Consider the following 57,671-nt stretch of genomic DNA (forward strand, 5'->3'; position numbering starts at 1 on the left):
ATTGTTGGATCAGTCACCGGAATGGTTTGTATTTCACTGGTCAACTCCATACTAGTAGATTCTGGCAAAAGGGTAATACCTAAACCAGAAGCAACCATATCCTCAATAAAGTCGAGTTGAGACGTTTCGGATATCACCTTTGGCTCAAAACCAGCCTCCTGGCAAGCTTCCAGTACTACGTTTCGCAATGAAAAATCTTGATTGAACAAAATAAATGTCTCATCTTTTAACTTTTCTAAGGAAATTTCCGATGCCTCCGATAATGGATGAGAAGAAGGCATCACGACATTCAAACTTTCATTAACAAAAGTGAAATAATCTATTCCATCATTTTTTGTTGGCAGTACCATCACGCCAAAATCCAACTGATCATACATAACTTTCTCTTCAATTCGTCTGGAACCGTCCTCTTCCAGTTGAAATGTAACCTCTGGATACTCATGATGAAAAGAGCCTATTAATTGGGAGAAAAAGGAGGAATTCGTAACTGTAGGCAGCCCAATCCTAATGTGACCTTTTTTCAATGTCTGCAGATTGCCAAGTTCCGTTTGCAAATCCCGGAATTGCTTCTCAATTTCCTTTGCATATTTGTATAAAACCCAACCACCATCCGTGACAATCAATTCCTTCCGTGATCGTATGAATAATGGCGTTCCGATTTCATTCTCCAATGACTTAATAATTCTGCTTAACGCCGGCTGGGTAATATACAAATTTTCCGCGGCATGCGTAAAGCTTCTTGTATGTATCACTTCCAAAAAATATTGCAGATGCTTGATTTCCATCGTACCCACCTCCATTTTATAAGACATGAACGCCACAATAGCTTATCTGAGTTTTCTCACTAGATGAAAATAGCATCAAGTATCATGCGAATGTGTCTCTCCCTTATTATTGCTATAATGTTACATACATTATCAAATCTTTTTTTAAAAAGAAAACGATAAGGGCTGTAATAAAAGGTGAAATAATAAAGTGATCAACATTCATTTAACAAGTACATGGTACACCAATTATAGAGCATGTTATATTAGGAGTGATGCACCACATGGGAGGAGTAAAAAAATGGAAATAGATAATTTATTCACGCCCCTCCCTCCATCCTTCTACCAGCAACCTACCCTTAAACTGGCAAAAGCATTGCTTGGATGTCTACTTGTTCATGAAACAGAAGATGGAACCGCTTCAGGGGTCATTGTTGAAACTGAAGCCTATCTTGGTTCAACTGACCGGGCCGCACATAGTTATCAAAATCGCAGAACGAAGCGGACGGAAGTTATGTTTGGCAGCGCTGGGCTAGCATACACACATACGATGCATACCCACTGCCTGATTAACGTGGTTAGCGGCGGAGAAGGGGCACCGGAATCTGTCCTGATCCGGGCTGTGGAGCCGTACAGTGGCATTGATCTGATGCTAAAAAGAAGACCTGTAGAAAAAATGCAAAACTTGACGAGCGGCCCGGGTAAACTGACGAAAGCATTGGGAATTAGCATGAAGGATTACGGGAGAACACTATATGAACCACCACTTTTCATCGCCAAAGGTATAGCACCATCACGGATTACCCAAGGAAAACGAATTGGAATTGGTAATGCAGGTGAAGCAAAAGATTATCCACTTCGTTTCTGGATACCTGGGAATAGGTATGTTTCCAGGTGAGAGGGACAGGAAGCTTATCCTCATGTTCCGATTATCTAGGGAAAGCTTCCTATTCTCTACTTATTGAAATACATACATTCACGAATGCCTTTATTACGAAATAATGATTCGTTACCAAATTAACTTTAAATACTCTTAAGTCAGGACATAGCTTTTAACAGCGTCCCTTTTCCCTGCATTTTCATCAGTCCACTCACCCATCAACGGATTCAACTTCTTACTCAAGTTCTCTATATCCTTCGAGAATACTCTGTCCATTGTTATACTTGGAACCACTTCACGAATTTGTTCCAATTTCTTAAACAATTTAGGTGAGATATTTTTCGTTCCCCTATGTTCCACCGCTTGAAGAGCGCAAATACATTCAATTGCTAAAACACGACGTGCGTTTTGTACAATCATCGAAGCATGTCTGGATCCAATTGTCCCCATGCTTACATGATCTTCCTGATTGGCTGATGATGGAATAGAATCAACACTTGCCGGATGTGCTAACGTTTTATTTTCGGATACAAGCGATGCAGCCGCATATTGCATAATCATGGCACCTGACTGAAGCCCCGGGTGTGAACTAAGAAATGGTGGTAAATCATTTAATTGCGGATTAACTAATCGTTCAATACGTCTCTCAGATATATTTGCTAATTCAGCCACTGCGATCTTTAGGAAATCCATAGCTAAAGCAATTGGTTGGCCATGGAAATTCCCCCCTGATATAACAACTTCTCCTCCATCAAAAATAAGTGGGTTATCCGTAGCAGCATTTGCTTCGATCTCCAGTTTCTCCTTCACATAATCCAGCGCTTGCCACGATGCTCCATGTACTTGCGGAATGCAACGTAATGAATACGCATCTTGTACCCGCTTTTCTCCTTGACGGGTAGTCAGCTGGCTTCCTTGTAACCAATCCGTTAATCTGCTGGCTACAGTAATTTGTTGTGGATAACCTCTTACTTCATGAACAGCAGGATTAAACGCATCAATAATTCCTTCCAACCCCTCTATGGTCATTGCCGCAATCCATTCGCTGTCATAAGCAAGCTGCTCGGCTTCTATATAATTCACAACCCCCATGGCTACCATTGCTTGTGTACCATTTATCAGCGCCAGCCCCTCTTTCGCTTGTAACACAATTGGCTGAATGCCTTTTTCATTTAAAACAGCCGCTGCATCAACAGGTGCCCCAGATTCATTAAAGACTTTACCCTCACCAATTAAAACGAGTGTAAGGTGAGCCAGTGGAGCCAAATCACCGGAAGCCCCCAAGGAGCCTTGTTGCGGAATAACAGGATGTACCCGTTTATTAATCAACTCAGCCAAGGTTTCCACTACAACTGGACGTATACCTGAAAATCCTTTTAATAATGCATTTAAGCGCAGTACCATCATAGCTCTTGAAACAATTTCCGGAAAAGGATCACCAATACCACAGGCATGTGAATGAATTAAATTTAGTTGTAAATCTTCTACATCTTCTTGCTTAATCATCACATCACTAAATTTGCCAAAACCTGTAGTGATCCCATATACAGTCTTTTTATCAGAAACTATTTGCTCTACAGCAGATCTGCTATTGCTAACCTTATGCATACTTTCATTTGAAATAGATACATCTTCTTGATTGATAAGAATTTCCTTTAATTGCTCAATGGTTAATGTTTCACCGGTTAATTTAATCATGATGGGCTCCTCCCTCTCTATCATTACATTTTTTTAAACTTTTAATAACAAAAAGGAGGTGACCATGGCATCACAAAATAAGCCATCATCACCCCCTAACAACTCGTTACTATAGGTCATGACATATAATTATTAGATATGGTTAATTCCCAAACCGAGTGCCTCATGCTCCAAACCTTTTACTGGAGCACCAATGGTTCCATAAAATGCAACTGCAATCCATTCACCCTCAATTTCGTTTGGATATGGTCTTGAGCGAACGATAGCAAAACGAAGTCCCACTGTTCGCATCATATCACCGATTGCAAGCTGTCCTCTTGTTACACCTTCCAGCGCTTCCATGATTGCATGATACAACGCATGTGTCTCGCGGTATACCTCTTCCTGAATTAAACCATTTCTTTTTACCGCTGTTTCAACAGCCGAAATAACCTTTTGCATATTCATCGATCCAACTTTTCCCAGACATATACTGATATCTTTTTCATCCAATACTAAGGGCATTGGTTCATTCTCATCCAGCATTGCCAATAATGCTGCTATTTTTCCTATAGAGGGCTTCCTCATGTAAGCGTTCTCCTTTTATAATCAGAAAACTAATAGCTAATAACTATTATATTCAAATATTATACTCCATTTGTTGTATTATGAAGAATAATCTGAACATTAGACTGAAATATAGACTTTTCTCTCTTCTAATCCAATTTTGATAAGTTCTCTTCCATCCAGCTATAAAATTGGACCAACCTACTTTCCAATTTCGTTAATCATAGTTTTCATAAACTTACATCCATACTTTCATCTTCGTTCTTTTTTTCGTTAGCTTGTTTTTTCTTATATACAATTGAAAAACCAAACAAAGAGAAAATAATGGATATAACAGGAACACAATAGTTTAATACAGCATAGGGAGCATAAGCCCATGCGCTTATACCCAAGGTACTCATAACGAATATTGCATCTGTACTCCACGGTACTAATGGTGAAGTAACTGTTCCACCGTCTTCAAGGGCCCGGGATAAATTTTTCGGATCTAACCTCTTTTCCATATATGAGCTTGCATACATTCTACCTGGAATAATGATGGATATATATTGTTCTGCTGTAATGACATTCATGAAAAAAGAAGTAACAACAGTGGTTGCGCATAAAGTTCTTGCCGTTTTAGCCACTTTCAAAATTTGTTCGACAATAGTTGATAACATACCTGTGCTCTCCATAAATCCGCCAAATATCATCGCAACCATTGCTAACGATACAGTGTACATCATGGAATCCAATCCACCTTGATTTAATAGGTTATTCACTGTCTCGTTTTGCGTTTCAATTTCATAGCCGCCTTGTAACGCATTCACTGCTTCTCCAACAGAACCACCTTGGACAAAAATATCCACCAGAAATCCCAAAATAATACCCACCGTTAATGCAGGAAGTGCAGGTACTTTTTTAAATACTAGAAGTATCACCGCTAGTGGTATAAGTAACAGCCAAGGAGAGATCACAAAATTATCTTGCAGGCTTATCATTACACCATCAATTACGTGAGTATCAACCGCATTTCCCGCAAATTTCATTCCCATTATTACATAGACAATCAGCGCAATAATGTATGCCGGAATTGTGGTGTACAGCATATGTTTAATATGCTGCGACAAGGTTGTACCCGCAATTCCGGATGCAAGAACTGTCGTATCCGAAAGCGGTGACATTTTATCCCCAAAAAACGCACCCGAAACAATCGCCCCAACAATCATGGCTGGAGGAATACCCATACTGATACCAATTCCCATTCCCGCCACACCAATTGTTCCAATCGTCGACCATGAACTCCCAATCATTACTGTTACGACGGAACTAATAATTAGCATAGCAGGTAAAAAGAAGGATGGTGTGATGATTTTCAAACCATAATAAATCATTGTTGTCACAATTCCTCCACCAATCCAGGCACTAATGATCAGACCGACCAAAATTAAAATTACTACTGCAGGTAAAACCTTGGTAATGCCTTGATAAATGAACTTTTCCAACTCTATCCAAGAATACCCACACAACCAGGCAATGAATCCAGCAGTAATTGCCCCAAATAGGATTGGGATATGTGGATCCCCATCAAATACAATAATCACAAATGTCATTGCGATAATCATGACAAGAAAGGGGATAATAGCCAAGCCGAACGAAATTTTCTTTTCAGTTTTATCCATATATATAACCATTCCTTTCGCTTGCTGCTCCCTACTACGAGTAAATCAATCTAAACTTACTATCTATCCCCTTGTATATTTAAACTACTAACGGCTTTTTTCCATCAACCACTTCCCTACCTTCCTTAATCACCGTATCAATATGATTCATCCCATACTGATACGACAACATGTAATAATTTCCCACATCAAAAATAGCAATATCCGCTTTTTTCCCAACTTCCAAGCTACCAACTACATCCGCACGATTGATAGCGTGTGCGGCATTGATGGTTGTTGCCGTTAATACCTCTTCCGGTGTCATTCCCATTTTTAAACAGCCTAAATTCATAATAAATTGCAGCGACAAGGTTGGTGATGAGCCGGGATTGGCATCGGTAGAAAGAGCTACAGGCACCCCTTGATCAATCATTTTTCGTGCTTGGGCAAATTCGGCCATTAAAAAGAATGCCGTTCCAGGAAGTAGTACACCAATCACATCCTTTTCAGCCATTTGTTGAATGCCTTTTTCAGAGGCTTTTAGTAAATGATCGGCGGAAATCGCCCCGACTTCAGCTGCGAGTTCTGCGCCTCCATACGGTTCAATTTCATCCGCATGAATTTTTGGAATCAGTCCATATTCTTTACCGGCTTCCAAAATTCGTCTTGATTGATCCGGAGTGAAAACACCACGTTCACAAAACACATCATTGAACACAGCCAATTTTTCTTCGGCAACTTTAGGAATCATCTCCTGAATAACCCGTTCTACAAAAACTTCTGGATTATGCTTCTCTTCCAGGGGAACAGCGTGTGCACCCATAAATGTTGAAACAATATCAATCACATGATTATCATTCAATTTTTTGGCAACCTCAAGCTGTTTTCGCTCATCATCCCATGATAAGCCATAGCCACTTTTTGCCTCTACTGTAGTTACCCCATGTTCCAACATCGTGTTGAGCCTTTTTTGGGATTCATCATATAATTGATCAAAGTCAGCCGCTTTTGTCGCACGGGTTGTCGCATGAATACCCCCACCAGCATTCATAATTTCCATATACGTTTTCCCTTTCAACCGCATAGCATACTCATTCTCTCTCGTTCCTGCATGCACCAGATGAGTATGCGGATCAATTAATCCAGGGGTGACCAGCTTATTTGTTGCATCAATATGTTTGGCCTGGGCAACCTCATTTGGAAATTTTCCTCTGATCTCTTGTGTCGTGCCAACCGCTTTGATTGTGCCGTCCTGGATAAGAACGGCACCATCTTCAATAATATCAAGATCTCGCATAGCACTTTTCTTCGCTGGATTATCGGAGTGACCTTTCATCGTAATAACCTGTGCTCCATGTTTAATAAATAACGCTTGTGACATACTATTTCTCTCCCTTAAGCATTGGGATTTGAACCCCTTTTTCTCGTGCTGTTTTCTCAGCAAGTTCATAACCTGCGTCCACATGCCTTGCGATTCCCATTCCCGGATCAGTAGTTAGTACTCGTTCCAACCGCTCTTCTGCATCCTTGGTACCATCCGCAACGATCACCATTCCGGCATGTAGTGAATAACCCATTCCAACACCGCCACCATGATGGACACTGACCCAGCTCGCGCCACCAACACTATTAATCAAGGCATTTAAGATTGGCCAGTCGGCAACAGCATCGCTTCCATCTTTCATACCTTCCGTTTCCCGATTTGGCGATGCTACGGAACCGGAATCCAAATGGTCACGTCCAATGACAATCGGTGCCTTGATTTCCCCACTTGCAACCAGATCATTAATGATTTTGCCAAACCGGGCACGCTCGCCATATCCCAGCCAGCAAATACGTGATGGCAGTCCTTGAAAACTGATTTTTTCCTGAGCCATTTTGATCCATTTACAAAGCGATTCATTTTCGCTAAATTCCCGCAAAATTACTTCATCCGTTTTATAAATATCTTCCGGATCACCAGATAACGCCACCCAGCGGAATGGTCCTTTACCCTCACAAAATTGTGGCCGGATATAGGCAGGTACAAATCCCGGAAAATCAAACGCATTGGCCACCCCTTCATCTTTTGCAACCTGGCGAATATTGTTACCATAATCAAACGTAATGGCACCAGCCTGTTGCATCCGTAACATCGCCTCTACATGCCGGGCGATACTTTGCCTTGAACGTGCAGTATAGGTATCGGGATCACTGTTTCTTAGCTGATTGGCCTTTTTCAAGCTCATTCCAACTGGTACATAGCCATTTTTCGGATCGTGGGCAGATGTCTGGTCCGTCAATACATCTGGGACAAAACCTTTTTCCAACATTTGTGGTAAAATTTCCGCCGCATTACCAAGCAAACCAATCGACAAGGCCTCTCCTTTATCCCTTGCTTCTATAGCCTTTTGAATCGCGTCTTCCAAATCACTTGCTTGTGTATCCAAATATTTTGTTTCCAACCGACGATCAATGCGATGCTGGTCTACTTCAATACAAATAGCAACCCCTTCGTTTAAAGTAACGGCTAAAGGCTGGGCGCCACCCATGCCACCTAATCCAGCGGTAACGGTAATCGTTCCTTTTAAATTGCCATTAAAATGTTGCCGTCCACATTCCGCAAACGTTTCATACGTTCCTTGAACAATCCCCTGACTGCCGATATAAATCCAGCTGCCTGCAGTCATTTGCCCATACATCATCAAGCCTCTTTGATCCAATTCGTTAAAATGATCCCAATTGGCCCAGGCAGGCACAAGATTAGAGTTTGCAATTAACACTTTTGGTGCGTTTTTATGCGAACGAAATACCGCGACTGGTTTTCCCGATTGAATAAGCAATGTTTCATCCTCTTCCAATTGCTTTAATTCCTTTACAATCGCCTCATAGCATTCCCAATTTCTTGCGGCCTTTCCAATTCCGCCGTACACGACCAATTCATCCGGATTTTCAGCGACTTCGGGATTCAAATTATTGTTTAACATCCTTAAGGCCGCTTCCTGTATCCATCCTTTTGTGTGCAATTCGGTACCGCGATATTGTGTAACAGGCATTTTCGTTTTCATATTTATCCACCCCTTCATCATTAAAAACGCTTACAAAATAATTGGATATACTAATTCTTATGAAAGCTTTTCATCGTTTCTGCTATTAAATAAGCAGCTAGTTTAACAGTCTTACCATTTTCATCCACCAAAGGATTTACTTCTGATATATCAAAACTGCGTACATTTTTTCGGGCTACCGTATACTTCAATAGCCGTTTGACCAGCTGGGGATCCAATCCCATTGGAGAAGGGGCACTTACCCCAGGTGCTGCTGAAGCCATGATTGAATCCGTACATAAGGTAACGATAATATCTTCATATTGACCAGCAAACAGATCAATTTTTTCCAACGTCCTCCATATATTATCTGGTCGTATATCATCCGCCTGTACATATGCACAACCGAACCGATCCGCCGTTTCAAATAATAGTCGTGTATTCCCAAATTCTTGAATTCCCAAGCATAAATAACCTGCTCTTTTGTCCTGTTCTAAAATTTGTCTAAACATGGTTCCCGACGATGGTATCTCATCATGGCGTAAATCAAAATGAGCATCGATATTAATTATGCCTAATGTGCGTTCCGGTCCAATATGCTTTCTGGCCCCTAAATAATGTCCATACAGGGTTTCATGACCGCCACCAATAATAATGGGAGTAACACGTTGTTGAAAAAGCTTGTATATCTGGTTTCCCAATTCTTCTTGCGCCTTTTCCAATTCATCATTTTCACAAACAACATTTCCTACATCGATTAGCTTTGTTTTTAGGTCATAGCCATATGGGAGCTTGGCAAGTTCTGTACGAATCTTATCAGGTGCCGTCGCCGCTCCTGTTCTGCCTTTGTTTCTCTTTACCCCTTCATCACTTGCAAATCCAATGAAACTAAACGTATTATCTTTATCTTTCACATCATCAACCGCTTGTATTTGGATTACCTGATGCAATCGGAAACCGGAACGATTCGTAGTTGTATCAATTCTTCCTTGCCAAAGCTGTTGATTGGGCAACTGATAGATAATTACACCCCATTTCTAAAGATATTTACTTTATTAGTAATTATAAATAGTCTATCATATAAATACAAATACTTATTTTTTATATTTTTATAGGTAACGTCTATAAAGAGGAGGATATGATGGATATTCGTCAATTAACCTACTATATAACTCTGGTGGAAGAAGCAACCTATACACGTGCAGCAGATCAATTACATATTTCACAACCATCATTAAGCGCTGCCATTAAAAAATTGGAACATGAACTTGGCCTCACGTTAATCGATCGTGGGAAACATCACTTTCAGGTCACCAAGGAAGGAAAAATCTTATATCAAGAAGCGAAAAAACTGTTAAACAATTACGAGCATATTCACAATGAAATGACCCGGTTGAAGCAGCATGGCCCCATGGAAATCTCCATTGGTCTCATTGAATCGACGATGTTTTTTATGCCAAAAATCTTATCTACTTTTACAAATCAACACCCAGATGTACGTGTCAGATTGCTGGAAACATTGAGTTTATATGATGTAGAAAACGCGCTTCACAATTTTGATGTTCAGTTGGCGATTACCAACCAATACATGTACGATAGGGAATTTGAAGCTATTCCGCTTTATCAAGAAAAGCTGGTTGCGTTGATCCCGTATGGGCACGAATTAGAAGATAAAAATGAACTTCAAATGAAGGAGTTAGCCGGGAAAAAATTAATTGTTTGCAAGGAAGGGTTTCAAACAAGAGCGGATATATTAAATGCCTTCAGTAAAGCAGGTGTAACACCCAACATACAATTTGAAATTGAACGGTTCGAAACAGGTTGCCGTTTAGTGGAGAGCGGTCTTGGCATTACGATTGTCCCGGAAAACTATGTAAAATTCTCGAAAAAACCGGATTGCCGAATAAAAACGATCCACGATGCCAGCATTTCCAGAACGGTCTATTTGGTCTACGAAAAAAATAGATATTTACCGCCAATTGTAAGGCAATTTATATCTTTGATTACTGGGCTATTTGGTGTGTAGAGGGTTAAGGAGACAAAGGGACCGCTCAAGACTACTGAGAAAGAGTCCAGACAGAAAACACTTGGTTGAATTTCGCTTGTTTGATTGATTTTGTATCTAGTTCGATCGAGTTTCGGGAGTACTCGATCGAGTTTTAGTCCGGTTCGATTGATACATAAGGTAGTTGCACTTTTCGGATACCCATTCACATTGGTATCTGTTAGCGATAGTATACCGTTGATGACAGCCTCATTTCATCTGGTACGATCTTAGGCAAAACAACGATGTTCATACTCCTTTACTCTTCAAAATCTTCACTAACACTAGATTGATAGATATTGACTTCACTTTTCAGCTCTTGCTCATTTAACCATGCTTTTACCCTCTCATCGACCATAGTTGATGTGACGATCTCAGCTCAGGACTTACACCCGGTCACACCGTAAGAAAAACGAGAGAAATACTCCTCTTGTTTTATGGTGAGAAGAAGGGGGTATTTTTTACTTGTGAAAGGTTTCAATGAATAGCTCTATTTCCATATTAGTATGCGCCAACTTTATGATGTTATCATTGAATCGTTCTTCCAATGCTCGCTTAGCCTTACCATCGAAAAGAGCGTTGATACTATCAAGGATTTGGTTGTGATGTTCTGGTATGGAACCTGTAGCAAAGCTATGCTGCAAATAGGCTTCAAAAAGTTGTTTGGAATCTTCCATGTCACTTTTTATTCGAGATCTAAGTTCTGCTTTTTGGGCAGCTCGTTCCATTTGTTCCTTCCAAAAATCATTGAGTTTTGTATCCCCAACAATACTATACCCATCATACCCCAAATACTTTCACCCCTCCCTGTTTTATTTGAGACCCAACCAGTCAGCAAGCAATTGATCTGTTTCTTCAAAGTTATTTCCCATCTTATTCATGTTAAAGCCAATTTCAGCAGTATCAGATTTCCCTCTTTTTAACATTGTTAAAATATATTCATATTGTTCCTTATCGAATATGATTGGTACTCCTTCTTCCATTTTTCCATACCCTTGAAAAATTTCTTCCACATCCGCTGCTGTTAACTTATCAAAATTACCTGAACCTACTAATCTTAAATATTTGCCTTTAATATCTGTAAGTGTCTGTATGTAATAATCGTAAAAGTTAACAAATGCCATCTCCGTATTCTTAATTAGATCCGTATTCGCTTCCAAGTCTTTAGCAAATGACTTAATGATCTCCGATTGGATGACTATGCTAAAGTCATGAACACCATTATTTTTCATTTCAAGCGGAGAATTTTTAAGTTGTATTCCGAGTTCACCATCGTATAAGAGAGCAGCTTTGAAGTACCCATTTTCGTCAAAAAAACTATCCTTGGCATAATTATCATTTATGGTGTGAGTATTAATCCCTAACATAGATGTTTCTAAGGGGTCGCTCATATAATAGGTTGCTCCAATTGGTTGTTTATATAACCATGCTCCTACAATATCATCTGGATAAGTATAGGAAATAATTTTCTCCTTGTAATAACCGTTTTTCACTCGTTTCTGTTGCTCGTCGGTTAGCAAACTATAAACAGCAGCGGAAGCAAACGTAATTGCATCGGTATCATGTTTAACAGCAAAGTATTCAGCCAATCCGCCACCAAGTGAGTGACCAGTAAATGTAATATTATCCTTGCCATATTTCTCAACATATTCATCGACAATCGGAGTAGCTTTCGTAAATTGATTGTTATTTATCATCTTGAAATTACCCTTCTTATCGACTTCCCCAAGACCACTGGCAATTACTTCTTGTTGAAATTGGGACCCCGTGTATTCACTTACTGTATTCTGTGTATAAGACTGACCACCGAGTCCAACACCAAAAACATCTGTACCAATGTCATTTAGCATTTGCCCTGCCCCATGATTAAACTGGGTCCCTTCAAAACTAATCACCACTTTACCCGTATCCCTGTTTTGAAGGACGTATCCTTTGAGACCTGTATCTTTGTCTACGATGATGTCTTTGGTTTTCCATTCTATTATATCTCCATTTATTTCTACAGGAACACTTTTCACATTTTCCTTATAAGATTGTTTGGCTATTGTTACAGCTTCCATTTCAGTCAAACTGCCCATGGATATTCACTCCATTATATTGTAAACTGTATGTAAGAGGTGATTAGTTTGAAAATAATCTGTTTATATATTATTCTAATTGCTATTATACTATTAGGAGGATGCTTTGTGAATACCAATAAGGATAATTTTGACGATGAAACAATAACAGCAGCTAAAAACACTGTCGAAAGTTACATACGGAACAATTATATAGATATAGATACGGTCGAATTTGATGATGATGATTATTCAAGTCCCGTGGGAGGACTAATGATAGACGGGACGGTCAATGGTAACGCGGGCTTTTCAGCTGACATTGATGAAGAGACCTTTCGCGTTAGAAGTTTAGGAGAAAAAACAGGGTTTCCAGAAAGAAAAGAAGAATGTAAAAAGAAAGTATGTGACTATAAACAGGGATGATAATATTCAAGGTGTTGAACGTAGATTCGGATGCCTGGGAATCATATAAGATCTGCCTGATACTAAAAATGATTTTTGGTAAAGAATCAACCTTTTAGATGGACGTTTTAGGGCCGTGGAGCAATAGCTGGATTCACACTCATAACGATCACCCAGATGGTTTTTACAAATGATCCAAATGTGGTAGAGGGAGATTTACAGTTGAAAGCTATGAAATGATTAGCGTTAGTAGACTTATACGAAATCTTTCTTATACAAAAAATACATACAAAAAATACAGGCCTTATCTCCACCGTAAATCGGGACATAGATACTGTACGGTTTCTTCCTTACCGTACATCGTAGCAGTGGCAGTTTGAAACGTTGACTATTCATTTGAATTTTCCCAGTGTGGAAGAAGACTTTCACGCCATCCTGCAGATTCATGAATAGTGGGAGGCAGAACAATTTCTGGGATGGCCCCATGAGAATACCAATGGAAAAAAGCCTGTCTGGAGAAACAGGCCACTTTTCTACCTTTGTGAAGTTTTCTCCACCACTTTTTAGTATACTCCATCCACATCGATACCTGTTAGCAATGGGATGTTTGCTGATCTTGTGGTTCATTTCATCTGGTATGTTGGTATGATCCACCAAGTATTGGCAACCAAGTAGGTTATAGCAGAAATATGTTGGATTGACAATTCAGTTGTACAACTGTTGGAACTTCTTGCATCGACCATCCACCTACAAGGAACAATTTTCTACTTCATTTGATGTTGGCCACATTTCTTGTTTATATGCCATATCCCAAAACATATATTCAAAGCGAGAAGTGTATAAGAAAATCTCTTCTAAATATTGTAGTTCTTTTTCTGGCTTTCCATCTGTTAATTGATCTAGTAGTTCAATCATCCAATCATTTAATGCATGGAATGCTTCACTGGCATACATTTTTACCCATTCACCATAAAATGGATGTTCAGTTGCACCAGGTAATTGAGCTAAGCGCTTGCCTATCTCTGCGTAGCTCCAACTACACGGTAAAACACTTGTTGTAAGTTCAGCAAGCCCCCCACTTTGCCCAACAGAAAGCATATAGTTTGTATAAGACACAGTAACAGCAGCAGGCTTTGCTTCCTCTAACTCTTTTGGTGAGATATTGAATTTCTTTGCATACTGTCTATGTAAGTCCATTTCCATGTGAAGTGTTGAATCAAGCACTTCTGCAAATTTCGCCATAGTTTCTAAATCTCTCGCTTTTAATGCTCCAATTGCAAACAACTTGGCATATTCGATTAAGTAAACATAGTCTTGAATCATATAGTGGCGAAAACTTTCTTTATCAAGCGTTCCATCTCCAATACCCGTAACAAATGGATGATTGTGGTTATCCTTCCAAATGGGCTTAACCTTTTCATATAGTCGTTCACTAAATCTCATCTATTATCGCTCCTTTTTCTTATGGCACCAGTCATAAATGATGTTTGCGGCACACCTAGTGTTTTTTATTATTGTTTTCCGTGGCCTTGCAAGGCGATTCCGTTTTATTCCTGAATAACTATTCTTAACAGTTTTTGGTATACCTCTTCTGTACCGATACCTGTTAACAAAGGGATACCATCAATAACCCTGTCCTTTATTTCGTTTGGTACAATGGTAGTTGAGACGACAATGTCATACTCCTTCATTCTCCCAAACCCTTCACTAACACTAGATTGATAGATATTAACTTCACTTTCCAGCTCTTGCTCACGTAACCATGCTTTCACCTTCTCACCGACCATAGTTGATGTGGCGATCCCAGTCCCGCACATGATTAATAACTTTTTCATTATCCTGCCTCCGTATCCTTTGCGTATCCTTTATCTGACTGTTTGGCTTTTATTTTGTTCACGTAAATCAGCCCCATTAGCATGGCAACCCCGAGTAGTCCAATTCCATACCAATTCAGTCCTTTTACGAATGAGATAAACATGAATGTCGTCCATACTGCACCATCGACCAATGAAGAAAAGCTTGAATGACCTCCTGTTTCAAATCCAGCTGCGATTGCGGTGTCTGTAAATAATGGCGCTATCCATGTCGCAATATACAGTCCAATAGCAATATAGGCAGAACCTGCAATGACCGTCCGTACAATATTCCCCCTGAAAACCGGTACCATTAAACAAATCAAAAATGGTATGGTTGCCAAATCCCCAAATGGCAGAACCCGATTACCCGGTAAAATCACTGCCAAAAGTAATGTCAGTGGGATCATTAGGAGTGAAGCGGATAAGACGGCAGGATGGCCGATAGATAGTGCACTATCCATACCAATATATAAGTCACGTCCAGGAAATCTTTTTTTCACCATTTGTCCTGCTGCTTCGGAAACGGGTGCTAAACCTTCCATTAAAAGTGCAACCATTTTCGGCATCAATAGCATGATAGCTCCGGTTTGCATGGAAAGCTGTAAAATTTTCGTAATAGAATAGCCTGCCAAAATACCGATTAGTCCCCCAATGAAAACACCAATCACGGTTGAATCTCCAAATATTCCTAACTTTTTTTGGATAGATTCCGGCTTGGCATCCAATTTGTTAAAACCTGGTATGCTGTCAAACAACCAATTTAGTGGCTTGGCAACTAAATAAGACGGAGCAGAGGCAGCATGGGGGAATGTCATCTGTTTAAAACCATAAAATGCATGAACATCCTTCGCAATGATATCCCCCAATAAAAAAATCAATAATAAATGGACAATTATCGTAAGCAACCCCAGTGCAAAGTTACCTGTCATCGAATAGACAAGTGACCCTGTGAACGCACAATGCCAGTAGTTCCAAAGATCAATATTTAATGTTTTCGTCCATCCAAGCATCAATAAAAAACTATTTACACCAATTCCAATCGGGATTGCCAAACTGCCTAAAACCGTCCCATACGAAATGGCTGATGTAGCTGGCCAACCAATATCAATCGTATGTAATTTCAACCCGAAATGGTCTACCATTGCCTGTGCAGCCGGTCCCAGACTATCTGTCAACAGACCAATAACCAGGTTTAATCCAATAAATCCAATTCCCACTGTTAATCCTGAGCGACAAGCTTTTCCTACCTTCGTTCCCAGTATAAGGGCAAAGATGAAAACGATAATAGGAAGCATGACACTAGCGCCAAGATCAACGAACCATTGCAAAACAGCCACAAAGCATCCCTCTTGTTTTTATGAATTTGAATTTCTATACTACACAAGCTATAAAGTGACCATTCCCTCTATCCAAAATAACGATAATAAAGTGTTTTTGCCTTTATTTTATCATTCGTTCCATGTACCAATGTACGGCCATCTCGGAACAAGACAAGACGTTGGTCGTCAATCGTATATGAAAGTAGAAAGGGATTTTGTTCCACTTTTCCACCCTTTCCGGCAAGCACTTTAGCAATCGCATGCAGATTGCGATTTTGCCTTTTGGCGGGTCTAATTTGAACCGTATCCCTTCCACAAAGCACTGCTGTTTTTGTTTGATTTTCATAGGAAAGAAAAGGATATGTTGGATTTTCTCCACAAGACGAACAGGTTGCTTTTTTCACCGTTGATATATCAATTGATGAATGATGATTACTCCATAGATCAAAGGAGATTAGCTTTCTTCTAAGTGCATCCCAATTCTCCGTAAGTATTTTGAAAGCTTCAATGGTTTGTTGTACAACGACCATTCCAACAGTAGGGCTGATGATTCCTGCCGTTTCACAGGTTAAACCACCAATCGGGACATCTTCCATAAGACAATGGAGGCATGGTGTTTCCTTTGGCACAATTGTAAAACTTATGCCGTAGCTACCCACGCACGACCCGTAAATCCATGGAATTTGATATTTTTGCGAGATATCATTGATGATCATGCGAATATCAAAATTATCCGTCGCATCAATAATTAAATCGACTCCTTTGATCAGTTGCTCCATTTCCGGTGGTGTGATATCTAAAATATGTGATTCAATGTCTACCTCGGAATTGATTTGCTGCAGCCGTTTTTTTGCAGCAACAGCTTTAGGTATCCGGTTTTTTGCATCCAATTCCACATAAAGCTGTTGCCGCTGTAAATTGCTCCATTCTACATAATCACGGTCGACAATGGTTACTTTTCCTACACCCGCACGAACCAGCGATTCTGCATTTCCTGTGCCAAGCGCACCCGCACCTATGATAAGTACCTGTTTTCCCGCCATTTTTTGTTGGCCCTCTTCACCAATATACTTAAACAACGTCTGTCTGGAATAACGATCATTCATCCCTTCACCTGTCCCTTTTCGTTCGTATTTTGATCATGTTTTTGAGTAGGTATTGATTTTTTAGCCAATACTTATTCCCTCCATTGGACTGCTTGCTGTGGCGGTCCGTTTTTTCGGGATACGCCCAGCTTCATATCCTAAGCGACCAGCTTCCACTGCTTGCTTCATCGCTTTTGCCATTTTGACCGGATCTTTAGACGCTGAAACCGCCGTATTTAATAAAACAGCGTCTGCACCAAGTTCCATTGCATAAGCTGCATCGGCCGGGGAGCCGATTCCGGCATCAACAATCACAGGAACTTCTGTTTGCTCAATGATAAAACGCAAATTAACCGGGTTGATAATTCCCTGCCCCGAGCCAATTGGTGACGCCCCAGGCATAATCGCATGTGTGCCAAGCTCCTCCAACCTTTTGGCTAGTACCACATCATCGGAAGTATACGGTAAAACAATAAATCCTTCTTTTAGCAATTCTTCCGTTGCCTTTAATGTTTCCAGCGGATCTGGCAGCAATGTTTTATCACAACCAATGACCTCCACTTTGATCATGTCACATAGTCCCGATGCTCTTGCCAACTTGGCATGTCGTACGGCTTCTTTCGCTGACTTTGCACCAGCCGTATTCGGTAAAAGACTAAATTTCTCTACGTCCAGTTTTTCCAGGAAATTGGGCTGGTTTGGCTCATAAATATTCATCCGGCGAACGGTAAACGTTAAGATTTCTGCTTCCGATGCTTCAATCGCTGCTTTTTGAATATCAAAATTCGGATATTTTCCTGTACCCAATAATAATCTTGAATTAAATTGCTTATTTCCAATTGTTAGCAAGTCAACCGCCTCCTACAAATTGAACTAATTCTATTTTGTCTCCATCCGATAATTTTGCACTGTCATAGTCATGTTTTTCCAAAATATTTTCATTATGTTCGACAATAGTGACAGGATTCTTCACTTGGATATATGCGAGTAACTCAGTGATGGTTGCTACCGAAGACGGAATGGTAATCCGTTCACCATTTACTCGTAACTTCATAGGATCACCTCCTGCGTATGCATTGCTTTACGATAATTCATGACTGCGCGCACTGGATCATCTGCTTGGAAAACGCCTGACATAACGGCAATTCCATTCGCCCCGGCTGCCAACGTGTCATGTGTATTTTCAGGTGTGATTCCTCCGATGGCAATAACGGGAATGGTTACTTGCTGCGTGAGTTTTCGCAAGTTATTTAGTCCTCTCGGTGTCATTCCCTCTTTTGATCTCGTGCAATGAATATGTCCATATAGAAGATAATCAACCCCTTTCTTTTCTGCCTTGATTGCTTCGTCAAGCGAATGTATCGAACAACCGATTTTTAATGATGAAAAAGCCTGCATGACCAATGAAGCATCGATACTATGATGGGCAAGCTGAACACCATTTGCTCCTAAGATATGCGCAATGTCAACACGGTCATTAACAATAATTTTTTCGAGCGGCACACCGCGATCCGTTAAAGCTTCAATTACCCGGACTAGTTCGGCAGCTGTCCAACTTTTCTCCCGTAAATGAATCTTGTTAACACCTTTATGAATCATTGCCACTATTTGTACAAGTGTTTCAGCGGTTTGTTGACCCGTTGAGACGACATGTAATTCCTTAGTGGCGTTTATATCCTTTTTCCTTTTCCATGTTTTGTTGTATTCCATGAACACCTATCCTTTCAGCAAAACAAAAAACCACTTTCAAGATGACAGCGCATCGAGAAAGTGGTTGGATAATTATTTGAGAACACCTGAGATTGTTCATTATTTTGAACAACTATGGACAAATACAAGAAATGAAGAAATTTTACCAGCCTATGTTACATTCCTTGAACATCTATTGTTCCACATCACTTCCCTACGCTGATATTAATCAGTTCAGGTTCCAAGGGTCTTAAAGTCACACTTTAATCTCAGCCTTTTTGGAAGGCACCCCTAGCGGTTTTTTATTAAATTTTACCTTTGCTTGTATCATACCATGTGTGGAGGATTTGTCAATGAATTTTATATATTTTGTAAGTATGAATGGATGAACAAACTTTTTTCATATTTCATTCCTATTTTACGCTACGAAGCAATGTTTTGTTCTAGCGCATTTAGTCGTTTTTTATTCGTGGCAATGAAGTAGATAGCAATTGCCCAAATAATGACAGCAATGATCGATCCGATGTTAAATATGCCTTTTTCGGATGTCCACATGATCGAATAGCCGATCGAACCAATTAATAGGGAGTAATAGACAAATGGCAGTAGGGTCTTGCGAATGACATGCCCTTCTTTTCCGACTAAACCAACAACGGCTGCGGCTGCGACAACATTATGCACACAGACCATGTTACCGGCCGCTCCACCTACTGCCTGCAGTGCGACCATCCAGGTTGGATCTCCGCCGATTCGTTCACCAACGCCGTATTGGAACAAGGAAAACATCATATTACTGATCGTGTTACTTCCAGCGACAAATGCACCTAGCCCACCGATAAATGTTGCAAAAAATGGATATGCCGTTTGCGCCAGATTTGCGACACCGTCTGCAAGGACGATTGGCATTTCAGCGTAACCAGCCGCTCCACCATCCGAATTAAGGAATACTTGTACCATTGGAACGGTAAAAACAAGCGCGGAACCTGCGGCAAGCATTGTTTTCCCGGAATCCTTCCAAGCCTGTGCATATTCTTTTATTTTCATGCCATGAGCGTAGTACACATAAACAGATGCAACAATAAAAATAAAACCTGGAGAAAAGAGGATTTCCCAGCTGGACGTGATGTCTGTCCCAAAAATATTTGGAACCTCAATAGTTGCTGCTTTTAGCCAATCTCCCACGACAGTCATTCGGGAAAGCAGCAGCATCAATGCAATCAATACGTATGGGGACCATGCACGTAGCATGCTAATCTTTCCTGCATAAATATCGCTTTGTTTGATTTCCAGCCGCCCAGTCCATGTCGGATCCCAGCGATCTTTTGGCTCAAAATCCCAAGCATCATCGTCCTTGGGCATTAGAAAACCTTTCTTGGCAGCTGGAATAACAATTAATAAACCAATGAGGCCGCCAATCATGGATGGGAATTCAGGACCCAGCGTATTCGCGACAATGATATATGGTACGGTCATCGCCAATGCTGCAAATATAGCGAACTTCCATACCTTCAACCCTTCACTAAATGACTTGTTTTTCCCGAAATAGCGGGTTAATATTCCTACTAAAAACAGTGGAATTAACATCCCTGCTATCGTATGGAGCACAGCAACTTTCCCAGCCAAATCAACTATAAATGCCGGAACATCCGGAATTTGTGTGAGTGTTTCTATCCCCGATCCTACTCCCAATACCATAGGCGTTCCGACCGCACCAAACGATACAGGTGTACTTTGAATCACCAATCCTGAAACGACTGCTGCCATCGGAGGAAAACCTAGTCCTACTAATAATGGTACAGCAACTGCTGCTGGTGTGCCAAACCCTGCTGAGCCTTCAATAAATGAACCAAACAGCCAGGCAACAATAATGACCTGAATCCGCCGGTCTGGTGTAATATCGGTAAAACCACGACGAATGGTATGCAGTCCGCCACTTTCTTGTAACGTGTTTAATAGTAAAATGGCACCAAAAATAATGAACAATAGCGTGATAGCGACAATCAGACCGTTAACCGAAGCAGCTGCGACTTGTGGAAAAGAGACGTTCCAAACAAACAATGCTAATAGTACGACCGTAATGTACGAAAGCGGCATGGCCTTACTTGCTGGCCATTTGAAACCAACCAGGAATAAAGCAACAACAATGATTGGAAGTAACGCCAGCACTGTTAATACTCCCTCACCCATGTTAAATTCCCTCCCTATTCATCTTTATTCTAAAGCGATAACCTTACCGCTAATTCCTGCTATTTACGGTGCAAAAAGATTCTATCTTTTTGCACCACCAACAATTCATTAGGATCTGAATATTCAATAATTTTGTTGTATAGGAAGGGAAGACCCCTTCACAATGAAAGATTAATCCGCCAGTTTCCATTCCTGTTTCACTTCGACACACTGACTCGGCGTTGGAAATAGTTTACCTGGATTCAATCGATCATCTGGATTAAACACAGCACGAATATCCGTTTGTGCAGCCATTTCTTCCTCATTGAAAATAAAGCGCATTTCCGCTGCTTTTTCAATACCGACACCATGTTCACCGGTAATCGATCCACCTACATCAGCACAAACTTTCAGGCATTCCGACCCTGCCTTTGATGCCCGCTTCATTTGTTCCGGGTCACTGCCATCATATAAAATGAGCGGATGTAAATTTCCATCTCCGGCATGAAAAATATTTGCAATGCGCAAATCATATTTTTTACTTATAGCGGCAATTTGTTCGAGTACTTCCGGTAAACGTGTACGTGGAATCACCCCATCTTGTACAAGATAATCCGGTGAAATTGCCCCCATCGCCCCAAATCCTGTTTTTCGATTCGCCCACCAAAGACTGCGCTCTGCCTCGTCTTTGGCCACTTTGACTTCACGGACATGGTTTTGTTTGCAAACAGTCAGTATTTCTTCAATTTGACTTTCAATACCAGCAGCGACTCCATCCACTTCAATTAGTAGAAATGCCGCGATATCTTTCGGATGTCCAACCGGGTAGGCAGCCGCTTCCACCCCTTCAACTGCAATTGTATCCATCATTTCCAATGCAGCTGGAATAATCCCTGCTGATATAATATCGGAAACAGTCTGGCTGGCGTCCTTTATGTCATCATAATAGGCGAGCACTGTCTGTTTGCCTTCAGGATTTTTAAGTACTTTTACAGTGATTTTGGTAACAATTCCAAGTGTGCCTTCTGAACCGGTTAAAAGGCCAAGCAAATCATACCCCGGCTGGTCTGGCACGCCTGATTTACCAAATTCCACGATATCACCATTTGGAAGCACGACTTCAAGTCCTAAAATATGGTTGGTCGTCACACCATATTTCAAACAGTGGGCACCGCCGGCATTTTCGGCAACGTTGCCACCAATCGTACAAGCATACTGACTGGATGGATCTGGTGCATAATAATAGCCTTTATCAGAGATCGACTGGGTTAGCTTTAAGTTGACATAACCTGGTTCCACCACGGCAGTTCGATTGGCAAAGTCAACTTCGAGCAACTTTTTCATACGTACCAAACTAATAATGACTTCCCCGCCAAATGGAGTTGCACCACCGCTTAAACCTGTTCCAGCTCCACGAGCAATATATGGGATCTTTTCCTTGTTTAATAGTTTTACAATGTTAGAGACCTGTTTGGCATTATGGACAAACACGACTGCTTTTGGCATCCCTTTTGCCATCGTATAGCCGTCACATTCATAGGCAATAATATCTTCCCGTAAATAAAGCACTTCACGGTCGCCAACAATCCACATTAATTGCCGTTCCACCCGATCCGGCTTTGGTCGCTTCAGCTTTATTCCGAGCATGAATATCACTTCCTTTCCTGATCATAGCTGGTTTCTCTGCCCATCCAGATTTTAACCTGATTGAACAGGCTGATTTCCCACTTCTTCTTTTTCTTTCGTATAGGCCCAATCCAGCAGTTGTACCGTATGCACGACTTGTTCACTGCGGCCATGCTTTTCCACGCCCAAGGCAATTTGCAGCATACAACCAGGATTCCCCATCGAGATGATTTCCACATGATCTGGAATATCATCGATTTTACGATCAAGCAGTTTTCCTGCCATTTCTGGATGGGTCAGGTTATAGATACCCGCGCTGCCACAACAACGATCCGCATCTGGCAAATCAATCATTTCAATACCGGGGATTTCTTTCAACAATTGTCTTGGTTCAAAGCGTACTCCTTGCCCATGTGCTAAATGGCATGCATCATGATAAGTGATTTTTTTGTTGATTTCCGTTTTTGGCCGCTTAAAATCATGATCATATAAAAATTTCGAGACATCCTCGATCTTTTCTGAAAACTCCTTCGCTAATGGCAGCATTTCCGAATCATTACGAAATAATTCATCATATTCCTGCAGTGCACAGCCACATCCTGCAGCATTGACAAGAATCTTATCGTAGTCCTTAAATGCCTCGATATTTTCTTTTGCCAGTTCTTTACCTGTTTTGCGGTCACCGGCATGAATGTGCAGTGCACCGCAGCATCCCTGGTTTTTCGGCAAACCAACCTCATAACCATTATGGGTCAGCACGCGAATAGTAGCCTCATTGACATCACTGAACATAACATCCATGATACATCCAGTTAAAATGGCCACCCGTCCCTTTGTCTCCCCTTCAGCCGGGATCACTTCCGGGTATCTGCCCAGAACAGGTTTTTCCACTTCTGGCAGGATCGTTTCCATCTCCTTCAAGTGTTTCGGCATCACATTCAGCAGACCTGTTTTTCTAGCCACCCGCTGTAGGCCGCTTGTTTGATAAAATTTCATGAGATTACCGACTGTATTTAAGCGATTCTGATGTGGAAAAATCCCCTGTAAAAAGGTTTTATTCACCAGCCCACTGATACCTGTTAATGGATCCGACTGACGAATCTGTCCACGAGCCTCTTCAATCAAGCCACCCACCTGAACATTTGCGGGACATGCTGTTTCACAGGCTCGACAGTCCAGGCAGTTAAAGATCGACTCCGAAAATGCTTCATTAATACTCATTTTTCCTTCTGCAACTGATTTGATTAAATGTACGCGCCCACGTGGTGAATTATGTTCTTCCCCAGTCTCCTGATAGGTCGGACATGCCTCCAGACACAAACCACAGTGAACGCAATCAGCCCATTTATCTTCATCAGGCAAATCATCCCAAACAAAATTCCCTAAACGTTTGGTTTGGCATGGAACATCTTCACCAGTCAGTAATTGTTTTAATCGATTTTCTCCCACACTCATTTATATCCCTCCTACAAACCGATTGCGATTGAGGATATGTTTTGGATCATTCGTTCGCTTAATCCCTGCCAGCAGTGGAAAATAGGCAGGTTTTTCACCCCAAACATTTACAACTTGTCGCAATCTAAACGGCAAATGTGTACATACGACGTACCCAAAACGTGCTTCAGCTTGTTTTCTTAGTGCTTGAATATAAGATGCAATATCTTCCGGAAAGCCTTCAATATACACACGTGAAATTCCATGTCCCAAACCGCCATGACCTGCAACTGTAACGTTATAGTTTGTAGCAAATTTGTCGGCAGCTTCCAGGTTCACAAGTACATCCAGATTTTTGCTGCCGATTTTTAGTGCTGCTTGGGTTTGTGCTTCGTTTACCTGATCATTGTAGCCATTTGGACCAATGTGGCGAAATTTCCCCCACCACTTTCTCGCCTCATCTTCATTTAGAATGGTATGTTCAACACCCGCCGGCAAATTTTCCTTCACCCATTTTTCTTGGTGGACGACGGCGTTTTCCCGATCTTCAAAAGCAATCGCCAGTGTATATTGATGTTTGCCTGTCAGCTTTTCAGCAAGACCGGGTGTTAACACCTCAAGTGAGACCGGCTCCATCATGGAGTCAAGGATATGTACCGCAAAATCCCGGATTGCTTGCATGTTGTTTGCCGGAAAATGCAATAATGTTAAGCCCTCATACTTGGGCAATGGTCGCAATTTAATCGTGATTTCACTAATCACACCAAGCGTACCCATTGAGCCAATGAACAGCTTATTCATGTCATAACCAGCAACATTTTTCACCACTTTACCGCCCGTCCGGATCACCCGCCCATCCGGATAAACGATTCTCGTTCCGATCACTAAATCGCGTGCTGACCCATAAAGCAGCCGTTTCGCACCACTGTCATTCGCTGCAATAATACCGCCAATCGTTGCCCGCTCCGGCCATGGTGTATCAAGCGCTATCCGTTGTCCGCTTGTTGCCAACACATCGGAAATCTCTTTTAATGTTGTTCCAGGTTTAACGGTTAGCGTTAGATCACCAACGGAATGTTCCACAATCCCTTTATAGTTTGCGAGCGATAACAAAATATCCGCTTGTTCAAGCTGTCCGCCATAACCACGTTTGGTCCCGCCAGAAACAATATGAACCGTTTGCTCCTGTTTGTTTGCAAAGGCAAGAACCTTGACAATATCCTCTTCAGAAAGGGCTTCCATTACTTGCTTCCCTCTATTACCAAGCGGATGCCCCTCTTCCTCACAATGTTTCATCTGTTTCTTTGGTAACACTTCCCCTAACATGGAAGAAATCATGCTGCTGTGCCTCCCTAACAGATTTACTAATTTTTATATATTGCGTTTCTTCTTGTGTTATAAAAATCAGATTAATACCCAGTGTTTACTATATTTATATTAAATCATTCGACTATTATTAAGTCAATATATTATTTATAAAAATCTGAATTATTGATAGAGAAGAGAGTAAAGGTAAGAAAAAAGGAGAATGAACACATATCCTTTCGTCCACTCTCCTGCCATCTAACTAATTATTATATTTTTCCTTTGCTTCCAAACGCCGGGCATGAAGAATTGGCTCTGTATAACCATTCGGCTGCTCTTTTCCTTTAAATACTAAATCACAAGCTGCCTGAAATGCCACCGACTGATCAAAATTGGGTGCCATTGGGCGATATTGTGGGTCGTCAGCATTTTGTTCATCTACTACTTTCGCCATTCGCTTTAGTGTAGTTAATGTTTGCTCTGCCGTGGAAATACCATGATACAGCCAGTTGGCCAACAATTGGCTGGAAATACGTAATGTTGCCCGATCTTCCATCATCCCTATATTATTAATATCGGGGACTTTGGAACAACCAACTCCCTGCTCGACCCAGCGAACCACATAACCGAGCAGTGTTTGTGCACTATTATCCAGTTCTTCCTGAATTTCTGCATCGGACCAATTAGTATTTTGGGCGACAGGAATGCACAAGATGTCATCCCGATAATCAGTTCTATCTTGAACAAGTGCTTCTTGAACGTTTGCTACATCCACCTGATGGTAATGAATTGCATGCAAGGTTCCTGCTGTTGGGGATGGGACCCAGGCTGTATTCCCGCCTGCTTGCACGTGGCCGATTTTTTGTTCCAGCATCGCGGCCATCCTATCCGGCATCGCCCACATTCCCTTGCCAATTTGTGCTTTTCCTTTTAATCCGGCGGCCAAACCAACACGTACGTTATTCTTTTCATAACCATTTAACCAAACAGAAGATTTCATGTCACCTTTGCGTATCATTGGACCTGCTTCCATGGATGTATGAATCGTATCACCAGTCCGGTCCAGAAACCCCGTATTGATAAAACAAATTCGATTTTTCACCTCATGAATACAATTTTTCAGATTCAGACTTGTACGAGCCTCTTCATCCATAAGACCAATTTTGAGGGTATGGCGTTCCATGTTGAGCATATCTTCCACCCGGTTAAACAATTCATTGGCAAAAGCAGCTTCTTTGGAGCCATGCATTTTCGGTTTGACAATATAGATTGATTTTTTGGGGGAATTTTGATATTGACCATTCCCTAAAAGATCATGTTTCGCAATCAAGCTGGTAAACACAGCATCCATGATTCCTTCATAGACCTCATTCCCATTTTCATCAAGCACTGCATTGTTCGTTGTTAAATGACCAACATTACGAACAAGCATGAGCACACGGCCTGATAACGTGATTTGCCCTTTGCCGGTGGGTTCTGTATACGTGCGATCAGCGTTTAAGGTCCGGGTTACTTCTTTACCATCTTTGGTAAATACCGATGTCAGGTCTCCTTTGTTCAGACCAAGCCAATTACGATAAATGTGCGTTTTATCCGCTGCATCCACAGCTGCCACCGAATCTTCACAGTCCATAATGCTTGAAGTTGCTGATTCTAAATAAACATCTTTCACGCCAGCTTGATCCATTTTTCCAATAGGATGGTTGTGATCGATTTGAATTTCCACATGTAAAGCATGGTGTTTTAGCAAGATTGCGCTTGGTTTTTCCGGTGTCCCTTGGTAGCCTGCAAATAAAGAAGGGTTTTTCAATTGTGTTGTTGCACCATTTGCCAAAGTGATTGCTAATTTTCCGTTTTTAACCGCATAGTTTGTTGCTTCTGCATGTGATGATGACGAAAGTGGTGCATGTTCATCCAAAAAATGCTTTGCAAATGCAATCACTTTTTCACCACGAACGGGATTGTACGATCCTGCTTTTTCCGCGCCATTTTCTTCACTGATAACATCTGTTCCATACAATGCATCATAAAGAGAACCCCAGCGAGCATTGGCGGCATTAAGTGCATAACGCGCATTATCCATTGGTACAACCAATTGCGGGCCCGCTTGCTTGGTAATCACATCATCAATGTTCTCCGGCTGAACGGCAAAATCATCCGCTTCAGGCTCCAGATAACCAATTTCTTGTAAGAAAGCTTTGTATGCATCCACGTCCAACGTCGGATTTTCTTGATGCCATTTATCTATTTGCTTTTGCAATTTGTCACGCTCTGCCAACAATGCCTCGTTTTTTGGCGTTAGTTCACGGACAAGCTTACCTAAGTCCTGCCAAAACCTTTCACGGTCAAGCCCTGTATCAGGGAGCGCTTCCAGATTAACAAAATCATAAAGTTCTTTAGCGACTTGTAGATTACCTACTGTTACATAATCTGCGGTGGTCGAATTTGTCATTCCCTTTTCCTCCCATTCCCCCATTTATCTATTATTCTAATAGTTTGATGTCAGAAATAAAAATACATATTTTGCATGACCATTATTCCTTTTAGCTATACCTTATCGTATAATAATTGTACATAACATTTTGAAATATGGGAGGTGGGCATTCTGGATATCAGACAAATAACGTATTTTTCAGAGGTGGCCAGACAATCAAGTTTTACGAAAGCAGCCGCGAATCTGCATATCTCCCAGCCATCCTTAAGCAAAACGATTAAGATTTTAGAATCCGAAATTGGTGCTACTCTATTATATCGAGGCGCCAAACAGCTGGAGTTAACTGATGCGGGTGAGGCATTTTTAGCGAATGCCAAACATGTACTGGAAGCATTTGATAATTTAACGTCGGAATTAAATGATGTGATGGATCTAAAAAAAGGGGAAATTAAAATTGGCATCCCACCAATTATCGGTGCTGCATTTTTTTCCAGGTTGATCAGCGAATATAAGGAAAGCTATCCATCCATAGAAATGCACTTAACTGAAGTTGGCAGCAACAAAATTAAACAAGGGGTAGAAGAAGGCACGCTTGATATTGGCCTCATTTGCAATGTACCCGTTCAGGCAGAAAACCTGGAAATCATTAAACTGGTAAATGATCCATTAATGCTGATCGTGCACAGGGACAACCCTTTGGCAAGGAAGGAAGTCATTGATTTTCCAATTATCAAACATGAATCCTTTATCTTATATCGACAAGATTTCTCCCTGCATGACAGTATTATTGCAGCATGCCAGCAACATGGCTTTTACCCAAATATTGCTTGTGAAAGTTCGCAAAAAGACTTTATGATTGAAATGGTGGAAGCCAAATTGGGTGTTGCGTTATTACCAAGTAAAATTTGCAGTCAAATCGGCAATGAAAACATTACCGCTGTTCCTTTTTGCAAACCCATCGTAAATCTGGAACTAGGCATGATCTGGAAGAAAAATAAATACCTCTCGTACGCCATGCGTGAATTCATTAAGAGATCTAAAGCATTTACGATATGAGTGGGATCGGTTGCAGGTGGCGGGAAAATCGATCGTGATTGGCTTGAAAGGCCCCCGTAAAAAAAGGGGCCTTTCAATATCTTATAGAGGTTGTTCAAAAACTCCGGTGAAAAATGACACTTCGCATTTCTTCGTTGGCTTGCTTTTCCGCTCCTCATGTACCTTTTATGTACACTCCGGTGCTCAAAGCCACGCCGCCTTGAACTGCTCGGTCCTTTTCATCCTCGTTTTTGAACACTCACTTATAGTATTATTCCTTATGAAAAAATGTTTGAATACTTATTTTGGATTCTTTTAACATATTCAAGATTTTCTTCGGGTTTTTATTAATATATCCATAGTACAAAACGTCAATCGTAAATAATTGCGAAACTAATGAGGTGGTTGCTGCGCTTCTTAACATCACTTCTTCTCCACCGTGATGCACGATCGGATAGTCTACCAGTTGCGCCAATGAACTATTTTCATATTGGGTGATACCAACTGTGCGAAACTTTTTTTGCTTGGCAATCTGTACCAGCTTGATAACTTCATTGGTTTCCCCTGAATTCGATATCGCCACAAACATGCATGGATCACCAGCACTAACGATTGAAGAACTCAATAAATGGTGGTCAAGCATATTCACTACTATCTTGCCGATTCGGGAAAATTTTTGTGTAAAGTCTTCGGCAACAACATGTGATGCGCCGATGCCATATACATAAATCGTTGTACAACGGTCAATCAGATTGGCTATAACTTCAACGCTTGCCGTATTTAAATGGTTCGCCGTTTGCGTAATCGAATGATTAAACCGCAAAGCCAATTTTTCAGCAATCAGTGCCGTCTCTTCATTCGGTGTGATATCAGTATATAAGTCTTCATCTACGTCAGAAGCATCGGCGTATAAACGAATTTTCAATTGGGAAAAACCGGATAATCCAATCGAACGGCAGAAACGGACAATTGTTGCCGGGCTGACATCAGCTTTCTGCGCCAGTTTAGTTGTATTGTAATTTACTGTTTCTACCGCATGCTCGAGAATATATTCGCCTATCTTTTTTTCCGCTTTGGAAAGGTCATTTAATTTTGATTTTATTTGTAGGATAATATTTTCTTCCAAAACCGTTCCCTGCCTCGTCTATTTCGTTTCTTTTTGAATATCTTTTGGCACACCGAAGAAGTATGTCACAATGAATCCGCCAATATAACCTGCTACCAATCCTGCTATATACCCCAGCCAGTGTCCATTGGCAATAAGCGGGATAAGCGAAACGCCGCTTGGCCCGATCGCCGTAGCCCCAATGTTGCCAATTCCAGCAATAACAGCACCACCGATACCACCGCCGATACAGGCTGTAATGAATGGACGGCCTAATGGGAGGGTAACACCATAGATTAATGGTTCACCAATCCCCAGAATTCCGACCGGCAAAGCCCCTTTAACAAGTCGCGTTATTTCTTTGTTCTTTCTGCACTTAAACCACAATGCAAAAGCTGCACCAACTTGACCTGCACCTGCCATTGCCAAGATAGGTAAAAGTGGTGTAAAACTATATGAATTAATCATTTCAATATGAATCGGTGTTAAAATTTGGTGTAATCCAAACATAACCATCGGCAGGAAGAATAAACCTAACACAAATCCTGCAAAAACACCGCCAACACTCAGCACCCATGTAATCGCTCCGACCAAGCCACTTGATACCAGACCAGCGATAGGCATGACGATATATATCGTAAACAAACCAACGATCAACAGCGTAATTGTCGGGGTAAAGATAATATCAACTGCATTCGGAATGATCTTGCGCACTCTTTTTTCCACCATAGACAAGATCCAGACAGCAAAGATAACCCCAATAATACCGCCCTGTCCAGCGACTAATGCATCGCCATTAAAAATATTGATAAGCGGGGCTTCGGGATCCATTCCTGTCAACATGGTTACTGCACCGATAACCCCACCAAGACCAGGCGTTGCCCCGAATACATTGGCAGCGTTTATTCCAACAAAGATAACCAAATAACCATATAAACCTTGTTGAATAACCGTTAATGTAGTAATAATCGTTTGCCAGTTATCACCGATATTTCCAGCTTCCAGCATGTTGGATAGGACGGACGCAATACCGCCAACGATACCAGCACCAACAAAGGCAGGTATTAATGGAATAAAGATATTGGCAATCGCTTTTAATACGCGCTTGAAACCGGTGTTTTTGTGTTTTGCTTTCTCCTCTGCTTTCACTTCTTTTGCTCTGGATTCCACCCTTTCCCGATCCGATAATCCCTGTTCCGTATCTCCTGTCGACATGTTTGCCGGAAATGGCTCCCCGAGTCCCACTCCAACATCATCCAGCATTATATTCGCTACTTTACCAGCCGTCCCGGGTCCGACAACTACCTGCAAGTCGCCATCATCTTCTACAATCCCCATGACACCATCAATCGCCCGAATACCCTCTTTATCTACATGACCTTCATCCTTAATGGTAATCCGGACCCTGGTCATGCAATGAGTCAACTTCTCAACGTTCCCCATGCCGCCTATCTTTTCGTAAATCTCTCTCGCTAATCGTTGTTCCTTTGATTCCGCCATCCTCATCACTCCCCCTTAGTCTTCAGAAATTTTTCTTATAAACCCCTTATTTTCCTCCAATTTTTGTTTTGCTTCATCCTTAGAAAGGTTAGTTAAAATCATGACAATCGCCAGTTTTACATTTTTATTTGCCTTATGAAGGAACTCCTCAGCCACCTGGTAACTACATTCTGTCGCCTGCATAATAATCGATTTTGAGCGCTCCACCAATTTATCATTCGTCGGTTTGATATCAACCATCAAATTTTGATAAACCTTTCCTATCCCTATCATGGAAACGGTAGAGATCATATTTAACACCAATTTTTGTGCCGTTCCTGCCTTTAATCTTGTGGATCCTGTTAACACCTCAGGACCGACTGGAACTTCAATCGCGATATCTGCATGTTTACTGATCTCAGCTTCCTTGTTACAAGCAAGGCTCGCTGTTGTCGCTCCAACATTTGCAGCGTATTCCAAGGCACCAATAACATAAGGTGTTCTGCCACTGGCGGCTATACCAAGAACAGTATCTTTATCGGACAATTGAATATGCTTTAGATCTTTTTCTCCTAACGTTCGCGAATCTTCAGCCCCCTCAACGGCAACTGTCATAGCGGGCATACCTCCAGCAATTATCCCTTGTACCATGGATGGATCTGCGCTAAATGTTGGTACGCATTCGGCTGCATCAAGTACTCCGAGACGACCGCTTGTACCTGCACCGATATAAATCAAATGTCCCCCCTGATTAAATGACCTTTTAACCGCTTCCACAACCTTTTCAATTTGTGGCAATTCTTTTCTTACACTTGCCGCCACACCTTGATCTTCCTCATTCATTAATCGTAAGACATCCATTGTCGATAACGTATCTAGGTTCATCGTGTTGTTGTTGCGTTGTTCTGTCGTCAGTTTGTCTAAATCCATTATGTAGCCTCCTTGTTATCGGTTATCTTAAACGTCATGCCACCCTGGATAAAATCAAGTAATGGCAAATCTTTATAGACAATTTGTCCTATCACATTCACTTTTTCATCAGGTGACAGTTCCTGTTTTACAACTTGTAGTTCCCCTTTATATCGCTTATATCGATTATTATCGATAGTAATGCTCCCTTTTTTGCGTAACACCGTATTTTCAGGCTGAATGGTATCATTTTTATGAGCAGCCCTTGAATGTGCGCTACGGATAACATCTCTCGCAACATCCAATCGATTTTGGTGGTCTTTATAAATGTATGAATCCCATTTCCGATGAACAGACGTTGCGTGCATTAACAAGATCTTATGTTGAAGATATTCAGCAAATTGTTGACTAGTTTTATTTGTCAGGCCTGGATCACCAATATACACATCATCTATCATATAGTCCTGCATAAGCGACAACGAAGAAGAAAATGGATTTTGGCACCGATGAATTTCTAGTGTTGGCAATGTTTCATATAACGGTAAACGTAACCTCCCATCCCCAGGAGCAAATGCAGCTATTTTTAAGCGCTTATTCTTTAACCAGGTATTTTTTTCATCAAACCAGTTTTCATCCAAACCTGTATCTGGTCTCGGATAATAATTATGCCAAGCCTCGATATTACTAAAATCCGCTTCGTTTGCAACGAGTTGTTCGTAATCGGCTTCCGTTAATGTGCTGGCATTTAATCCAACAGTAAGATAGCGCGATACATTCGCCATTGTTTCCACATGAATGCCGTCGTCCATTCGCAAACCCGTGATACCACTTTCAAAAATTTCCTTGGGATTGTTTAAGGAAAGTCCAATCTGCTCTAATGCATCACCTGAAATATCGATCATCAGCTTCAGCTTCCTTGCCTTGACTATCTCCAACAGAGAATTCAAGCGCTCCTTGTATCTGGAGACGTCATCTTCAGGGATGTGCAGTGATGTAAAAACTCCTTCAAACCCGATATCGACCATGCGTTTTACATAATCTCCCTTTTCCGGTGACCAATCTTCAGTAAGAAAAACGGAAAATCCAAGCAATAAATCCCCCCCCTTTACTCATAGCATTTTTTACTGCTAAATATTACATTTGAAAACCCTTTCATAATTATTTTACAACATGTGAAATTAAATTTCAATATCAAACAAAAATATTATATAAATTGAATTTTTATTTCATTTTACATCATTTTTCAACAACCCCCATCACAAATCCAAGCATTAAAATACAGCACAACCAACAGTTGGGACTGCAAATTGTGCTGTAAACATGGATCGACATTCCTGTTAAAGGACCAATAGATAAGGTGATTCGATATATTTAACCAGTATTTTGAGAAATTCTGCTGCGTCGGATCCATTTCCCTTTCTTCTATCCCTGCTCCAAAGCATAACCAACATTTAATACAAGCCCTTCTTTGAATGCCGGTCCCATAATTTGCAGGCCGACTGGTAATTCACTTTTATAGCCACATGGTACGGAGAGCGCAGGCAGCCCAGTTAGGTTCCCTGGTCCGGTAAAGCGCACGATATTGTCCATGAGGTCTACTCTTCTTCCATTAATTTCTGCATCATCCTCCCCAATTTTTGGCGGTAACATGGGTAGCGTTGGGAAAATGAGGACATCGACTTTTTCAAAAGCCTTTTGGAAATCTTGTTTCAATTGTCGTCTTACTTGCTGTGCCTGAAGATAATCAACTGCTGACGGTATTTCTCCAAGTTCGAATAACAGCCGGACATCATCACCAAAATCATCTGGACGCTCTATTAGATTTCGATGATGAACAGTCGATGCCTCTGTTAAAGCCGTTATCATTTCTGCCCATTCACTGTATTGGAGGGTGGGTATTTTTATCTCGACGACTTTTGCCCCTTGATCAACCAGCCTTTGAATATTTTTTCGAACCAATGCTTCAATTTCTGCATCTACCTGATGGAAAAAATATTCCTCATTTACACCGATAACCAGATCTTTCACATTACCGGTCAGTTGTTTGGTATAATTTTCAACAGGAACATTTAACACAGTCGAATCATTTTTATCAAAACCGGCGATGACTTCGAGTAATCCCGCAGCATCTTTGACCGTTTTTGTCATCGGTCCGATATGATCAAGTGACCAAGATAATGGAAAACAACCATACTTACTGACCAGTCCGTATGTGGGTTTTAAGCCGACAATACCACAAGCTGATGAAGGAATACGAATGGAACCGGCTGTATCCGTGCCTAACGAAGCAGCGCTCATATCAGCAGCAACTGCAGCACCAGATCCACCACTTGAACCTCCAGGAATATGCTGTAAATTTCGCGGGTTCCTGGTTGGTCCAAAATGTGGGTTGTTGGTGGTCGCACCCCAAGCATATTCATGCATGTTCAATTTTCCAGTCAAAACCGCTCCGGCCTCTCTCAACTTTTTTACAACAGTCGCATCATAGTCCGGGACAAAGTTTTGGTGGATTTTCGAACCTATCGTTGTAACATCATTTTTAATGTACAAGTTATCTTTAATGGCCATGGGAATTCCATGATACATCCCACGATAATGGCCAATCCGTATTTCTTTGTCCGCCTTTTCAGCAGCTTCTACCGCTTCTTTTCGCGAAAAACTAATGTAAGCATTAATCTCCTTGTTTTTTGTCTCCGCATGATCCAATACAGCTTTAGTTAGTTCAACCGAGGAAATCACCCTTGTTTCAAGTAGTGGTGCCAGTTCTTCAACTGATTTCGTGATCAACGAATTACTCAACGTGATCACCTCCTGGGATATTCCGCACCGCAATGTCTGCATCGTCTATCTTGGCGTTTTCCAAATTTCCCTTTAATTCCTCTAATGCCTGCCAGCGGGATTCTAACACGTTTACATGTCCCTCCCCAATTTGAATGCCTTTGCTTGTCAAAATTTGTTCAATCGACAAACCCAATCCATTCAGCTCCTTTTTTTCGTTGTCCATGATTATAATGCAAGTACGATTGGTTAGGAAAATTTGCTATGTTGATGAGACGAGGTTTTATATAAGTTATCCAATCATCATACCAATTCATATCTATGTCCTGTCCGAAGAAAATATGCGAAGGTTGTAGGTAGGATAAGGATGGTTAATAGACTACTGGAAAAATAACGATCAGCAAATTTCTCTTCTTACTTTGCGAACTTACCCTGCTACATGAAATGATGAAATATTTTACGGCAGGTTTGGCAGTTTTTACAGCGGTTTTCACTATTTTTACGGCGATTTATCTATTTTTATCGGCGGTTTCTGCACTTTTTACGGCGATTCATTTTTTCGGTAATGTAATTTAATCCGGTTGTTCCGCTGTTTTCCTCTTCATAAAAAAGAGGGACAGACTTAGAAACCGTCCCTATGCTTCTATGCAAGCTTCGACCAAAATATTAATTCCGTTTTCGATCGCTTCTTTATTAAAGGTCATTTGTGGGTGGTGAAGACCCGGGGTGACGTCTGCTCCAAGTGCCAACATGGTCGCCTTGATGTTCGGCCGCATTAACGTATAATAGTGAAAATCATCTGAACCTGGTGTAATAATCGTTGGTTGGGTGTGTTGTTTTCCTAAACTTTCCACAATCGCGTGATGCATGATGTCTTCTGCCTCTTGATTAATAATCGCTGCCGGAACATCATCATCCAGCGAAATCTCAATTGACACATCATAAATGGATGACAGATGACTGCAGATGGTTTGAATTTTTTCTTTCATTTTATCCATTACATCATTGGTTTGGGCACGTACATCAAGGCCGAATGTTGCTTCCCCCGGAATAATGTTTAAATTATCATTGCCTGCATGAAAATTGGTCATTTTAATTGTCGCCGGTATTTGTGGAGCGGTATGAATATGTTGCAGCTGTTGCACGATTGCTGTTCCCACTTCTACGGCATTGACCCCTTCGTGTGGACGTGCTCCATGGTGATCCACACCTTTAATCTTCCCTTTGACAAATAGACACGCGCCGTGTTGAATACCTGGCGCGCAATCCGGAAAATCGATCTCACTATAGGGGCGCACATGGACACCAAATAAATAATCCAAATCATCCACAACACCCTCATTGACGACCCGAACCGCACCATTTCCCTGTTCCTCAGCTGGCTGAAAAATTGCCCGTACCGTTCCTTTCAGCTGATCCTCCATACCCTTTAACCGATGCATAACACCAGTCACAATCGTCATATGCGCGTCGTGACCACATGAATGATTCGCTTGTAACTTGCCATTGACTTCTTGCAGAAGTGCATCCATATCGGCGCGCAAGCCTATTTTTGGCTGCCCGTTGCCAACTTCCACATAGAAACCGGGAATAAACTGAAATGCAACTGGTTGAAATCCAGCATTTTTAAAGTGGTTCATCAAATAATTGGATGTGTTTACTTCTTTTAAACTTACTTCTGCGTTTTCATGCAAATGTTGCCATAATGCCTGTAATTCTTGTTTTTGCATCGTGTTGCCTCCAATCAACATTTCCAGAGCCGGTTAGTTAGTCATTCTTTCATATGTTAGGGTTGACTGGTATCTATCCCATTAACAAATGATGTTCTTGATTGTGGGAAAACCTCTATCAGCGATTTTCCTGCTTTTATCAGCGGTTTTAGCTCTTTTATCAGCGGTTTCAGCTCCTTTATCGGCGATTTTACCACTTTTATCAGCGCCTCCAGCTAGTTCGCCGAAATAACTTGTATCCAGCTTTTAGCTAAGTTCTTTGTGTTTTACGGCTAGTTGTTGTAATGCGTTCATGTCCACCGTGATGCCCAGGCCTGGCTGATCAGTTATATTCACGTGTGGCAAGGTATAGCCTAGATTACCGACATCGGTTGAAAATTTAGTTGGGCCGGACAGTTCGGTTGAGACAATATTTTGCTTAGATAAGGCAACGTGGAATCCTGCCGCTGATCCAATGCTGGACTCAACCATGGATCCGATTTGACACTTAATACCAAACAAGTCTGCCTGTGTAGCAAGCTTGTATGATGGATAAATGCCGCCACTTTTCATCAGCTTAATATTGATATAATCCACCGCCCGATGTTCGACAAGGGTGCGCAAATCCTGTGAGGTTACTAAACTTTCATCAGCCATTAATGGAATGGAACTTGCCTCCTTTAATTCCTTGAACATGGACAAGCTTTCCTGGGCAATCGGTTGTTCCACCCAAGAAACATGAAATGGTTCCAGTTGCCGGATCATCTCCTTGGCAACCTGTACACTTTGCCAGCCCTGATTGACATCAACACGAATTTTCACCCGGTCCCCAACAGCTTGACGAACAGCCTGTACTCGCGCAATATCTTTAGTATGGTCAATTCCGAGTTTCATCTTAATTTCTTGATAACCTTCTGCAACCGCAGCCTTCGCTTGTTCAGCAAGTACTTCTGGTTCCAGAATACTTAATACTTTTGGGATGACTGGTTGTTGTTCTTTTCTGCCACCAAGCAATGTATAAACTGGCAGGTTGCTGTATTTTCCTAAAATATCGTAGCAGGCAATATCAACCGCAGCTTTTGCAGCCCCATTACGTACCAATTCCCGATCCATCATTGCATGGATGTCCTGAATATTTCCAGGATCTTTTCCTAACAGGGCGGGGACCAACTGATGCTTTAATGCCGCAAAAACGCTATGTACTGATTCCCCTGTGACATGTTCATCGGGTACACTCTCCCCAAAACCAACAATCCCTTCATCCGTTTCAATCCGAATAATGATTGCCGGCATCACATCGAAGGACGTATATGAAATAATGAATGGCTCTTTTAGTGGTAATTCTATTTGAAACACATCTACTTTGCTTATTTTCATCTATATTCAGCTCCTTGTTAAATGCACCGTTTACATGTTGTTATTTACAAGCTATACCAAACCACAGATCGTGTCAATGGTTTCTATCAATTACTATCTTTCTACTATAACACCCTTAAAACAGAGCAAAAAATTGGTTCACCAGGGATTTTTAATAATTAGAACATATATTACTTAGTTGAATGTAATCGTATGTTATTATTCGGATAACATACAAAAGGATCCCACCATTTTACAGCGGGATCCCTTTTAAATGAATGTTTTGATTACCGGTTCCAGATTGCAGTTGATGTTTGACTGAATCTCATTGATATTAGCGTTCTAAGGTTATATGCTAAGCGTTAAATTTTTCGTTAAACACTTTAACTGCTGCCTCAGAAACTTGGACATCATTTGCCACCGAACTTCCACTAACACCGACAGCACCAACTACTTTGTCATCCTTCACCAAAGGAAAACCACCACCAAACACGACAATCCGGCCATTGTTAGTTGTATTAATCCCGTAAAGTTCAGCATTTGGAACGGTCGCCTCAGCCAAATCCCCGCTAGGCATCTTCAATGCAACGGATGTCCATGCTTTATTGTGGGCAATGTCTATACTTGCAAGCCAAGCGTCATCCATGCGATGGGTTGCCACCAGATTTCCGTCCTCGTCTAGCACCGTAATTACCATTTGTACTCCGATCTTCTTAGCCTCTTCCTCTGCTCCAGCAATCAAGTCTTTCGCCACATCCAAATTAATAATCCCCAATGAAACATCCTCCTTTTTAAAAATACAAATGTAAACCAATGACTAAACAATTGGCTTCGCTTTTACCTTGTTGTTTCCCGCCGTTTTGCAAATGCAAACAAGCAACATTTTTATTGTATGCTGGAGTGTTTGGAAAAAGACTATTAAAAGATTTCGAGACACACGCATATTGAGTCCACTACTTTGCTAACAAAATCGATAGGGTATTCTTTATATAAATAGATAAAGCCGATGAAACGAATGTTGACTTTCCCGGCAGCTAAAATCCACGGTCTTTTTTCTAAACAAAATCGTTCATTTTGGTTGAACGAACGTGCTCAAATAAAAAGCCACTGATCGTCAGTGGCTTTTTAAGTGTTAAGTGTTTTATAAATAGTCCTTGCGTAATTCTTCCGGCGTCTTCGGTGAAATGTAACCTGGTGCGACATCATACACCGTTTTCGCTCCGTGTTGCCCGTCTTTATTTAAGCGATGGGCGGCTCGGGCATATGCTACCAGCACGCTTGAGGTAAACCCGGGATTGCTGTCCAGCTTCAAACTGAATTCAACGATCTGATTGTTGCCGTCACCGGTTTGTCCACTCCGGATGACAAAACCACCATGAGGCATGGCAGAATGATCCCGCTTCAATTCTTCCTCGGTAATAAAGTGTACGGTTGTCTCATATTCGTCAAAATAGTTCGGCATTGTTTTAATTTCCTGCTCAATTCGTGCTGTATCTGCCCCTTCCTCTGGGACAATATAGCATGTCCTTGTGTGACGATCGCTATTGGATGCCTCCGGATTTTCCCCATTTCTGACTTGTTCCATTACTTTTTCTGAAGGTATGGTATATTGTACACCATTCTTCACGCCATCAATCCTTCTTACTGCATCGGAATGTCCCTGGCTCAAGCCTTTACCCCAAAATGTGTATGTTTTACCCTGCGCCAACACTGCTTCAGACATCACGCGATTAATGGAAAACAATCCTGGATCCCAGCCAACCGAAATGATACTGGTTGTTCCGCTTGCCTGTGCAACTTTATCCACCGATGCAAAGTATTCCGGAATTTTAGCATGTGTATCAAAACTATCTACCGTATTAAACATCTTTGCAAAAGCAGGAACCTGTTCAGGTAAATCCGTAGCGGAACCGCCACACAAAATCATGACATCAATTTGCTCCTGGTATTCCTTCGCGTCGTCAATATGTAAAACCTTTACGTTTGGATCATTCACTTTTAATGTTTGTGGGTCTCTTCGGGTAAAAATAGCGACAAGCTCCATGTCTGGCTGTTGTCCAATTGCCATTTCTGCACCTTTTCCCAAATTACCGTAACCTACAATTCCTACATTGATCTTTTCTCCCATCAATCCTACCTCCGATACAACAGATTATTTTTATATTTTATCGTTTTTAAGGGTAATGTGCAATCATTGGGTAGTATTCAAATAGAAACTGTGGAGTACATGCCGTAGATGATATCACCAGTGAAGTCTTTGTTCGCCGGCGTCATAATTTATTAATAAATAGAATAATGTACAAGTATACCTGTACTATTCGGAGGCTTTTCCCATGATTTTTAAAATAATGCCCGGACTAAAACAACTTGTCCATTATCATCTTTCCTATTTACCAAATGATCTTACCGCTGGGATGGTGGTTGCCTTTTTATTAATTCCGCAAAGTATGGCCTATGCTGTCATCGCCGGTGTGCCAGTAGTTTTTGGTTTATTCGCTGCTATTTTCCCTGTCTTAATTTATGCCTTATTTGGTAACTCAAGATATTTAAGTGTAGGTCCGGTCTCAATTGCATCCCTGTTAGCCTTTACAGGTATTGCGGCACTTGTAAAGCCCCATTCGTCACATTTTTTCACCCTAATCATTCTGTTGACCTTAATCGTTGGCGTGGTGCAACTGATGTTGAGTCTCATTAAGTTTGGTTCCTTTTTTGATTATATTTCACCCGCTGTAATCAGTGGATTTACGTCAGCCGCCGCTGTTATTATTGCGATAACCCAAATTCCGGCAATTATGGGGGTCAGCTTGGCATCATTTCAAAATATTGCCGATTACCTTCTTGAAATCACTTATCACCTGCACCAAGTAAATATTTTCACAGTGATTCTTGGATTTAGCAGTCTATGGTTACTGATCATTTTAAAAACCAAATTTCATACATCACTAGGGCCACTAATCGTTATCGTAGCATCAATCATTATCGTCTATTTTTTCCATTTAGAGCAAAGAGGAGTCCAAATCATTGGAGGCATCCCACGGGGGTTACCAAGTATTTCTTTGCAACTTCCAACATTTGATACATTCTTATCATTACTTCCAATTGCTTTCATGATTGGTTTTATTTCGTTCGCTGAATCCTATTCGGTTGCCAAAACACTGGCTGCAAAGAAAAATGAACAACTGAACCCGAATCAGGAATTGCTGGGGTTGGGACTAGCTAATCTAACCAGTTCCATTGTTGGTGCCATTCCAGTGGCAGGAGCGATTTCGCGAACAGCGGTTAATCATCAATCAGGGGCTAAAAGCAATTTTTCTTTATTTGTTGCGGCAGCATTTGTCTTGATCACACTGCTTTATTTAACTCCTCTATTTTATTTTTTACCAAAAGCAACACTCGCTGCCGTCATTATTGTTGCAGTCACCAACCTGATTAATGTTAAGGATATGCGTTATTATCTGAAACACGCGCCTTTCTTGGCGATCATTATGCTTTCAACGTTTCTCGCTACATTAATGATTGATATTTTTGTTGGATTAATGATTGGTATTTTTCTTTCACTGTTGTATACGTTTATCAAAACAAAGCTATTGCATGTAACCTAGCTTTTGGTAAAAGTGGACTTGAATTAGAAATTTTACCCCGGCTCCATTGACACAAAAAGCCACTAATTAGTTTCAGTGGCTTATTTAAATATTATAAATGGGGAGAAGGAAAACACATTAAGTGAGCCAAGAAGAAGGATCCCCTGTCTCACCCAAACCGGCAAGACAGGAAACCAATCGTTTATTTACTTTTCTTATATTTAATAGACTTAAGCATGTAATTGATAAACTCCGGATCATATTCTCGGAAAAACTGTTCATTAGCCCATTCTTTCATATCCTTATGGTCCGGATGGGTTTCATTTCGATAAGCTTCAATAAAATCCTCATATCCAGGAATTCCACCAACATCTTCTGGAGGTGCAGTTTCCGCTCCATCGATCAGAATTGGATACCCATACTTGTAATCTTCTAAAATTTTCTCCAGTGTAATAATAAATTGCCAACCATCACCGTAGTCATAAAGATAAGGTAGTTCCTTGTATTTCTCCAAATACTTATCAATTTTGATTCCTGAAGGCTTGCGGACTACTGTTTTTAAGTTTTCCAGTTGCATATCCACAAACTCCATGTTTTCAGGAGAAGCATTCTCATACATCTTTAATTCGATTTCCTTCCGATTATTCATAAAATGCTTATGCTCCTGATAAGCTTCCTCATCGTTGGTCACACTTATATTTTCCTGTGGCAAATCAAATGCATATAAATGGTATCCATGAAAATTTGTTACTGTTTGGATCACATCATGCAGCCGCTTAAATGTTGCATCCGCTGGCATAATAACGCGACGCCAAATTGACGGGTCAGTGCCAATTAGTTCGATTTTAATTTGATATGCCTTCATTTATACTACCTCTTTTCTGTTGGATTGCCTGAATTTCAATGTTTCAGAACACTATGTACCCCGTGTAATAACCATAGTCTCTTGTCCGCTGATACTATCAAAAATCCTCGTTAAAAAATATTTCCCTTCAACACAATAGGTAAAATGGCATTTTTACTATTCACGAACAACCTTATTTATGCATGGTATATCCATTAACGACCAATTTTAAACTAGCAATCTACAGACTTGTCCTTCTCCCATATTCAATTTTCATTAATTCTTATGAATATTCCCTTATCCCATACCTGTTTTTAGCCATCCTAGCCTATCCTCATATTAACCCTAAATTCACTGTAATTTTATTGTAGGTTTTTGCATAGTCTTGTTAAAGAACCTCTATAAGGAGATGATACATCATGAGTGACGAAAAGCATGAGAAACATCAAAATCAAAAGAAAGATAACTTCATTAAGAGCACTTCCAAGGAAGCAACAGACCTCTTCGGTAATACTGTTGATTCAGCTGGACGTATCATCAAAACCGTTTCCGGAGAAGGTGGCCTTGTCGGGAAAGCAACCGATGCCTCTGGCCGAATTCTAAAGGGTGCAGCCGGAAAAGCTAATGACGTAATCGGAAAAACTTCCGAAGCACCTGGAAAACTATATAAAAAGGCACGGGGAAATCACGAAAAAAAACATAAAGAATAACGTTTTGGGGCGGAGAATAGTTTCTCCGCCCCATTTTTTAAAGTGTTGATTGCAAAGATATTATATGACACTTAACGTTACTTTGAAATGAAAAATTCATTGTTTTTCCTTTTTATCACGCTAGTAATTAAAGACATATTACACCCCTTATTTTGCATGCTCCACATTAACCCCACTGAAGCTAAGAACCCTCATTGTTTGTTTCATTGTGTAAATACTCTTCTTTTTTATTGAGTAGACAATCGTTTAAGAAGGCTCTATATAAATACCATTTTCTTACTCTTGTCGTAATTGTTGAATTATAGTAGAATAAGATAAAACTTTTCAAAAAAATTACGTTAAGAAAGCGGGTTTTATATGGTATTAATTGGAGTTGCCTTAATTGTGATAGGATTTGCGTTCCGTTTGAATTCATTGGTTGTAGTAACTGTCTCAGGATTAATTACAGGCCTTATTGGCGGATTATCAATCACGGACATTATTACGCAGTTCGGTGAAGCATTTACAACGAATCGTTATATGTCGATATTAATCGTTACACTACCAGTCATTGGGCTATTAGAAAAAAGCGGGCTACAAAACCAGGCGGCAAAACTTGTATCAAAAATCAAGGCTGCTACTGCGGGGCGTATTATCAATATTTATCTACTCATTCGTGAAATCGGTGCTGCGCTCGGTCTTAATAGTATTGGTGGACATCCTCAAACAGTCCGGCCATTAATTTCTCCGATGGCTGAAGGAGCTGCAGAAGCAAAATACGGAAAAATTCCTAAAAAGGACAAAGAAGACATTCGAGCCCATGCCGCAGCAGCTGATAATATTGGATTATTCTTTGGAGAGGATATTTTCGTGGCAGTCGGTGGAATTCTTTTAATGAAAGGATTCTTTGACCAAAATGGGATTGATTCAGACCCAATTATGATGGCACTCTGGGGCATTCCAACAGCAATTTTTGCATTTATTGTCCATTCGATTCGACTTCATCGATTTGATAAAAAACTGAAACAGAAATTTAGTCCTAAAAATGCAAAAATCCGAAACGGAACAACAATAAGGATGTGAGTGCATGATCTTTTCGGTTGAATTCATCTATATTATAATGGGAATCATAGGTTTATGCTGTTCATTTTATACGTTTATGGATAAAGCAAATACTCACAGAATCCAATCTGGGTTGTTCTACTTTATTTACGCCATTACACTATTATTCGGAAAAGTGATACCCCCCTTTTATATCGGTGTATTGGTCATTATTATGGTCATTATCGTTGGTATGGGTGGGCTTCGTAAAGGTGAATACGGTGAAGCGACTGAGCAGGAAAGAGAAACTAGCCGCAAACGTTTAGGAAATCTACTATTTTTGCCAGCGTTACTAATTCCGATTTTAACGGTAATAGGTTCAAAACTATTAGGCGGAATAAAAATTAATTCGATGGTATTATTTGATCCGGAAAACCCGACACTGGTGGCATTAGGATTGGCTTGTATCATCGCCATTATTACCGCGATGGCGTTAACAAAAAGTACGCCACGAACAACCATAAAAGAATCGCGACGACTTCTGGAGGCGATTGGCTGGGCGGTAGTATTGCCACAACTACTAGCAACGTTAGGAACTATATTTAACAAGGCTGGAGTTGGAGAAGTTGTTTCGGATGTAGTTACCAAAGTTATTCCTGAACATTCATTATTCTGGGGTGTATTTGTTTTTCTTATCGGGATGGCGTTATTTACGCTTGTAATGGGAAATGCCTTTGCAGCGTTTCCAGTTATGGCAGCAGGGGTAGCAATTCCATTTTTGATCAATAATTTTAACGCGAATCCAAACCAGATAGCGGCAATTGCAATGTTTGCCGGTTATTGCGGAACACTAATGACGCCAATGGCAGCGAATTTCAATATTGTTCCAGCAGCGTTGTTAGACTTGAAGGATAAAAATCATGTCATCCGTGTACAAGCCCCAACCGCACTCATTGTTCTCGGTTTCAATATTATTCTGATGTATTTATTAATAAGATAGGAGTATTTTTCAATGGTAAAAAAAGTATTACTAACAGGGTTCGATCCATTTGGCGATGATAAAATAAATCCTGCACTTGAAGCAGTGAAACAATTGGAAGGAAAGATATTGAGTGGGGGTTTGGAGATTATTACCCAAGAGGTTCCCACTGTATTTCATGAATCAATTGATGCAGTAAAAAAAGCTATTGACACACATAAACCTGATGTCGTTATTTGCGTGGGACAAGCTGGCGGCCGTACACAAATCACCATGGAGAGGGTTGCTATCAATGTCGACGATGCGCGTATTCCAGATAATAGGCAAAAACAACCAATAGATGAACAAATCGTCGAGGATGGTCCTGTGGCCTATTGGTCTACATTACCGATCAAACGGATCGTTCGCGACATGCGAGAAGCAGCTATTCCAGCAGCTGTTTCCAATACAGCCGGCACTTTTGTTTGCAACCATCTTTTTTATGGATTGATGAACTATCTGGCAACGGAAGCTCCGAAAATACGTGGAGGCTTTATCCATATTCCCTTTATTCCAGTACAAACCGCTGATAAAGATGCACCAAGTTTAAGTCTGGAGACGATTGTCCGTGGGTTGGAAATTGCTGCCGTCACCGCCGCAAATGAAAAAGAGGATATTCGGGAAATAGGTGGAGCGATACACTAGGGGCAGGAAGGTGATTTTCTTGTCCTGACTTTTTCCGACAATGCTTATGGAATATAATCAGCTACTCAAGTGATTTCCCTTCATATCAGATTGACCTTATGCCCTAGCGTTCAACTTTCCCATCGGCTTTATGTCTTATCCGTTCCAAATCATGCGGTGGTCTTCTTCACTAAAGGTAGTACACTTTAATAGACATGAAGTGCAGATGCTACATTTCCATTGAAGTCTAACCTTAGATTATGAAAAAATGTTGCTTGGAAAACATTAAAGACTCAAAAGCAAATGAAAGCAGAATCAGCAAACTTATAAAGGTAAAACGACGAAGGATAGTATATCACCTTCGTCTTTTCATCGATGGAGCCTAGCGGGATCGAACCGCTGACCTCCTGCGTGCAAAGCAGGCGCTCTCCCAGCTGAGCTAAGGCCCCTTATTTTTTTATAATAATCGGGAAGACAGGACTTGAACCTGCGACCTCCACGTCCCGAACGTGGCGCTCTACCAAGCTGAGCCACTTCCCGCACTTGGAGCGAAAGACGGGATTCGAACCCGCGACCCTCACCTTGGGAAGGTGATGTTCTACCAACTGAACTACTTTCGCAGCATCAGAAGCATTGATTTCAACAAAGAAAATATTAATACGAATGATGAAAAATGTCAACTTGCATGCTTAGGTATTACTTAAGTTTTGATATACACCTAAGTATCTCGACTCTAAATTAAAATAACGACATAAATCCAGAGATTGCATGTGATTTGAGAGCACGTTTCAAAATGGAAAACCAAAAGCAGAAACGAGGATAGTGTTTAATCACCGTATCCCCTAGACAACCAGGTTTCATCAAGTGTTCCAATGGTTTAAAAAAGATGGATCCAAAAACTTAGCCTTCATGTTTTGGATCCATCACATTCAATCCGACAATTTTTACAATTGCTTAATCTCCTGTTCAGACAAGCGGGTCACTTCAGCAATCAGTTCAATGGACATCCCTTTTTTCAACATCTCACGTGCTACTTCTTTGGTTCTAATTTCTTTGCCAATTTCTTTCCCTTTCTCAATTCCACGCTCTTCATACGAAATCGGTAACTCCATTATTTTTTCCGCATCAGGCAACTGTTTGATTTCCTTCGCCATTTCTTCTTCCTCCTTTTCAGACAGTATTAAATAGGTCTCGAAAAAGCCATAAATTAATCTCTCACGTGCCGGGTCCAATTCCATTCGGGTCATCATTCGTAAAAACTCGATTTTCACCTGTACTTTTTCTTCCTTTTTATAACCCATTTTACTCAATAATGCCGCGGCTGCTGGATTGTCAGACTTGATATAGTCTCTCCAGTTCTTTTTACGCAAGTGTAGCGTCAAATATTGAAACGTTAACACATGGGCAAACGGAAATTCCATCGTATATTCATCACGTTCCCACTTTTCGCTATAACTAAATATGGCTATCGGTACAATAGGCTTCTGGTATTTATTATACATCAAACTGAAATAACGAAACATCCGCTCATGAAAATTATCTTGTTTTTCGTTTTGCGGTTCAATGTGAACGATAATGACGGTATCTGTACCCTTTAGTTTCGTTTCAACGATAATATCCAGTCTTCTTGTATTCCCTTGGATTAGATCTGTGTAAACTTCTTGCGGATAAGGTTGGATCGAATGAAAATCAATATTGTGATGAATGTCAGGAAAAAATGCTTCCAAAAATTCTTCAAAAAATGTGTTGATTAATTGTTTGAATAGTTGGTCATGTCTGGTGTAGCCGGGGGATTCTTCTTTTACTACTGTGGTTACTGTCAATACAGCACTTCCTTTACGAGGGTATGAAGTAGGAGGCCAAGGTTCTAAATCTATTTTTAATATATCAGAAAAGAAAAATAAGAACAAGCGTTTTTTCATAATACATCAAAAAAGTTATAGTTACCGACAAAAATATTACTTATACGTGAGGTTCCAGGCATTCAATGGAACTGGGCTAGTACAACAATAAAAAATATTTTTTCTGCATTTATTGAAGTTGCTTTACCATTACCCTTACCATATTGATCCATACAAAAAAGGCCGGCAACGATAGAATACTTGCCAGCTTTTTTTGCATAAAGTGAAACTTCATCGTGCAATCAGGAATATACGGACTGTTTACCTTTCACGTTTTATGTTTACTCACGCTTAGAGGCGGGGGTATTATTACAGCCCGTTAATGCGTGATAAATCCCCACTACACTAATTTTCATTCTCGAAATGGTATGTTTATTTCATCAAAGCCAATGAACCCATCGGATCCCACGGCTCTAATACGATTGGTTCTTGCTCCCAGGCATTTTTTAGCTGGTCTGAAAGGAATTTCTTGTTAATAACAACTTGATAGGTATACTCATCCATCCAATCATCACTCATTACGAAATAACCCTTGTTGCCTACCTTTTCTCCCCAGCTGTTTTCAACCTTCCATCGGTTAGGTTTGTCATCTACAAGGTTGACACCTGTCAGCACCATCGCATGTGTTAGCATTCCATCATGGTAATCAAGACGCTCGGCTTTGGACATCTTTGTAGAATAGCCCAAAGCTTTTTCATAATCGTACAAAGCCGTATCCATGACACCGTCTTTACGATTGGAATCCTGCCCAACATCACAGCCGAACCAGACGCTTTCCTTATCTTTTATTTGCTGAATAGCGAGGTTTTTCAATGTCTCCATATCGACATTTAGATATTTGATCGGCGTACCTCCAACTACATTTCCCAAATATTGTACCGTGTAGGTTTTTCCATAAGGTTTATCTTGTGTTGGTGCATGTATAATGCTCACGTAGTCGTTTAAATCAACGTCAACATATTTTTGGAAAAATGTCTGCGGTGTTAAATCTTGTTCCCGATGAAAGACCTCCGCTTCATCCCGATATTCAAAATCAAATGTTTTTGGTGGTTCGCCCAGTGCGTAAACAAGCAGTTTATACACTTCAGAGAGCATATCGGCTTTTACCTGCTGCAAGTTATCTTTTCCTTCTTGCTGTAATTTGCGGAGTTGGATCGCGTCTTTGCGTGATTTTGCATTCAACAGATGATTTAATTCGCTCGATTTTCTGCTATGAAATGTTTCTGGCATCACCTTTTTAGGCACTACACCGTATTTTTCAATTAGTGAAACAAACATATCCCACTGTCCACCGTCTTGTTGCGGTGTTGTCAGCAACCAAGCTACCAATCTACCCTCAAGCGGTTGATCAGCTGTTTCCAAAATATTTTCATAGAAATAGTTTGCTTTTTCAAATTTATCCCAGAAGTTCACATAGTTTTGTGACAGCTCAAAGTCTTTGAGATTAAATTGCTTGTTAAGCTTATGCGAAAAAGTATTTAACGCAGCAAACATCCAGCAGCGACCGCTTTGCTCCTGGTTAAACGCTTTACCTGTATCCAGTTCTTCGGAAAACACTGGATTCATTTCGATGGATGAAGCCATATTTTCTGTTGCAGCTTGAAAACCGTTTTTCTTGATGGCGTGCATGATGACTTCACTTTCAGGGTGATCATGGATAGCTTCTGAAAGCTCGTTGATCATATCTTTGGAAATGTTTTCGGACATTTGGATTCCCCCCTCTTGATGATATATTTTTATTGTATGCCTATTGGAAGTATAGTTCAAAAGTTTAATATAAATGACATGTTTAACTTAATGTCTGTCTTTGGGCTAAAACAAAAACGCTCCAGTTTAACCATTTCCTGTTTTGTTTCCGCCTTCATTCTCTGATATCCATCGTCTCCACGCCCTCGATTTGCGATAATTTCATATACAGGTCAGTGGCTTTTAATTTCCCTGTAATGTTAACCTTTAGCACAATTAAAAATGGCCTGTCCTTACTTTCCTTGATCCGGATTTTTTTGATCGAACGAACTTCTTTTTCGACTTTGGCAATCACATCTGGTATGTCCCCCCGATCCTTCACCCCAATTCTTAAAGTCAAATCCCGGGAATGAAAAAATCGCCTCTTCACACGATTACTTAACGCTGGAAGCAATTCCACACTGCCCATCAACAACACCACGCCAACGATAGATTCCACATAAAAACCCGCACCGGTTGCCAGCCCAACCCCAGCAGCACCCCAAACCATTGCTGCAGTGGTCAACCCGGAAATCGTGTCATCCTCCCTCCGCAAAATAACCCCAGCACCCAGAAAACCAACACCGGAAACAATTTGTGCTGCCAAACGAAGCGGATCCATTCGAATCGTAATATAATCCGAATCAGGAAATATGTATGCCGACTGAATCGAAACAATGGTCAATAAACAGCTTGTAATCGAAATAACCAAACACGTCTTTAATCCCAACGGCTTCCCCTTATACTCACGCTCAAGCCCAATCACCAAACCGAGCACTGCGGAAATCACCAGCCGTAATAGCATTTCATAATCAAACATAGATATTTCACCCCATTGAAAGGAGATATTTCAATTTTCTTATTCCTAAATTCAACCATATTTATCTGAAAAAAACAAGGAAAGGTTATGGGACGAGTGAGTCAAGTTGCACAGTCTGCCCATCTAACACAAATATGATACACTATTCCTTAGTTTGATTAGATGGAGATGTTTGTTGATGGGTTTGTTTCTTAGTGTAATTTTGCCAATTATGGCGGTGTTTGCTTCAGGGTTTATTTTACAACGGATGCGGGTGTTGGATGTATCATCGGTGGCGGCGGTTTCCTTATATATATTGTCACCGGCGTTAGTATTTACTACTTTATATGATGCAGAATTTGATCGTGGCTTTTTGGTCGTACTCGTATTCATGTTTCTTCTATTTTATGTCATGGTGTTATTAAATAAAATCCTGGCAAAAATTTTCAAGTGGGATCGAAATACAGAGAGTGCATCCATTCTGGCAACAGGTTTTATGAATTCAGGTAATTATGGTTTACCAGTAGTGCTGTTCAGCGTAGGCGAGGCAGCTGTACCGTATGCGATTTTTATTATGGTGATTCAATCGTTGCAAAATAATTTCTTTGGAATCTATTATGCTTCAAGAAGTACGAGTGGAATGAAACGGGCGCTCCTAAACGTGATGAAAATGCCAACCACGTACGCAGCAATTCTAGCATTTATCCTTCATTATTTTTCAGTTGGCATTCCAAACGCTATCCATTCTACCTTGTCCATGGTTGGAGATGCTGCCATACCGGTCATGATGATTATGCTTGGCATGCAGCTTGGTTCGATAACAGGTTTGAAACTTAACTGTCAAGTTGTTACCTCAGCAGTAATACTAAAAATGATCGCAGCGCCAATTATTGCTTGGGCTTTTGTACTAATTGTCGATGTTGATCCTGTTATCGCGGCAGTGCTGATTATTATTTCCGCGATGCCAACCGCTGCAACAACGACTATGTATGCCATCGAGTTTGATACCGAGCCAGAGTTGGTGTCTAGTATTACATTGATTGCCACATTGGCCAGTGTTGTGACGCTGAGTGTGTTGTTGAATATTGTGGTGTAAAATAGATTTTGTTGGTAGTCTTAATGTGTGGTTGATAAAGTAACCCTTTTTTACCATACGCATTTATTTAAACATCATTAACCACTAAATAATCCCTATCTGTTTTACGATAGGGATTAAACAATTACTATTTACAAACATCAAAATAAAAGATGATACTATTATTTCAACTATCCAACAATTCTATTAACCCTTTTGTATTCATCCCCATCATATCAAACTTTCCTTCCGACCTTATATGCATGAATCCGTGTTTAGCATAAAAGCCCTCGGCACTTTTAGTTGATTCTACAGTAATCAAAGAACAGCCAGACATTTGGGCAACTTTAGCGCAATTATATAAAACCGAACTCATAAGAAAACTTCCATAACCCTGTTTCATATAATTATTGTCTACACCTAAATAATGAAGCCTGATCGCAGGAATCTCTTTAACTTCATGGGGAAGGAACACATTTAATTCTTCTCTTTTGCTCTTATTGATTTTAACTACATTGTTAAATAATGAATAGAAGCCAATTAAATTTTTATTTCCATCAAGAACCAAACGTGTTCTGACCACATTCCTTTCCATTAATTCAAGTGATTCCTCTTGTAGGAATATTTGCACATGGTCATCCCCGTCAGCATCCGTACATCTGAAATCACTTATTATTGTTCTTATGTTTTATATTTAACCATTCTTCAAAGAGAGAATTTACTTCTTCCATCCAGAATTATCTTTCCAACTTTGATATTGTTTCATCAGTTTTTTCACACGTTCATTGGGTTCTGGAGGATTGTTTAACATTTTAACAAAATCATCGTACTCTTTTTCAGACTTAAAATTAATTTCTGCTGATTTAATAGGTTTGTGTTTGATTACTGTATCCATATCTTTTTCCTCCTTCTTATCACACATTACATCACATCCTTTTGGATAACATATGATGAAGTGTGCCCTTTTATTAATATCATTATAACATAGAATACTTATAATTAAATGAATAGTAAAATGTGAAGTTGGTGGTGGAAGGGAAACCCCCAATGAATGCAGTTTCGCTTTATTTGAATTTTCTTTCCAGCTATGCTTTAGACATAAATCTCATATAAAAAGCTGTTTCATCAAGACAGTACATGTTATAATTTTGTCGAAAGGTGGCTCGTAACATGAAGTTAGAACAACGAATGCTATCCCCCTTTGTAAAAGCAAAATATTTATCAGAACCTAATTATAGACGCTATACAAGTATCATTCATTACTTATACCAGCAGCATGAGTACTACTATGGTCCTCCTGCTTTGCAAGGTGATATTTTTAACCATATTATTGAAAACGACACCTTGCAATTGTTTACCGATTATACCGAAAAACAATTAGATGAGGACTTAAAACAATTGGAAGAATGGGGCAATGTTGTTTCACATGCAGATAATTCCCGTGTAAGCAAAATCCAGGATTATAACCGAAGCAGGCTACGCTATCAATGCACTGATGAAACCATCGAAATCGAACGGATGCTGGAAAAACTGGATGGTCAGATTCATCGCATCAAAGGTTCCCTGGATTCAAAGATGGTCAGCTCATTGGCAGCGCTCGTGTTGCAATTTCAAAAAATGGCGTTCGACTCACCCTTATCCAAAGACGAACGTTCAGAATTCAACGAACTTTGGACAGATATGATCAAACGGTTTAAGACATTACGAGAGGAAGCTTCGGACTATCTTGGTATTATCCAAAGCAGAAATATTGAAGAAGCAATGCAAAGCAAGGATATTAGTGCATTTCGGGTCAAATTCACTACCTATTTGACCGATTTCATCATCGCTTTACAAAATAATACCTTTATTATGGAATATGCATTAAAGGATATTCAAAATAGAGGACTTGTCGATCGGGCTATTAAGGAACTAATCATCTATCAAAAGGACAAGCCAAACTTGGAAGAAGAAATCAAAGATGAAGAGATGGCGGAAATCTATCAAATGCAATGGAATGGGATTCAAAAATGGTTTGTCCAAGATGAATACGGCGAACGATATGTCAATTATCTGCTTAAACAGACGAACGAAACAATCAGCAAGTTTATGAAATTCCTGGAACAGCTTACTGAAAGAGAACAACAAATGAAAAGCAGAAAACATGAATTTCTACATTTGGCAAAATTATTTGAGGAAGAGGAGAACTTTGATAACTGCTTGCAGATGTTTGGCGCAATCACCAATATTGAAAACCCACCACATTTCTTTTCCGAGCGAAATCAAGAAATTTATCCAGACGAAACGATCATTGAGCAAGGTCCGGAAACCAAAGCCCTAAACAATGTCAAAACAGCAGGCGTCCGTAAGAAAAAACAAATCGCTGTCATTGAACCTAGTGACGAAGATAAGCAATTATTGGAAGATCTGCGACGACAAAAAGCGTATGAGGAAGAACAGCTTGCAGCGTTTACCCAACGTGGCAGGGTTGAGCTTGGTAAAATAGAGAAGGTCGAAAGCTTTATTTTGCATGCAATACTGGAGTGGATCAGCAAGGCAAATTCCACCAAAACCAAGCGTGGCAAAACAGATAACGGCGTAAAGTATTATATTAAGAGAAATAGTAACCAGTTGATAACCGTTCAAACAACCGAGGGTACGCTAACCATGGATGATTATGTCATTAATTTCGAGGTGTAGGCAATGAACGAGGAAGCAACAGTATTACATGGAGAAGAAGGCCATAAAAAGCAAATCAAGGAAGAAGTCCAGCGTTGTATCCGCATATTACTTGAACGATTCTGGATTACCAGGGATGATAATGAAGAATTATATTATCTCATCAAGGATAATGAAGCAGAAATCAAAACATTTTTTCGTGACACATTCCGTTATCGGCTGATTATTACCCATGAATTGATTAAACTTGAGAAAGTTCCTGTCCGAACGTTTAACTGGATGGGAAATAAAGAAGTAAATGGCCAATCCACTTTCAAACGACAACGTGACTTTGTCTTTCTGTTTTGTTTACTTGCATTTATTGAAGGCAAAGGTAGAGACGATCAATTTTCACTGCAGGATATCTGTGAGGCAATCCAAGCGTATTATCCACAATCCGAGACAAAAGAGCATGTGACAATTATTTGGAAAGAAGGCACCGGCTATAAAAACCGCCTGTCATTGGTTCGCGTGTTAAAATATGCGTTGAAGATGAAGCTGATTGTCATCGTCGACCAATACCTGGAAGATTTTGCAACAGATGCAACCCATGACGTATTATTCGAACGGACGCCATATGTGTCTTATTTTATTCGTAACTTCAAGGATTTGTTTGCCTGGGACAATTATGACGATTTTCAGACGTTCCTGGCTAACGAAAATAATGAATATATTGACGGCAAACATCGCTTTTACCGGCGTTTGTTCCTGGAACCAATTGTTTATCACCACGAAATCTCGGAAGATGAACAAGATTATGTCAAACGATTTCACCATACGATCGAAAACAACGTTCAAAGGTATACCGGATATGAATACGAACATTACAGGCATAACTCTGTATTAACAAAGACAACGATGGTTTCAGGGGAAGTTCTCCACCCTGCCGAAAACATGCTGTCCAACCTTATTCTCAGCTTTGCCGGATATCTATTGGAAAATCAAGCAGATTATGCATTTTCTTTTACGAATGAGATCGACATTTCCAATAATGAAATACAGCAAATTCTATCAAAGTTAAAAGAAAATGACTCCCGTTTCTGGTCGAAAAGCTTTAAGCAAATGTCCACCGAACAGTTACGAAACGTAGTAACCAATTTCCTGGTCAACTGGAATTTTGCTGACATGAAAGATGATAAAACCGTCACATTAAAAGAAGGGCTTTTCCGCACTGTAGGATCATATCAGCATGAAAAATCCAAAGGTCAGGAGGACAATCAATCATGAGTGACGCACTACAACCAACAGGCAGATGGCAAATGTACCGGGCGAAATTGTTCAGTTTCTGGTACTATCCGGATCAGGAATTTTATTTTAAAGATGGCTGCGGCGTGCTGCGCGGACATAATGGCAGTGGTAAATCGGTGACGACACAAAGTTTGATCACCGTCTTGCTCGATGGGGATGTACGAAGCCATAAGCTCGATCCCTTTGGTGGCAGGGAACGCAATATCACCGATACTGTATTGGGTGAAGAAGGCTTATTAGGGATTAACGAACGGATCGGGTATATTCTGCTGGAATTTAAAAAGGAAAACGCCGAAGTATACAAAACCATTGGCATGGGAATTGAGGCAAAACGCGGCAAATCACAAAATAAAGTCTGGTATTTCATTGTCGATGGCAAACGTTTTGGTAATCAGGAAGGGTTTCTCAAGCTTTACAAAGAAGAGTTCATCGAGGGTGCCCTAAAAAAACTTCCATTAAATGAAAACCAGCTACGAAATCTGATTGAAGTGGAAAACCGCTGCGGAAGAATTTTTACCAATCGAAAAGACTACGCAGACAAGGTGAATAAACATTTGTTTGGTTTTGATACACTGGAAAGTTTTATGGGACTGATTGATTTATTAATTCAAATCAGAAGTCCAAAGCTGAGTGATAAAAATCGGCCTGAAGGGGTAGCGGAAGTCATTAATGATTCCCTCCCCCAATTAACGGAAGGTGAATTACGCCCATTAACTGACTCGATTGAATCAATTGACCGCATTGAAAAGGATTTACAAGATACGAAAACCGACTTGAAATCCTTGGAACGGCTAAATGATGTGTTTGTCAAATACAATCAAGTTGCCTTGGTTGAAAAAGCAACAGAATATACGAAGGCACAACAATCGCTTCGTAAGTTGAAATCTACTATTAAGCAAAAGGAAAAAGAAGTTAATCAACAAAAAGAGCGGTTGATGGAAATTGACACTACTCGAACAAAGCTTTCCAATCAGCTGGAAGTAAAAAAGGAAGAATTAAGTTCCCTTGGTTTGAAAGATATCGAGGAAATTGAAGGACGCAAACAAGAAGCAGAAAGCGATTTTACTGAATTAACGAAAACACTCGAAACGCTAAATGATAAGCTCGACCACACGGTCAAACGAAAGCAAGCGGCAAAGCAGAAAAAAGATGTCTATGAAACTGAGCTTTACCAATATGAAAAGGAATTTAAAGATTTTATCCAGGAACTTGACAGTATTACTGAAGAAATGGATTTCGCCAAACATCATCCGTACATGACACATCTGGTCGCTAATCAGAACGACTCCAATTATTCCTTTTTTTCCTGGAAAGAAGAGGTAAAAAAATACGGTGCATTTTTAACAACGATGAAAGCCGAGCTGGATAAATATGAAAAACTAAGGGATAAACTCAGCCAGATTGATAATGAATTAGGCGATATTCAAATGAAAATTGATGGATCACAAACGGTCATTAGTGAATGTAAGGATAAACTGGACGAAGAAATTATTCATGTTGTCGAAACCATTCAACAATGGGCTGATAATGCTGTACATTTACAAGTCGATGATAAAACAAAAGATACACTCATAGAAACAGTTGAAGATGTATTTGATCGTTTGTCAAAAAATGACTATCTACAGCCATTAGAAACATTATATCAACAACGAAAAGAAGCAAATCAAACAAGAAAAATAGCGATTGCCCATCAAATCAATCTTCTGGAAGAGGAAATAGCAAGCCTCGAGAACGAGATTACCGAATGGGAAAATAAAGAAGAAATTGAACCGGCCTTTGTAGAGAAGAAACGCCAGGCTTGGGACGATCTAACAGCAGCCGGAATCGACTATGTGCCCTTTTATGAAGCGTTTGAATTTCATGACACGATTAACCATGACGAGGCTTTGCGTTATCAGAACGCATTAATGGAATCCGGTATCTTGCAAGCAGTTATTGTGAAGCCGGAAGATGTTGAAACAGCGAAACAGTATACCACTGTCCTGGAATATGATGAAAAACAATCCGATAATTTATCGACTGTATTAAAAGCAAGTCATAACGTGAATTTGGAACAGGTACTCACTTCTATATCAGTTGAGGAACAA

50 protein-coding genes, 3 tRNA genes and 1 riboswitch (2 of these 54 running past the window's edge) are annotated in these 57,671 nt (G+C 40.5%); of the genes, 13 read left to right on the forward strand and 40 right to left on the reverse strand.

Annotation, left to right across the window (positions count from 1 at the left end; all coding sequences use genetic code 11):
- Positions 1-785: the 5' portion of a LysR family transcriptional regulator gene (locus tag ABRT01_RS01480; RefSeq protein WP_367746142.1), read on the reverse strand. Its footprint begins 103 nt before the window's first position; the window shows 785 of its 888 coding nt (coding positions 1-785); it begins with the start codon at positions 783-785; the stop codon falls past the left edge of the window.
- 280 nt (positions 786-1,065) lie between these two features.
- On the opposite strand from ABRT01_RS01480, the gene ABRT01_RS01485 reads away from it, so the two are divergent.
- The gene (locus tag ABRT01_RS01485; RefSeq protein ID WP_367746143.1) at positions 1,066-1,662 is read left to right on the forward strand and encodes a DNA-3-methyladenine glycosylase; all 597 of its coding nucleotides are present in this window, start codon (positions 1,066-1,068) and stop codon (positions 1,660-1,662) included.
- A 135-nt stretch (positions 1,663-1,797) separates the two neighbouring features.
- On the opposite strand, the gene hutH is transcribed toward ABRT01_RS01485, so the two are convergent.
- The 6 genes from hutH to hutG all read right to left on the reverse strand — a co-directional run bounded on the left by hutH (position 1,798) and on the right by hutG (position 9,576).
- Positions 1,798-3,342, reverse strand: coding sequence for a histidine ammonia-lyase (hutH, locus tag ABRT01_RS01490; RefSeq protein ID WP_269411582.1), 1,545 nt, complete (start codon positions 3,340-3,342; stop codon positions 1,798-1,800).
- A 132-nt stretch (positions 3,343-3,474) separates the two neighbouring features.
- Positions 3,475-3,909, reverse strand: a complete 435-nt coding sequence (gene hutP / locus ABRT01_RS01495) for a histidine utilization transcription antiterminator HutP (RefSeq protein ID WP_269411581.1) — start codon at positions 3,907-3,909, stop codon at positions 3,475-3,477.
- A 209-nt stretch (positions 3,910-4,118) separates the two neighbouring features.
- Positions 4,119-5,549, reverse strand: a complete 1,431-nt coding sequence (nhaC, locus tag ABRT01_RS01500; RefSeq protein ID WP_367746144.1) for a Na+/H+ antiporter NhaC — start codon at positions 5,547-5,549, stop codon at positions 4,119-4,121.
- Between the two features lie 79 nt (positions 5,550-5,628).
- The gene (gene hutI / locus ABRT01_RS01505) at positions 5,629-6,909 is read right to left on the reverse strand and encodes an imidazolonepropionase (protein WP_367746145.1); all 1,281 of its coding nucleotides are present in this window, start codon (positions 6,907-6,909) and stop codon (positions 5,629-5,631) included.
- Position 6,910: 1 nt separating this feature from the next.
- Positions 6,911-8,575: a urocanate hydratase gene (hutU, locus tag ABRT01_RS01510; RefSeq protein ID WP_269411578.1), complete on the reverse strand. Its 1,665-nt coding sequence runs from the start codon at positions 8,573-8,575 to the stop codon at positions 6,911-6,913.
- A 50-nt stretch (positions 8,576-8,625) separates the two neighbouring features.
- Entirely contained in the window at positions 8,626-9,576 is a 951-nt protein-coding gene (gene hutG / locus ABRT01_RS01515; protein ID WP_269412475.1) for a formimidoylglutamase, read from the reverse strand.
- Positions 9,577-9,695: 119 nt separating this feature from the next.
- On the opposite strand from hutG, the gene ABRT01_RS01520 reads away from it, so the two are divergent.
- Positions 9,696-10,580: a LysR family transcriptional regulator gene (locus tag ABRT01_RS01520; RefSeq protein WP_367746147.1), complete on the forward strand. Its 885-nt coding sequence runs from the start codon at positions 9,696-9,698 to the stop codon at positions 10,578-10,580.
- Positions 10,581-11,059: 479 nt separating this feature from the next.
- Here ABRT01_RS01520 and ABRT01_RS01525 read toward each other — a convergent pair whose 3' ends face one another.
- Entirely contained in the window at positions 11,060-11,389 is a 330-nt protein-coding gene (locus ABRT01_RS01525) for a hypothetical protein (RefSeq protein WP_269411576.1), read from the reverse strand.
- Between the two features lie 21 nt (positions 11,390-11,410).
- On the reverse strand, positions 11,411-12,676 hold the full coding sequence (locus tag ABRT01_RS01530) for a Tle-like phospholipase domain-containing protein (RefSeq protein WP_269411575.1): 1,266 nt from the start codon (positions 12,674-12,676) through the stop codon (positions 11,411-11,413).
- A gap of 108 nt (positions 12,677-12,784) precedes the next feature.
- Between ABRT01_RS01530 and ABRT01_RS01535 the strand changes: the two genes are divergently transcribed.
- A complete protein-coding gene (locus ABRT01_RS01535) occupies positions 12,785-13,078 on the forward strand; it encodes a hypothetical protein (protein WP_269411574.1) in 294 nt (97 codons plus the stop codon).
- A gap of 726 nt (positions 13,079-13,804) precedes the next feature.
- On the opposite strand, the gene tenA is transcribed toward ABRT01_RS01535, so the two are convergent.
- The 12 genes from tenA to ABRT01_RS01595 all read right to left on the reverse strand — a co-directional run bounded on the left by tenA (position 13,805) and on the right by ABRT01_RS01595 (position 27,989).
- Positions 13,805-14,500, reverse strand: coding sequence for a thiaminase II (gene tenA / locus ABRT01_RS01540; protein WP_269411573.1), 696 nt, complete (start codon positions 14,498-14,500; stop codon positions 13,805-13,807).
- Between the two features lie 104 nt (positions 14,501-14,604).
- Entirely contained in the window at positions 14,605-14,892 is a 288-nt protein-coding gene (locus tag ABRT01_RS01545; RefSeq protein WP_269411572.1) for a PTS sugar transporter subunit IIB, read from the reverse strand.
- Complete coding sequence (locus tag ABRT01_RS01550; RefSeq protein ID WP_269411571.1) at positions 14,892-16,250, reverse strand: PTS galactitol transporter subunit IIC; 1,359 nt, start codon at positions 16,248-16,250, stop codon at positions 14,892-14,894. The genes ABRT01_RS01545 and ABRT01_RS01550 overlap by 1 nt, the downstream gene beginning before the upstream one ends.
- Positions 16,251-16,318: 68 nt before the next feature.
- Positions 16,319-17,338, reverse strand: a complete 1,020-nt coding sequence (locus ABRT01_RS01555) for a thiazole biosynthesis adenylyltransferase ThiF (RefSeq protein WP_269411570.1) — start codon at positions 17,336-17,338, stop codon at positions 16,319-16,321.
- 60 nt (positions 17,339-17,398) lie between these two features.
- A complete protein-coding gene (locus ABRT01_RS01560; protein WP_269411569.1) occupies positions 17,399-18,166 on the reverse strand; it encodes a thiazole synthase in 768 nt (255 codons plus the stop codon).
- A 1-nt stretch (position 18,167) separates the two neighbouring features.
- Positions 18,168-18,371: a sulfur carrier protein ThiS gene (thiS, locus tag ABRT01_RS01565; protein ID WP_269411568.1), complete on the reverse strand. Its 204-nt coding sequence runs from the start codon at positions 18,369-18,371 to the stop codon at positions 18,168-18,170.
- Positions 18,368-19,027, reverse strand: a complete 660-nt coding sequence (gene tenI, locus ABRT01_RS01570) for a thiazole tautomerase TenI (protein WP_269411567.1) — start codon at positions 19,025-19,027, stop codon at positions 18,368-18,370. Before tenI ends, thiS begins: the two co-directional genes overlap by 4 nt.
- A 173-nt stretch (positions 19,028-19,200) precedes the next feature.
- A riboswitch (TPP riboswitch) is annotated at positions 19,201-19,309 on the reverse strand.
- 120 nt (positions 19,310-19,429) lie between these two features.
- Positions 19,430-21,193, reverse strand: a complete 1,764-nt coding sequence (locus ABRT01_RS01575) for an L-lactate permease (protein WP_269411566.1) — start codon at positions 21,191-21,193, stop codon at positions 19,430-19,432.
- Between the two features lie 171 nt (positions 21,194-21,364).
- A complete protein-coding gene (locus ABRT01_RS01580) occupies positions 21,365-22,765 on the reverse strand; it encodes an FAD-linked oxidase C-terminal domain-containing protein (protein ID WP_367746169.1) in 1,401 nt (466 codons plus the stop codon).
- Positions 22,766-22,870: 105 nt separating this feature from the next.
- The gene (locus tag ABRT01_RS01585; protein ID WP_269411565.1) at positions 22,871-24,253 is read right to left on the reverse strand and encodes a (Fe-S)-binding protein; all 1,383 of its coding nucleotides are present in this window, start codon (positions 24,251-24,253) and stop codon (positions 22,871-22,873) included.
- Positions 24,254-25,570 carry an FAD-binding oxidoreductase gene (locus ABRT01_RS01590; protein ID WP_269411564.1) on the reverse strand — a complete coding sequence of 439 codons (1,317 nt, stop codon included), beginning with the start codon at positions 25,568-25,570 and terminating at the stop codon, positions 24,254-24,256.
- Between the two features lie 229 nt (positions 25,571-25,799).
- Positions 25,800-27,989, reverse strand: a complete 2,190-nt coding sequence (locus tag ABRT01_RS01595; RefSeq protein WP_269411563.1) for a malate synthase G — start codon at positions 27,987-27,989, stop codon at positions 25,800-25,802.
- Positions 27,990-28,142: 153 nt separating this feature from the next.
- Here ABRT01_RS01595 and ABRT01_RS01600 point away from each other — a divergent pair, with 153 nt between their 5' ends.
- Positions 28,143-29,027, forward strand: coding sequence for a LysR family transcriptional regulator (locus ABRT01_RS01600; RefSeq protein ID WP_269412473.1), 885 nt, complete (start codon positions 28,143-28,145; stop codon positions 29,025-29,027).
- A gap of 250 nt (positions 29,028-29,277) precedes the next feature.
- Here ABRT01_RS01600 and ABRT01_RS01605 read toward each other — a convergent pair whose 3' ends face one another.
- The 10 genes from ABRT01_RS01605 to ABRT01_RS01650 all read right to left on the reverse strand — a co-directional run bounded on the left by ABRT01_RS01605 (position 29,278) and on the right by ABRT01_RS01650 (position 40,470).
- Positions 29,278-30,132, reverse strand: coding sequence for a MurR/RpiR family transcriptional regulator (locus ABRT01_RS01605; RefSeq protein WP_367746150.1), 855 nt, complete (start codon positions 30,130-30,132; stop codon positions 29,278-29,280).
- A gap of 18 nt (positions 30,133-30,150) precedes the next feature.
- Complete coding sequence (locus tag ABRT01_RS01610; RefSeq protein WP_269411561.1) at positions 30,151-31,611, reverse strand: PTS transporter subunit EIIC; 1,461 nt, start codon at positions 31,609-31,611, stop codon at positions 30,151-30,153.
- Between the two features lie 15 nt (positions 31,612-31,626).
- The gene (gene murQ / locus ABRT01_RS01615) at positions 31,627-32,520 is read right to left on the reverse strand and encodes an N-acetylmuramic acid 6-phosphate etherase (protein ID WP_269411560.1); all 894 of its coding nucleotides are present in this window, start codon (positions 32,518-32,520) and stop codon (positions 31,627-31,629) included.
- On the reverse strand, positions 32,520-33,590 hold the full coding sequence (locus ABRT01_RS01620) for a DUF871 domain-containing protein (RefSeq protein WP_367746153.1): 1,071 nt from the start codon (positions 33,588-33,590) through the stop codon (positions 32,520-32,522). Before ABRT01_RS01620 ends, murQ begins: the two co-directional genes overlap by 1 nt.
- 331 nt (positions 33,591-33,921) lie before the next feature.
- Positions 33,922-35,340, reverse strand: a complete 1,419-nt coding sequence (locus ABRT01_RS01625; RefSeq protein WP_439649433.1) for an amidase — start codon at positions 35,338-35,340, stop codon at positions 33,922-33,924.
- On the reverse strand, positions 35,291-35,473 hold the full coding sequence (locus ABRT01_RS01630; RefSeq protein WP_367746154.1) for a hypothetical protein: 183 nt from the start codon (positions 35,471-35,473) through the stop codon (positions 35,291-35,293). The genes ABRT01_RS01625 and ABRT01_RS01630 overlap by 50 nt, the downstream gene beginning before the upstream one ends.
- Positions 35,474-35,912: 439 nt before the next feature.
- A complete protein-coding gene (locus ABRT01_RS01635) occupies positions 35,913-37,007 on the reverse strand; it encodes an amidohydrolase (protein ID WP_269411557.1) in 1,095 nt (364 codons plus the stop codon).
- Between the two features lie 246 nt (positions 37,008-37,253).
- Complete coding sequence (locus ABRT01_RS01640; protein WP_269411556.1) at positions 37,254-38,363, reverse strand: mandelate racemase/muconate lactonizing enzyme family protein; 1,110 nt, start codon at positions 38,361-38,363, stop codon at positions 37,254-37,256.
- Positions 38,364-38,697: 334 nt separating this feature from the next.
- Entirely contained in the window at positions 38,698-39,117 is a 420-nt protein-coding gene (locus ABRT01_RS01645; protein ID WP_269411555.1) for a GlcG/HbpS family heme-binding protein, read from the reverse strand.
- 366 nt (positions 39,118-39,483) lie between these two features.
- Positions 39,484-40,470: a diaminopimelate dehydrogenase gene (locus ABRT01_RS01650; RefSeq protein WP_269411554.1), complete on the reverse strand. Its 987-nt coding sequence runs from the start codon at positions 40,468-40,470 to the stop codon at positions 39,484-39,486.
- Positions 40,471-40,675: 205 nt separating this feature from the next.
- On the opposite strand from ABRT01_RS01650, the gene ABRT01_RS01655 reads away from it, so the two are divergent.
- A complete protein-coding gene (locus ABRT01_RS01655; protein WP_269411553.1) occupies positions 40,676-41,944 on the forward strand; it encodes a SulP family inorganic anion transporter in 1,269 nt (422 codons plus the stop codon).
- A 181-nt stretch (positions 41,945-42,125) separates the two neighbouring features.
- On the opposite strand, the gene ABRT01_RS01660 is transcribed toward ABRT01_RS01655, so the two are convergent.
- The gene (locus tag ABRT01_RS01660; protein ID WP_269411552.1) at positions 42,126-42,788 is read right to left on the reverse strand and encodes a plasmid pRiA4b ORF-3 family protein; all 663 of its coding nucleotides are present in this window, start codon (positions 42,786-42,788) and stop codon (positions 42,126-42,128) included.
- A 398-nt stretch (positions 42,789-43,186) separates the two neighbouring features.
- Between ABRT01_RS01660 and ABRT01_RS01665 the strand changes: the two genes are divergently transcribed.
- The 4 genes from ABRT01_RS01665 (at position 43,187) to pcp (ending at position 46,160) form a co-directional block, all read left to right on the forward strand.
- Positions 43,187-43,477 carry a hypothetical protein gene (locus ABRT01_RS01665; RefSeq protein ID WP_269411551.1) on the forward strand — a complete coding sequence of 97 codons (291 nt, stop codon included), beginning with the start codon at positions 43,187-43,189 and terminating at the stop codon, positions 43,475-43,477.
- Positions 43,478-43,834: 357 nt separating this feature from the next.
- A complete protein-coding gene (locus tag ABRT01_RS01670) occupies positions 43,835-44,539 on the forward strand; it encodes a DUF969 domain-containing protein (protein WP_269411550.1) in 705 nt (234 codons plus the stop codon).
- A gap of 4 nt (positions 44,540-44,543) precedes the next feature.
- Positions 44,544-45,497, forward strand: coding sequence for a DUF979 domain-containing protein (locus ABRT01_RS01675; protein WP_269411549.1), 954 nt, complete (start codon positions 44,544-44,546; stop codon positions 45,495-45,497).
- A 12-nt stretch (positions 45,498-45,509) separates the two neighbouring features.
- The gene (gene pcp / locus ABRT01_RS01680; protein ID WP_269411548.1) at positions 45,510-46,160 is read left to right on the forward strand and encodes a pyroglutamyl-peptidase I; all 651 of its coding nucleotides are present in this window, start codon (positions 45,510-45,512) and stop codon (positions 46,158-46,160) included.
- 355 nt (positions 46,161-46,515) lie between these two features.
- Here the strand turns inward: pcp and ABRT01_RS01685 are convergent.
- The 6 genes from ABRT01_RS01685 to ABRT01_RS01710 form a co-directional block, all read right to left on the reverse strand.
- Positions 46,516-46,588: transfer RNA gene (locus ABRT01_RS01685), tRNA-Ala, on the reverse strand.
- Positions 46,589-46,605: 17 nt separating this feature from the next.
- Positions 46,606-46,679, reverse strand: a tRNA-Pro gene (locus tag ABRT01_RS01690).
- A 4-nt stretch (positions 46,680-46,683) separates the two neighbouring features.
- Positions 46,684-46,759, reverse strand: a tRNA-Gly gene (locus ABRT01_RS01695).
- A gap of 324 nt (positions 46,760-47,083) precedes the next feature.
- Positions 47,084-47,962 (reverse strand): RpnC/YadD family protein, encoded by an 879-nt coding sequence (locus ABRT01_RS01700; RefSeq protein WP_367746157.1) that lies wholly within the window; start codon positions 47,960-47,962, stop codon positions 47,084-47,086.
- Between the two features lie 450 nt (positions 47,963-48,412).
- On the reverse strand, positions 48,413-49,747 hold the full coding sequence (locus ABRT01_RS01705; protein WP_367746158.1) for a C1 family peptidase: 1,335 nt from the start codon (positions 49,745-49,747) through the stop codon (positions 48,413-48,415).
- A gap of 154 nt (positions 49,748-49,901) precedes the next feature.
- On the reverse strand, positions 49,902-50,585 hold the full coding sequence (locus ABRT01_RS01710; protein WP_367746160.1) for an MgtC/SapB family protein: 684 nt from the start codon (positions 50,583-50,585) through the stop codon (positions 49,902-49,904).
- 178 nt (positions 50,586-50,763) lie between these two features.
- On the opposite strand from ABRT01_RS01710, the gene ABRT01_RS01715 reads away from it, so the two are divergent.
- Complete coding sequence (locus ABRT01_RS01715; RefSeq protein ID WP_367746161.1) at positions 50,764-51,660, forward strand: AEC family transporter; 897 nt, start codon at positions 50,764-50,766, stop codon at positions 51,658-51,660.
- A 166-nt stretch (positions 51,661-51,826) separates the two neighbouring features.
- On the opposite strand, the gene ABRT01_RS01720 is transcribed toward ABRT01_RS01715, so the two are convergent.
- Both ABRT01_RS01720 and ABRT01_RS01725 read right to left on the reverse strand, forming a co-directional pair.
- Positions 51,827-52,234, reverse strand: coding sequence for a GNAT family N-acetyltransferase (locus ABRT01_RS01720; protein WP_269411543.1), 408 nt, complete (start codon positions 52,232-52,234; stop codon positions 51,827-51,829).
- 123 nt (positions 52,235-52,357) lie between these two features.
- Positions 52,358-52,534 carry a type II toxin-antitoxin system TacA family antitoxin gene (locus ABRT01_RS01725; RefSeq protein WP_269411542.1) on the reverse strand — a complete coding sequence of 59 codons (177 nt, stop codon included), beginning with the start codon at positions 52,532-52,534 and terminating at the stop codon, positions 52,358-52,360.
- A 275-nt stretch (positions 52,535-52,809) separates the two neighbouring features.
- Between ABRT01_RS01725 and ABRT01_RS01730 the strand changes: the two genes are divergently transcribed.
- The 3 genes in view from ABRT01_RS01730 to ABRT01_RS01740 are tightly spaced (at most 3 nt apart) and all read left to right on the forward strand, a layout consistent with a single transcriptional unit that may run on beyond the window.
- Positions 52,810-54,318 (forward strand): TIGR02677 family protein, encoded by a 1,509-nt coding sequence (locus ABRT01_RS01730; RefSeq protein ID WP_269411541.1) that lies wholly within the window; start codon positions 52,810-52,812, stop codon positions 54,316-54,318.
- A gap of 3 nt (positions 54,319-54,321) precedes the next feature.
- Entirely contained in the window at positions 54,322-55,563 is a 1,242-nt protein-coding gene (locus ABRT01_RS01735; RefSeq protein ID WP_269411540.1) for a TIGR02678 family protein, read from the forward strand.
- Positions 55,560-57,671, forward strand: partial view of a TIGR02680 family protein gene (locus ABRT01_RS01740; protein ID WP_269411539.1) — the 5' portion only. Its footprint extends 2,043 nt past the window's final position; the window shows 2,112 of its 4,155 coding nt (coding positions 1-2,112); its start codon is at positions 55,560-55,562; its stop codon lies off the right edge, out of view. The genes ABRT01_RS01735 and ABRT01_RS01740 overlap by 4 nt, the downstream gene beginning before the upstream one ends.

Origin of the sequence: Lentibacillus sp. L22, from assembly GCF_040812445.1 — a bacterium.
GTDB lineage: Bacteria > Bacillota > Bacilli > Bacillales > Amphibacillaceae > Lentibacillus_C > Lentibacillus_C daqui.

Bases quoted from the DNA above. Each gene is read 5' to 3' on its own strand.
- murQ (WP_269411560.1), bottom strand. From the start codon at position 32,520: ATGGATTTAGACAAACTGACGACAGAACAACGCAACAACAACACGATG.
- thiS (WP_269411568.1), bottom strand. From the start codon at position 18,371: ATGAAGTTACGAGTAAATGGTGAACGGATTACCATTCCGTCTTCGGTA.
- hutP (WP_269411581.1), bottom strand. From the start codon at position 3,909: ATGAGGAAGCCCTCTATAGGAAAAATAGCAGCATTATTGGCAATGCTG.
- ABRT01_RS01585 (WP_269411565.1), bottom strand. From the start codon at position 24,253: ATGAGTGTGGGAGAAAATCGATTAAAACAATTACTGACTGGTGAAGAT.
- ABRT01_RS01485 (WP_367746143.1), top strand. From the start codon at position 1,066: ATGGAAATAGATAATTTATTCACGCCCCTCCCTCCATCCTTCTACCAG.
- ABRT01_RS01580 (WP_367746169.1), bottom strand. From the start codon at position 22,765: ATGTGGATTGTTGGCGACCGTGAAGTGCTTTATTTACGGGAAGATATT.
- ABRT01_RS01710 (WP_367746160.1), bottom strand. From the start codon at position 50,585: ATGTTTGATTATGAAATGCTATTACGGCTGGTGATTTCCGCAGTGCTC.
- ABRT01_RS01635 (WP_269411557.1), bottom strand. From the start codon at position 37,007: ATGCAAAAACAAGAATTACAGGCATTATGGCAACATTTGCATGAAAAC.
- ABRT01_RS01705 (WP_367746158.1), bottom strand. From the start codon at position 49,747: ATGTCCGAAAACATTTCCAAAGATATGATCAACGAGCTTTCAGAAGCT.
- ABRT01_RS01665 (WP_269411551.1), top strand. From the start codon at position 43,187: ATGAGTGACGAAAAGCATGAGAAACATCAAAATCAAAAGAAAGATAAC.
- ABRT01_RS01675 (WP_269411549.1), top strand. From the start codon at position 44,544: ATGATCTTTTCGGTTGAATTCATCTATATTATAATGGGAATCATAGGT.
- ABRT01_RS01545 (WP_269411572.1), bottom strand. From the start codon at position 14,892: ATGAAAAAGTTATTAATCATGTGCGGGACTGGGATCGCCACATCAACT.
- ABRT01_RS01720 (WP_269411543.1), bottom strand. From the start codon at position 52,234: ATGGAAAGGAATGTGGTCAGAACACGTTTGGTTCTTGATGGAAATAAA.
- ABRT01_RS01520 (WP_367746147.1), top strand. From the start codon at position 9,696: ATGGATATTCGTCAATTAACCTACTATATAACTCTGGTGGAAGAAGCA.
- ABRT01_RS01655 (WP_269411553.1), top strand. From the start codon at position 40,676: ATGATTTTTAAAATAATGCCCGGACTAAAACAACTTGTCCATTATCAT.
- ABRT01_RS01650 (WP_269411554.1), bottom strand. From the start codon at position 40,470: ATGGGAGAAAAGATCAATGTAGGAATTGTAGGTTACGGTAATTTGGGA.
- ABRT01_RS01715 (WP_367746161.1), top strand. From the start codon at position 50,764: ATGGGTTTGTTTCTTAGTGTAATTTTGCCAATTATGGCGGTGTTTGCT.
- ABRT01_RS01625 (WP_439649433.1), bottom strand. From the start codon at position 35,340: ATGCAGACATTGCGGTGCGGAATATCCCAGGAGGTGATCACGTTGAGT.
- tenA (WP_269411573.1), bottom strand. From the start codon at position 14,500: ATGAGATTTAGTGAACGACTATATGAAAAGGTTAAGCCCATTTGGAAG.
- ABRT01_RS01730 (WP_269411541.1), top strand. From the start codon at position 52,810: ATGAAGTTAGAACAACGAATGCTATCCCCCTTTGTAAAAGCAAAATAT.
- hutH (WP_269411582.1), bottom strand. From the start codon at position 3,342: ATGATTAAATTAACCGGTGAAACATTAACCATTGAGCAATTAAAGGAA.
- pcp (WP_269411548.1), top strand. From the start codon at position 45,510: ATGGTAAAAAAAGTATTACTAACAGGGTTCGATCCATTTGGCGATGAT.
- hutI (WP_367746145.1), bottom strand. From the start codon at position 6,909: ATGTCACAAGCGTTATTTATTAAACATGGAGCACAGGTTATTACGATG.
- ABRT01_RS01640 (WP_269411556.1), bottom strand. From the start codon at position 38,363: ATGAAAATAAGCAAAGTAGATGTGTTTCAAATAGAATTACCACTAAAA.
- ABRT01_RS01590 (WP_269411564.1), bottom strand. From the start codon at position 25,570: ATGATTTCTTCCATGTTAGGGGAAGTGTTACCAAAGAAACAGATGAAA.
- nhaC (WP_367746144.1), bottom strand. From the start codon at position 5,549: ATGGATAAAACTGAAAAGAAAATTTCGTTCGGCTTGGCTATTATCCCC.
- ABRT01_RS01575 (WP_269411566.1), bottom strand. From the start codon at position 21,193: ATGGGTGAGGGAGTATTAACAGTGCTGGCGTTACTTCCAATCATTGTT.
- ABRT01_RS01735 (WP_269411540.1), top strand. From the start codon at position 54,322: ATGAACGAGGAAGCAACAGTATTACATGGAGAAGAAGGCCATAAAAAG.
- hutU (WP_269411578.1), bottom strand. From the start codon at position 8,575: ATGAAAACGAAAATGCCTGTTACACAATATCGCGGTACCGAATTGCAC.
- ABRT01_RS01670 (WP_269411550.1), top strand. From the start codon at position 43,835: ATGGTATTAATTGGAGTTGCCTTAATTGTGATAGGATTTGCGTTCCGT.
- ABRT01_RS01610 (WP_269411561.1), bottom strand. From the start codon at position 31,611: ATGGCGGAATCAAAGGAACAACGATTAGCGAGAGAGATTTACGAAAAG.
- ABRT01_RS01530 (WP_269411575.1), bottom strand. From the start codon at position 12,676: ATGGGCAGTTTGACTGAAATGGAAGCTGTAACAATAGCCAAACAATCT.
- tenI (WP_269411567.1), bottom strand. From the start codon at position 19,027: ATGGAATACAACAAAACATGGAAAAGGAAAAAGGATATAAACGCCACT.
- ABRT01_RS01555 (WP_269411570.1), bottom strand. From the start codon at position 17,338: ATGAATGATCGTTATTCCAGACAGACGTTGTTTAAGTATATTGGTGAA.
- ABRT01_RS01595 (WP_269411563.1), bottom strand. From the start codon at position 27,989: ATGACAAATTCGACCACCGCAGATTATGTAACAGTAGGTAATCTACAA.
- ABRT01_RS01660 (WP_269411552.1), bottom strand. From the start codon at position 42,788: ATGAAGGCATATCAAATTAAAATCGAACTAATTGGCACTGACCCGTCA.
- ABRT01_RS01725 (WP_269411542.1), bottom strand. From the start codon at position 52,534: ATGGATACAGTAATCAAACACAAACCTATTAAATCAGCAGAAATTAAT.